The 55,272-nt window shown below is 66.9% G+C and carries 52 protein-coding genes (1 of these 52 only partly in view); 20 read left to right on the top strand and 32 right to left on the bottom strand.

What is annotated here, in order from left to right; all coding sequences use genetic code 11:
* Positions 1–566: the 3' portion of an ABC transporter ATP-binding protein gene (locus tag AC6LJ2_RS15235; protein WP_498151653.1), read on the top strand. 49 nt of this gene lie to the left of the window's left edge; 566 of the gene's 615 nt are visible here — the last part of the coding sequence; its start codon lies off the left edge, out of view; the stop codon is at positions 564–566.
* Between the two features lie 2 nt (positions 567–568).
* Here AC6LJ2_RS15235 and AC6LJ2_RS15230 read toward each other — a convergent pair whose 3' ends face one another.
* From AC6LJ2_RS15230 to AC6LJ2_RS15215, 4 genes are all read right to left on the bottom strand, one after another.
* Positions 569–1,273 carry a hypothetical protein gene (locus tag AC6LJ2_RS15230; protein WP_498151652.1) on the bottom strand — a complete coding sequence of 235 codons (705 nt, stop codon included), beginning with the start codon at positions 1,271–1,273 and terminating at the stop codon, positions 569–571.
* 159 nt (positions 1,274–1,432) lie between these two features.
* A complete protein-coding gene (locus tag AC6LJ2_RS15225) occupies positions 1,433–2,323 on the bottom strand; it encodes a hypothetical protein (protein WP_498151651.1) in 891 nt (296 codons plus the stop codon).
* A 258-nt stretch (positions 2,324–2,581) separates the two neighbouring features.
* Positions 2,582–3,166 (bottom strand): cysteine hydrolase family protein, encoded by a 585-nt coding sequence (locus AC6LJ2_RS15220; RefSeq protein WP_445657923.1) that lies wholly within the window; start codon positions 3,164–3,166, stop codon positions 2,582–2,584.
* A 142-nt stretch (positions 3,167–3,308) separates the two neighbouring features.
* Positions 3,309–4,640 carry an aminotransferase-like domain-containing protein gene (locus AC6LJ2_RS15215; RefSeq protein WP_498151664.1) on the bottom strand — a complete coding sequence of 444 codons (1,332 nt, stop codon included), beginning with the start codon at positions 4,638–4,640 and terminating at the stop codon, positions 3,309–3,311.
* A 113-nt stretch (positions 4,641–4,753) separates the two neighbouring features.
* Here AC6LJ2_RS15215 and AC6LJ2_RS15210 point away from each other — a divergent pair, with 113 nt between their 5' ends.
* A complete protein-coding gene (locus AC6LJ2_RS15210; protein ID WP_263912745.1) occupies positions 4,754–5,518 on the top strand; it encodes a TSUP family transporter in 765 nt (254 codons plus the stop codon).
* A 52-nt stretch (positions 5,519–5,570) separates the two neighbouring features.
* On the top strand, positions 5,571–6,077 hold the full coding sequence (locus AC6LJ2_RS15205; protein WP_263912746.1) for a hypothetical protein: 507 nt from the start codon (positions 5,571–5,573) through the stop codon (positions 6,075–6,077).
* Between the two features lie 12 nt (positions 6,078–6,089).
* On the opposite strand, the gene AC6LJ2_RS15200 is transcribed toward AC6LJ2_RS15205, so the two are convergent.
* Entirely contained in the window at positions 6,090–7,451 is a 1,362-nt protein-coding gene (locus tag AC6LJ2_RS15200) for a Fic family protein (protein WP_498151650.1), read from the bottom strand.
* 323 nt (positions 7,452–7,774) lie between these two features.
* Between AC6LJ2_RS15200 and AC6LJ2_RS15195 the strand changes: the two genes are divergently transcribed.
* Positions 7,775–7,993 (top strand): BrnA antitoxin family protein, encoded by a 219-nt coding sequence (locus AC6LJ2_RS15195; RefSeq protein WP_498151649.1) that lies wholly within the window; start codon positions 7,775–7,777, stop codon positions 7,991–7,993.
* Between the two features lie 18 nt (positions 7,994–8,011).
* On the opposite strand, the gene AC6LJ2_RS15190 is transcribed toward AC6LJ2_RS15195, so the two are convergent.
* The 7 genes from AC6LJ2_RS15190 to AC6LJ2_RS15160 form a co-directional block, all read right to left on the bottom strand.
* Complete coding sequence (locus AC6LJ2_RS15190) at positions 8,012–8,773, bottom strand: SDR family oxidoreductase (RefSeq protein WP_263912749.1); 762 nt, start codon at positions 8,771–8,773, stop codon at positions 8,012–8,014.
* Between the two features lie 144 nt (positions 8,774–8,917).
* Positions 8,918–10,150, bottom strand: a complete 1,233-nt coding sequence (locus tag AC6LJ2_RS15185; RefSeq protein WP_498151648.1) for an MFS transporter — start codon at positions 10,148–10,150, stop codon at positions 8,918–8,920.
* 128 nt (positions 10,151–10,278) lie between these two features.
* A complete protein-coding gene (locus AC6LJ2_RS15180; RefSeq protein ID WP_498151647.1) occupies positions 10,279–12,324 on the bottom strand; it encodes an acetyl/propionyl/methylcrotonyl-CoA carboxylase subunit alpha in 2,046 nt (681 codons plus the stop codon).
* A gap of 56 nt (positions 12,325–12,380) precedes the next feature.
* Positions 12,381–13,988 carry a carboxyl transferase domain-containing protein gene (locus AC6LJ2_RS15175; protein WP_498151646.1) on the bottom strand — a complete coding sequence of 536 codons (1,608 nt, stop codon included), beginning with the start codon at positions 13,986–13,988 and terminating at the stop codon, positions 12,381–12,383.
* Between the two features lie 286 nt (positions 13,989–14,274).
* Positions 14,275–15,456 (bottom strand): acetyl-CoA C-acetyltransferase, encoded by a 1,182-nt coding sequence (locus tag AC6LJ2_RS15170; RefSeq protein WP_445657930.1) that lies wholly within the window; start codon positions 15,454–15,456, stop codon positions 14,275–14,277.
* 34 nt (positions 15,457–15,490) lie between these two features.
* On the bottom strand, positions 15,491–17,338 hold the full coding sequence (aceK, locus tag AC6LJ2_RS15165; protein WP_445657931.1) for a bifunctional isocitrate dehydrogenase kinase/phosphatase: 1,848 nt from the start codon (positions 17,336–17,338) through the stop codon (positions 15,491–15,493).
* Positions 17,339–17,351: 13 nt separating this feature from the next.
* Positions 17,352–18,530 carry an isovaleryl-CoA dehydrogenase gene (locus AC6LJ2_RS15160; RefSeq protein WP_263912754.1) on the bottom strand — a complete coding sequence of 393 codons (1,179 nt, stop codon included), beginning with the start codon at positions 18,528–18,530 and terminating at the stop codon, positions 17,352–17,354.
* Between the two features lie 245 nt (positions 18,531–18,775).
* Between AC6LJ2_RS15160 and AC6LJ2_RS15155 the strand changes: the two genes are divergently transcribed.
* Together AC6LJ2_RS15155 and AC6LJ2_RS15150 are read left to right on the top strand one after the other, a co-directional pair.
* Positions 18,776–19,954 carry a M20 aminoacylase family protein gene (locus AC6LJ2_RS15155; RefSeq protein WP_263912755.1) on the top strand — a complete coding sequence of 393 codons (1,179 nt, stop codon included), beginning with the start codon at positions 18,776–18,778 and terminating at the stop codon, positions 19,952–19,954.
* Between the two features lie 91 nt (positions 19,955–20,045).
* Positions 20,046–21,014 (top strand): Bug family tripartite tricarboxylate transporter substrate binding protein, encoded by a 969-nt coding sequence (locus AC6LJ2_RS15150; protein WP_498151645.1) that lies wholly within the window; start codon positions 20,046–20,048, stop codon positions 21,012–21,014.
* A gap of 97 nt (positions 21,015–21,111) precedes the next feature.
* On the opposite strand, the gene AC6LJ2_RS15145 is transcribed toward AC6LJ2_RS15150, so the two are convergent.
* Entirely contained in the window at positions 21,112–21,444 is a 333-nt protein-coding gene (locus tag AC6LJ2_RS15145; protein ID WP_263912757.1) for a YnfA family protein, read from the bottom strand.
* A 10-nt stretch (positions 21,445–21,454) separates the two neighbouring features.
* On the bottom strand, positions 21,455–21,835 hold the full coding sequence (locus tag AC6LJ2_RS15140; protein ID WP_263912758.1) for a MerR family transcriptional regulator: 381 nt from the start codon (positions 21,833–21,835) through the stop codon (positions 21,455–21,457).
* Positions 21,836–21,908: 73 nt separating this feature from the next.
* Between AC6LJ2_RS15140 and AC6LJ2_RS15135 the strand changes: the two genes are divergently transcribed.
* Positions 21,909–22,976: an MBL fold metallo-hydrolase gene (locus tag AC6LJ2_RS15135; protein WP_498151644.1), complete on the top strand. Its 1,068-nt coding sequence runs from the start codon at positions 21,909–21,911 to the stop codon at positions 22,974–22,976.
* Positions 22,977–23,049: 73 nt separating this feature from the next.
* On the opposite strand, the gene AC6LJ2_RS15130 is transcribed toward AC6LJ2_RS15135, so the two are convergent.
* Positions 23,050–23,676 (bottom strand): LysE family translocator, encoded by a 627-nt coding sequence (locus tag AC6LJ2_RS15130; protein WP_263912760.1) that lies wholly within the window; start codon positions 23,674–23,676, stop codon positions 23,050–23,052.
* A 92-nt stretch (positions 23,677–23,768) separates the two neighbouring features.
* Here AC6LJ2_RS15130 and AC6LJ2_RS15125 point away from each other — a divergent pair, with 92 nt between their 5' ends.
* On the top strand, positions 23,769–24,464 hold the full coding sequence (locus AC6LJ2_RS15125; RefSeq protein ID WP_498151643.1) for a nitroreductase: 696 nt from the start codon (positions 23,769–23,771) through the stop codon (positions 24,462–24,464).
* 94 nt (positions 24,465–24,558) lie between these two features.
* Positions 24,559–25,752, top strand: a complete 1,194-nt coding sequence (metC, locus tag AC6LJ2_RS15120; RefSeq protein ID WP_445657935.1) for a cystathionine beta-lyase — start codon at positions 24,559–24,561, stop codon at positions 25,750–25,752.
* 62 nt (positions 25,753–25,814) lie between these two features.
* Here metC and AC6LJ2_RS15115 read toward each other — a convergent pair whose 3' ends face one another.
* From AC6LJ2_RS15115 to argS, 5 genes are all read right to left on the bottom strand, one after another.
* Entirely contained in the window at positions 25,815–26,792 is a 978-nt protein-coding gene (locus AC6LJ2_RS15115; protein WP_498151642.1) for an alpha/beta hydrolase, read from the bottom strand.
* Positions 26,771–27,982 (bottom strand): ABC transporter substrate-binding protein, encoded by a 1,212-nt coding sequence (locus AC6LJ2_RS15110; protein WP_445657937.1) that lies wholly within the window; start codon positions 27,980–27,982, stop codon positions 26,771–26,773. Before AC6LJ2_RS15110 ends, AC6LJ2_RS15115 begins: the two co-directional genes overlap by 22 nt.
* Before the next feature lie 165 nt (positions 27,983–28,147).
* On the bottom strand, positions 28,148–28,780 hold the full coding sequence (locus AC6LJ2_RS15105; RefSeq protein WP_263912764.1) for a thiol:disulfide interchange protein DsbA/DsbL: 633 nt from the start codon (positions 28,778–28,780) through the stop codon (positions 28,148–28,150).
* A gap of 82 nt (positions 28,781–28,862) precedes the next feature.
* Entirely contained in the window at positions 28,863–29,576 is a 714-nt protein-coding gene (locus tag AC6LJ2_RS15100; protein WP_498151641.1) for an SPOR domain-containing protein, read from the bottom strand.
* 9 nt (positions 29,577–29,585) lie between these two features.
* The gene (gene argS / locus AC6LJ2_RS15095) at positions 29,586–31,271 is read right to left on the bottom strand and encodes an arginine--tRNA ligase (protein WP_498151640.1); all 1,686 of its coding nucleotides are present in this window, start codon (positions 31,269–31,271) and stop codon (positions 29,586–29,588) included.
* A 313-nt stretch (positions 31,272–31,584) separates the two neighbouring features.
* Between argS and AC6LJ2_RS15090 the strand changes: the two genes are divergently transcribed.
* The 6 genes from AC6LJ2_RS15090 to AC6LJ2_RS15065 all read left to right on the top strand — a co-directional run bounded on the left by AC6LJ2_RS15090 (position 31,585) and on the right by AC6LJ2_RS15065 (position 36,318).
* Entirely contained in the window at positions 31,585–31,932 is a 348-nt protein-coding gene (locus AC6LJ2_RS15090; RefSeq protein ID WP_263912767.1) for a DUF1840 domain-containing protein, read from the top strand.
* Positions 31,933–32,027: 95 nt separating this feature from the next.
* A complete protein-coding gene (locus AC6LJ2_RS15085) occupies positions 32,028–32,345 on the top strand; it encodes a hypothetical protein (RefSeq protein WP_263912768.1) in 318 nt (105 codons plus the stop codon).
* A gap of 185 nt (positions 32,346–32,530) precedes the next feature.
* Complete coding sequence (locus AC6LJ2_RS15080) at positions 32,531–32,983, top strand: type III secretion system chaperone (RefSeq protein ID WP_498151639.1); 453 nt, start codon at positions 32,531–32,533, stop codon at positions 32,981–32,983.
* 20 nt (positions 32,984–33,003) lie between these two features.
* Positions 33,004–33,426 carry a type III secretion system chaperone gene (locus AC6LJ2_RS15075; RefSeq protein WP_263912770.1) on the top strand — a complete coding sequence of 141 codons (423 nt, stop codon included), beginning with the start codon at positions 33,004–33,006 and terminating at the stop codon, positions 33,424–33,426.
* A 25-nt stretch (positions 33,427–33,451) separates the two neighbouring features.
* Positions 33,452–33,880: a CesT family type III secretion system chaperone gene (locus tag AC6LJ2_RS15070; protein ID WP_263912771.1), complete on the top strand. Its 429-nt coding sequence runs from the start codon at positions 33,452–33,454 to the stop codon at positions 33,878–33,880.
* A 14-nt stretch (positions 33,881–33,894) separates the two neighbouring features.
* Entirely contained in the window at positions 33,895–36,318 is a 2,424-nt protein-coding gene (locus AC6LJ2_RS15065; protein ID WP_498151638.1) for a hypothetical protein, read from the top strand.
* Positions 36,319–36,359: 41 nt separating this feature from the next.
* Here the strand turns inward: AC6LJ2_RS15065 and AC6LJ2_RS15060 are convergent, their stop codons facing one another.
* From AC6LJ2_RS15060 to AC6LJ2_RS15035, 6 genes are all read right to left on the bottom strand, one after another.
* Positions 36,360–37,160 (bottom strand): carbohydrate ABC transporter permease, encoded by an 801-nt coding sequence (locus AC6LJ2_RS15060; RefSeq protein ID WP_025139986.1) that lies wholly within the window; start codon positions 37,158–37,160, stop codon positions 36,360–36,362.
* Complete coding sequence (locus AC6LJ2_RS15055) at positions 37,157–38,032, bottom strand: carbohydrate ABC transporter permease (RefSeq protein ID WP_035359840.1); 876 nt, start codon at positions 38,030–38,032, stop codon at positions 37,157–37,159. Before AC6LJ2_RS15055 ends, AC6LJ2_RS15060 begins: the two co-directional genes overlap by 4 nt.
* 13 nt (positions 38,033–38,045) lie before the next feature.
* Positions 38,046–39,341, bottom strand: a complete 1,296-nt coding sequence (locus AC6LJ2_RS15050; RefSeq protein WP_498151637.1) for an ABC transporter substrate-binding protein — start codon at positions 39,339–39,341, stop codon at positions 38,046–38,048.
* A 34-nt stretch (positions 39,342–39,375) separates the two neighbouring features.
* The gene (locus AC6LJ2_RS15045) at positions 39,376–40,431 is read right to left on the bottom strand and encodes an ABC transporter ATP-binding protein (protein ID WP_498151636.1); all 1,056 of its coding nucleotides are present in this window, start codon (positions 40,429–40,431) and stop codon (positions 39,376–39,378) included.
* Positions 40,432–40,550: 119 nt separating this feature from the next.
* Positions 40,551–41,348, bottom strand: a complete 798-nt coding sequence (locus AC6LJ2_RS15040; RefSeq protein ID WP_498151635.1) for a phosphodiesterase — start codon at positions 41,346–41,348, stop codon at positions 40,551–40,553.
* A 36-nt stretch (positions 41,349–41,384) separates the two neighbouring features.
* A complete protein-coding gene (locus AC6LJ2_RS15035; RefSeq protein WP_263912777.1) occupies positions 41,385–42,398 on the bottom strand; it encodes a LacI family DNA-binding transcriptional regulator in 1,014 nt (337 codons plus the stop codon).
* Between the two features lie 315 nt (positions 42,399–42,713).
* On the opposite strand from AC6LJ2_RS15035, the gene AC6LJ2_RS15030 reads away from it, so the two are divergent.
* Positions 42,714–44,042 (top strand): amidase, encoded by a 1,329-nt coding sequence (locus AC6LJ2_RS15030; RefSeq protein ID WP_263912778.1) that lies wholly within the window; start codon positions 42,714–42,716, stop codon positions 44,040–44,042.
* Positions 44,043–44,183: 141 nt separating this feature from the next.
* Here AC6LJ2_RS15030 and leuA read toward each other — a convergent pair whose 3' ends face one another.
* The 3 genes from leuA to AC6LJ2_RS15015 all read right to left on the bottom strand — a co-directional run bounded on the left by leuA (position 44,184) and on the right by AC6LJ2_RS15015 (position 48,072).
* Positions 44,184–45,896 (bottom strand): 2-isopropylmalate synthase, encoded by a 1,713-nt coding sequence (gene leuA, locus AC6LJ2_RS15025; protein WP_263912779.1) that lies wholly within the window; start codon positions 45,894–45,896, stop codon positions 44,184–44,186.
* A 374-nt stretch (positions 45,897–46,270) separates the two neighbouring features.
* On the bottom strand, positions 46,271–47,248 hold the full coding sequence (locus tag AC6LJ2_RS15020; RefSeq protein ID WP_498151634.1) for a tripartite tricarboxylate transporter substrate binding protein: 978 nt from the start codon (positions 47,246–47,248) through the stop codon (positions 46,271–46,273).
* 194 nt (positions 47,249–47,442) lie between these two features.
* Positions 47,443–48,072: a hypothetical protein gene (locus AC6LJ2_RS15015; protein ID WP_498151633.1), complete on the bottom strand. Its 630-nt coding sequence runs from the start codon at positions 48,070–48,072 to the stop codon at positions 47,443–47,445.
* A gap of 16 nt (positions 48,073–48,088) precedes the next feature.
* Between AC6LJ2_RS15015 and rpoN the strand changes: the two genes are divergently transcribed.
* Together rpoN and AC6LJ2_RS15005 are read left to right on the top strand one after the other, a co-directional pair.
* Entirely contained in the window at positions 48,089–49,516 is a 1,428-nt protein-coding gene (gene rpoN / locus AC6LJ2_RS15010) for an RNA polymerase factor sigma-54 (RefSeq protein ID WP_445657944.1), read from the top strand.
* 122 nt (positions 49,517–49,638) lie between these two features.
* Positions 49,639–49,920 (top strand): (2Fe-2S)-binding protein, encoded by a 282-nt coding sequence (locus AC6LJ2_RS15005; protein WP_006392288.1) that lies wholly within the window; start codon positions 49,639–49,641, stop codon positions 49,918–49,920.
* On the opposite strand, the gene AC6LJ2_RS15000 is transcribed toward AC6LJ2_RS15005, so the two are convergent.
* On the bottom strand, positions 49,890–50,807 hold the full coding sequence (locus tag AC6LJ2_RS15000; RefSeq protein ID WP_498151632.1) for a LysR substrate-binding domain-containing protein: 918 nt from the start codon (positions 50,805–50,807) through the stop codon (positions 49,890–49,892). The two genes, AC6LJ2_RS15005 and AC6LJ2_RS15000, sit on opposite strands and share 31 nt — an antisense overlap.
* 119 nt (positions 50,808–50,926) lie before the next feature.
* Between AC6LJ2_RS15000 and AC6LJ2_RS14995 the strand changes: the two genes are divergently transcribed.
* Positions 50,927–51,850, top strand: a complete 924-nt coding sequence (locus tag AC6LJ2_RS14995) for a DMT family transporter (protein WP_445657945.1) — start codon at positions 50,927–50,929, stop codon at positions 51,848–51,850.
* Positions 51,851–52,288: 438 nt separating this feature from the next.
* Complete coding sequence (bfr, locus tag AC6LJ2_RS14990; protein ID WP_445657946.1) at positions 52,289–52,765, top strand: bacterioferritin; 477 nt, start codon at positions 52,289–52,291, stop codon at positions 52,763–52,765.
* Positions 52,766–52,846: 81 nt separating this feature from the next.
* On the opposite strand, the gene AC6LJ2_RS14985 is transcribed toward bfr, so the two are convergent.
* Positions 52,847–53,548 (bottom strand): hypothetical protein, encoded by a 702-nt coding sequence (locus AC6LJ2_RS14985; protein ID WP_445657947.1) that lies wholly within the window; start codon positions 53,546–53,548, stop codon positions 52,847–52,849.
* A 24-nt stretch (positions 53,549–53,572) separates the two neighbouring features.
* Entirely contained in the window at positions 53,573–55,180 is a 1,608-nt protein-coding gene (locus AC6LJ2_RS14980; RefSeq protein WP_263912786.1) for a peptide chain release factor 3, read from the bottom strand.
* Between the last annotated feature and the right edge of the window lie 92 nt (positions 55,181–55,272).

Raw genomic sequence — 55,272 nt, 5'->3', positions numbered from 1 at the left:
TCCAGGGTCTGACGCACACGTTCCCGCCGGGCTGCGTGGCGCTGTGCGAAGAAGACAGCACGGGCAAGTCCAGCCTGCTGGGCATCATCGCGGGCGTGATCGCGCCGGATGCCGGCGACGTCTGGATCGACGGCCATTCGCTGACGCATGCGCCGCAAGCAGCCCGTGCCCGGCTGGCCTATGTACCGGACAACTGCCTGACGGCGCCGATGCAGACGGGCCGCGGCCTGCTTGAGCAGGTGGCCGCCGAAAAAGGCGTGCCGCTGGACGACGCCACGCTAGACCTGGCCCGCCGCCTGGGCCTGGAGCCGCACCTGGACAAGCGCTTTGAGCAGATGTCGACGGGCACGCGCCGCAAGGTCTATCTGACGGCGGCAAACCTGGGGCATCCGGCGGTGGTGATTGCCGATGGCGCGAGCAACGGATTGGATACGGCGGCGCGCAATGTGCTGGCCGATGTGTTCAAGACCTGGGCCAAGGATCGCGTGGTGTTGTTCGCCAGCCATGATCCCGAACTGGTGCAGGCGTGCGGCGCGCGCTCGGTCGACGTGGCAGCGCTGCGCTAGCGTCAGGCGTCTTCCAGAAACCCCAACGTTCGCAGTTCGGCAATCGCGCCCAGCTCTTCGTCGCGCCGCTTCTTGGGCGCGGCCAGCGACGCGGCCATCAGCATGGCGGGGCGGTCGGATGCGTCGAATCCCCTGAGCACGCTGGCGGCGATGGGAAAGGCCTGGGCAAAGCGTTTGTCCAAGGCCTGGTGGCCGGGATAGCGGCCGCGCTTGTCCAGAATGACCTGGGTCTGCGGATCGCGCTTGATCAGGGGCAGGGGCACGCCTTCGCAGCGCAGGCCCAGCAGCTTGGCGTCGCTGATGTCCAGGGCCCAGTCGGTGTCGGCGTAGAACGCGGCGCGGGCGGCGTCGAACTGCGCCAGTCGCGAGGCGTCTGTGCAGAAGGCTTCGGGCGTGAGGTTGAGGTTGACCTTGCCGATCTTGCCGACCAGTTTCACGCGCCGAAAGAACGAGGCCCACACCAGCAGGATGGGGTTGGTGGACAGGTCCTGCACTACCACGTCTTCGAACACGCAGGGCATGATCATTGAATTGACGGCGCGGCAGCCGGACAGGTGCACGTGCTGCACGCGCGACATGCGCGCGGGAAGCTTCACCATCGACAGGCTGCAGTTGTCGAATGTGCAGTCGTGCAGATGCAGGTCTTCAAAGCGGGATTGGCCCTTGTCGTGGGCCATCTGGAATGTCGCGCCTTCGATTTTTTGCATCGTTCGCTTGCCCATGTACTCGCTCGTGCCGTCGCGTGTGCCCTCGCAAGCGACCTGGGCTATCGCAGGCCGTCTCGGACGATGCCCCGTCCTTGATGGCACCGGGGGTCATCGCAAGCCGCGGGGCCCGCCGCAGGCTTGCGATGCGATCCTCGCGGTTTACTTCTCTGCGTACTTCTTCGTGGCCGCGTCGTAGACATACGTGACCGTATCGGCAGCCCCAAGCTGACGCGTCTTGCCCGGGCCGGTGATCATCGTGCCGCTGGGCGTGACGGTCAGGCGGGGCATGTCGCTGCCGGCCTGCGCGGCAAAGGCCAGTTTGCCGCTGCGGGTGGCGCAAGGCATGACGTCGCCGCCGTCGCAGGCTGCGGCGTTGTCGTCGCCGGTGAGGATGCTGCCGATGTAGGTCCAGACGTGTTCCTTGGACTCGTCGCGCGGGCCGATGTTGAAGACGAACAGGGCGTAGCCTTCGAAGCTGACGCCGTTCTCGAAGCCTTCGGTGGGCACGGCCAGCACCAGCTTGCCGGCGGGCGTGCGGTATTCAAGGGGCTTGCGGCGGGTGTCGACGTTTTCGGGGCGCTCGTAGGCGCCGAACTCGCCGATCGTGAATTCCAGGCCGCGGAATTTCCAGGGGCGTTCGGGCGACGAGCCGGTCATGGTGAAGGTGACTTCGGCCAGGTTGACCCGGGTGTCGGGGCCGGCTTCTTCGATGGGCTTGCCGTAGGTCGCGCGGGTGTCCCAGACAAAGCCGGTGAAGTAGCGGGTGCCGTCCAGGTCAAAGGTATGGCCGAACCAGTAGTTGACCACGCTGCCATCGGGGATCTGATAGGAATCGGCGCCTTTGGTGTCGACTTCGTAGAGGAAGTTCAGCACGGTGGGGGCATCGGGCGGCGTCACGGCGGCGGCCTGGGCGACGTCCAGCTTGGGGGCGGCGGGCTCGGCGGCGGTGGCGGCGGGCGCGAATACCGTGGCCAGGGTGGCGGCGCACAGGCCGGCCAAGGCCATGCGCAGGCGGCGGGTGGAAAAGCGAGCGTTCAGACGGGTGTACATGTTGGATATCTTCTTGTCGGACTCGTTAAAAGCGCCTTGTGCTTGCCTGCCCCGGCAATGGGTGGCCGGCGGATGCCCCCGCGGGAGACGGCCGGGATCTTCAATGCCGCCAGCGGCTCGGCGCAATATGCGGCGCCATGTTAGTGGGCCGCCTGATTCCGCGTCGGACAGCAGTTTGCCAATTGTGTCGGACTGCAATAGCTGGGCATGACGCACGGATCGCCGGGCCGGTGGCCTGGCGCGTGCGCCGCCGTGTTGTCAGGCCAGCAGCGACAGGGCGTGATCCAGCGACAGCACGTGGGTGCGCGAGGCGAAGGCCGTGGCAAACAGATGTTCGTGCACGACCGGGTCCGGGTCGTAGCAACAGTCCTTGACGGTGTAGAGCTGGAAGTCCGCGTCGCTGGCGTAGGCGATGGACGACAGCATGACGCCGGTGGACGCGATGCCGACCATGATGAGCGTATCGACCCCCTGGGCGGACAGGCGCAGTTCCAGGTCGGTGCCGAAGAACACGCTGGCGCGGTGGGCGATGATGACGGGTTCGCTGATCTGCCGGCCGAGTTCGGGCGAGATTTCGTCGTCGGTGAACAGACCCATCTGCTTGATGCCCTGCCCGTTCTTGTTCAGCGGGCTGACCTCGGGATAGTCGGGGCTGAAGTGGATCTTGGCGAAATAGACGGGCATGCCGACGCGCCGCGCGGCATCGCAGAGCTGGCGCGTGTTGGCGAGCAACGTAGGGGCAACCGACGGGAACAGGTTGGTGATGTCGGTCTGGTAGTGCATGACCAGCAAGGCGGTTTTTGCCGGCACGAGGGTGTGGCCGGATTCAACGCGTGAGGACATGGCGGGTATCCGATAGGAAGGTCCTGGGAACGGGGATGACGTTCTGGCGGCCGGCCGCGGGTGGCAGGGCCGGCGCGGTATTGATCATAAGGGGGAAACGGGGCGGTGGCACAGCAGGCCGCCTACGGGTTTTACCCGGGTGCTACCGGTCGGTCTGGTCTGCGATGACGCGTGCCACAGCCGTCAATGACCGTCGCAGGTCATCCAGCCCCACCGACCCCAACGCGAGGCGGATGGCGTGCGGCACGTGCGTGACGGCGAAGGGATGCGCGGTAGAGACCGAGATCCGCTCTCGCATCAAGGCCATCGCGATGGCGTCGGCACGCACTTCTTGCGCCAGCGGCAACCAGACGAAGTAGGACGTGGGGTGGCCGACGGGGCCGAGTCCGCCCAGGATGTCGGCGGCGATGCGTTGGCGCTGCGCGGCGTCGCGCCGCTTCTCGGCTTCCAGCCGCGCGACCGTGCCGTCTTCGATCCAGCCGCAGACGATGGCCGTCATGGTGGCAGGCGTGTTCCAGGTGGTGGCGCGGATGGCGCGTTCCAACTTGGGCACCCAGGCGGGCGGCGCGCTGATGGCGCCCACGCGCAGGCCCGTGGCCACGCTCTTGGACAGGCTGGATACGTAGACGGTGGCTTCTGGCACCTTTGCCGCGAGCGGCGGCGGCGCGTGTTCCGCCAGGAAGGCATAGGCGCCGTCTTCGATCAGGATCAGCGCGTGCCGGCGAATGATCGCCGCCAAGGCCTCGCGCCACGCGTCGCTGGCAACCCAGCCCAGCGGATTGTGCAGGGTGGGCATGGTGTAGACCGCCCGCACGCGCCGACGACGGCACAGGTCCGCCAGGGCATCCAGATCCATGCCGTCTGGCGTTGCCGGCACGGGCGCCAGTTCCAATCGCGAGAATTCCGCGGCCAGCTTGAAGCCGGGGTACGTCAGCGCGTCGACGGCCACCACATCGCCCGGTTCGAACAAGGCCATGGCGGCGATGGTCAACCCATGCTGCGCGCCGCTGACGAGCAAGGCCGAGTCCGCGGATGCCGGTACGCCTCGGGCCGCCATATGGGCTGCGACGACCGCCCGTTCGGCATCGCTGCCGCCGTGGGGCCGATAGCGCAGCAGCGCATCGGCATCGCCCTTGGCGGCCAGCCGGCGCAGCGCGGTGCGGTACAGGTCGGACTGGCCCGGCAGGGTCGGGGAATTGAAGGTGAGTTCGGTGGTGTCGTCATTCCAGGCGCGCAGGTCGATGCCGTGGCCGCGCGGCAGCGCTTCCTTGACGAAGGTGCCGCGGCCGGACTCGCCGCTGACCAGCCCCATCACCTGCAGTTCGGCGTAGACGCGCGTGGCGGTGGCCAGCGCCAGCCCTTCGCGGGCGGCCAGGTCGCGGTGCGTGGGCAGGCGCGTGCCGGGGCGAAGGCGGCCGGCGCGGATGTCGGACGCCAGGCGATCCACCACTTCTTTGTAGCGGGACAGAGGCACGGAAAGCGTATCCATGACGATTATTTGGATGCGTCGATTATCGGGCCTAGGATGGCGTCGCACAACGCACCGGGCGGTGCGTATCCGATCTTCAGCGTCAGCGGTTCTCAATCATGGATTTCAGTTTTCAGGTCATCGCGGTATCCGTCCTCGCGGTCGGTGTCATCGGCTTCATGAAGGGGGCGTTCGGCGGCGGCTTTGCCATCATCGGCATTCCGTTGCTGGCGTTGGTGATGGACCCGATCAAGGCAGGCAGCCTGCTGGCGCCGATCTTCGTGGCGACCGATTTCTACGCGTTCAGGTACTGGCGTCCGCGCACGTGGTCGCGGCCCGACCTGGCGTACCTGGTGCCAGGGCTGCTGGTGGGGGTGGTGGCTGGCTATGTCGTACTGCGCCACGTGAACCGGCATGTGGTCGAGATACTGATGGCCGTCACCACCCTGCTCTTCGCCTGGCTGTGGTGGCGTGGCGGCGCGGTGGCGGGCCAACGTCCCCGCTCGAAGAACAAGGCGTTGCTGGCCGGCAGCGCGTCTGGCATCACGACAATGGTGGCGCATTCGGGCGGGCCGCCGCTGGCCATGTATCTGCTGCCGCTGGGCCTGTCCAAGGAGATGTACGGCGGCACGACCAGCATGTTCTTCACCATCGGCAACCTGCTCAAGGCGGGGCCTTGGCTGGCGGTGGGGGAACTGACGGCGGGGTTCTGGGGGCTGGTGGCGATCTGCCTGCCGGCGGCGTTTTTTGGGGTATGGGCGGGGTGGCGGCTGCACCATCGGCTGAATCAGGCGCAGATGGTGCGGGCTTGCTATGGTTTGCTGGTGGTGACGGCGGTGAAGCTGTTGTGGGATGGGGTGGCGGGGGTGATGAGTTGGGGATAACTCGGCGTGTAATATCCACGCATGATTTTCTGAATGCCATCGCGGAACCGACATGGAACTGAACCTGCCCGGCAAGTTGCAAAAGGCCCTGGAGCGCGAGGCGCAAGACGCCAATCGCACACTGCATGCTCACCTCGTCAGAAAGCTCGAAGGCATCACCCCGCCGATCGAAGCCATCGACCCACGCCCGCTGCATGCCAATCTGCCTCGCCTGGTGGATTACCTGGGCCGCATACCGGGCGTACGTGTGGCGTCTTCCGAAGTGCAGCCTGACGCATACTGGTGGGTCAAGCTGACCATCGAGCCGGGGCATCCCCTGGCCTGGCGCGTGGTGCAGGAACTGGGCTTTGTACTGAACTACTTTTCGGTACAGGAAAAATTACCCACCGTGTTCAAGCCGGTTTCGCCACCGCCGTATCTCAATGGCGGACCGGAAGAGCATCTGGCGTGGGTGATCGAATCCACCTGGAATTACATTGATCCGGGCTGGATCGCCCAGACGCTGGAAGGATCTCTGCCCCGGCCGGTGGATGATGCGCAGTCGTGGGACGAACAGTAGGTGCGGGTGTTGCTACGCGGGTCGACCCGCGTCGATCCATCGCTGCACTTGCTCCATCGGCAACCTGTAGCGGGCGCAGTTGTGCAGACCCAGCACGCGCAGCTCTTGCGCCAGCAGCGGACGGAAGGCTTGTGCATCTTCTTTGGACAAGCCCAACGCCGCCATGGCGGCATCAATCGTGTCGCGTTCACGGACCACGCGGCTGATCGCTTCGTTCAGTTGTTCCCGAAAGCGTAGCCGTACGGGATCGGGCACTCCCACGGCGTCCAGCTGTATGGCGTACTTGCGGATCGAGCGCCGATACGCCCAGATGAAGAGATCCGCGGCGAGCGACACGTCGCAGTCTTCGTAGACGCCCATCATGGCGTAGGCATAGTCTTGCGCCTCTACGTCCAGAAAGGACAGTGGCGCGCAGTTGTAGAGCATCAGCGGAATGTTGGCCGACAGACGACTCGTGCGTTTATTGCCATCCTCGAACGGTTGCAGATAGGCGAGGTTCACCCAGAGAAAGAACGCCGCCTCTACCGGGTTCTTGATCAGCCGCGCCTTTTCGACAATGAGATCGAACATTTCCTGCAGCAGCATCGGCGCCTGCAACGGCACGTAGGTGGTATCGCCGATGTTGACGACGGTCTGGCGGATGCGGCCCAGGCCTTCGGCATCGGCCAGCAGATCCTGCATCAGCAGCGCGTGCAGATTGCCGATCACGGCCGGCGTCAGGCCGTATTGGGGCACGGCATCGACCATGAATTCGATTGCCGCCTTGTGGTTGAGCAGCATCACCGCATCGGGGTCGTCGCCAGCGGTTCCTCGTTTGAAGAGTTCTTGCGTCGCCAGCAGTGAATAGCGGTTGCCTTCCAGGCGTGACGATGACCAGGAAAGGTCGAGCAGCAACGGCTCAAGTACCTTGCGCGCGTAGGTGCCGGCCGGTTGCCGACCACGCATCCTGCCTTCGTCGGCCAGCGCCTGGGCCACGGCCGGGGACAACAGCGCGCTCTGGTTCGGAACATAGTCTTCTACGAATGCGCGTTGGTATCCGGCGGGTGCTCGGGCGGCCAGAGGTTGCTGGAGCCGGGCCAACAACGCTTGGCCATTGTTGGACCAGCGCACTGTGTCGACCGCGGATGCGGGACTGGCGGGTGAGGCCTCAGCGCCGGTCGCCGAGGTCGAAGGCGCTTCCACGATTCGATAGCGTGTCGCGCGGGTCTGGCCATCGCGAAACACCAAGCCCGCCTTGATCAGGGCATTCAGTTGCCGCTTGGCCGTGGACCAGCTGACGTTGATCTTGTCGGCGATCTCGCGCGAACCGAGCCCTGGCGAAGCCGCTTGCCGCTGGGAACGGAGAAGCTTGAGGATGTCTTCGCGGTCGGTCATGGCAAAGGCCTGGGATTGGAATCAGCTCAATTTAGCTCATTTCAGCTCAAATTGTGAGCTGAAATGAGCTGAAATGAGCTGAAATTAGCGATATTGGGCTGAGCCGCGGGAGAGTGGGCGGTTTGGGACGTCACAGGACCGGGCGTTTAGGGGAAGGTCGAGCGGGTTGGTTTTCTTTGCATCCGATATCGCTACGTACATGCACCACGACGGAAAAGATCTCACGACAATGGTTCCTAGAGCAGCGGTGTACCAGTGAACGCTTGCATCATCGTTCGAGAATCTTTCCGCCTCGTTCTTCGCCAAACTCAAGGAGTGCTTTGATGCCTAAGAAACTTGACGGGACGACAGAGCTGGAAGCTGCGTTGCTGCGCAGTGCCAAGCAGGCAGTCGATGGCAAATACTCTCGTGTGCATACGCCTGATGAGATGTCGACGAAAAAGCGGGCACTATACGCAGAGCTATCAGAAGGCGTCAGTGCACTGTCGAGTGCCCGCGAAGGAACGCAGACACTACGCACGCACAAGCTGAAAGAGGGCTGATTTGCGCGAATGCTCGCCTCACTTCCCCCCCGTCGCATCCAAAAACGTCCCCGTCACAAACGACGCTTCCGCGCCCGCCAGCCACAGAATCGCCCGCGCCACTTCCTCAGGCTGACCGCCGCGCCCCATCGGGATCGAATCCTTGACGCGGTCCACCCGGCCCGGCTCGCCGCCGCTGGCGTGCATCTCGGTGTAGATGTGACCGGGGCGCACGCAGTTCACGCGGATGCCTTCGCGCGCCACTTCCTTGGCCAGGCCGATGGTGAAGGTTTCCAGCGCGCCCTTGGATGCGGCGTAGTCGACGTATTCGTTGGGGCTGCCCAGCCGCGCCGCGCCCGATGACACGTTGACGATGGCGCCGCCGCGGCCGCCGTGGCGCTGGGACATGCGCTTGATGGCCTGCTGGGCGCACAGGATGGGGCCGATGGCGTTGACGGCGAAGATGCGTTGCATGCGCTCGTAGCCCAGGTCTTCCAGCCGCGATTGCTGCGCGATGATGCCGGCGTTGTTGACCAGCACGTCGATGCGGCCGAATTCGCGGTCGATGGCGGCGAACAGCTGCGTGACCTGTTCGGGATCGGCGCTGTCGGCGCGTACGGCCAGCGCGCGGCGGCCATGGGCTTGGACGTGTGCGGCGACGTCATACGCGGCAGACTCGTTCGAGACAAAGCTGATGGCGACGTCGTAGCCCTGCTCGGCGGCCAGGCGAGCGGTAGCGGCGCCCACGCCGCGGCTGCCGCCTGTGATCAGGATCAACGGGGCTTGGGAAGAAGCGGTCATGGCAAGAACCTTTATGTGATGAGGGGATGCCGCGAAGGGCGATCGAGCGTCATCCTCCGCGCGGTCACTGCGTACTGCGTGGCAATAGGATAATGCGCCTGGCGCCAAGCGGCCGCCCGGGCCGCCTGCTGCAATGGGCGTTCGCTAGACCGGCGCCGAATCCCCATGCAGGCTCTTGAGCTTTCTCAGTTCAGGAAACAGCCGCATCCACAGCCCCGCCACCGCCATCGTGCCGACCCCGCCGATCACCACCGCGGGCACTGCGCCGAACAGTGCGGCCATGACGCCGGATTCAAATTCCCCCAGCTGGTTCGACGCGCCGATGAACAGCGTGTTCACGGCGCTGACGCGGCCCAGCATGTGGTCGGGGGTGTTCAGCTGTACCAGCGACGAGCGCACGACCACGCTGATGGCGTCGGCCGCGCCCAGCACGACCAGCGCGCCGATCGACAGCGGAACGGACGTGGACAGGCCGAACACGGTGGTGGCCAGCCCGAACAGCATCAGCGCGCCGAACAGCAGGCGGCCCACGTGTTCGCCCAGGCTCAGGCGGGCCAGTGTCAGCGACATCAGCATGGCGCCGCAGGCGGGGGCGCCGCGCAGTGCGCCCAGCGCCCAGGGGCCGGCATCCAGGATGTCTTTGGCAAAGATGGGCAGCAAGGCCGTGGCGCCGCCCAGCAGCACGGCGAACAGGTCCAGCGACAGCGTGCCCAGCAGCAGGCGCCGCTGGAAGATGAAGGTGATGCCGGCGAACAGGGTGCGCCAGGTGGTGGGTTCCTTGCGCGGGGGGGCACGGTCGATCGACATGCTGGCGATAGAAGCGAAGCCGCACAGGTACAGCGCCGCGGCGACGCAGTAGATCCAGCCGGCGCCCAGGCCGTAGCCGATGCCGCCGAGCGCCGGGCCGGCGATCTGCGCGATCTGGCCGGCCGACGAGGACAGCGCGGTGGCGCGTGGCAGCCATTCGCGTGGCACCACGGCGGGGATCAGGGTGGACAGGGTGGGCGATTCTAAGGCGCGGGCCGAGCTCATGATGATGAGCGTGGCGTAGATCAGCGGCTTGCCGCCCAGGCCATGCAGCGCGGCAATGGCCAGCACCAGGGTGGCCAGGGTTTCGACGGCCATGCAGATGGCGACGATCTTGCGGCGGTCGTAGCGGTCGGCCACGTGCCCCACCACCAGGGTCAGGGCCGCCATGGGCAGGAACTGCGCCAGGCCGATCAGACCCAGGTCGAGCGCGCTGCCGGACAGGGCGTAGATCTGCCAGCCCACCGCCACCGAGACGATCTGGAAGGCCAGCGACGCGCCGATGCGCGCGGACAGGAAATGCAGGAATGCGGGACGGTACAGCGGACTGGGGGAGTCTGGGGCAGGCATCGGGGAAGAACGCGCGGCAGGCGCGGGCGGCGCCGGAATCCGCCATTCTATAAACAGCCGGCTGACGCGAAACTAAAGCGCCAGCCGGCCGCAGGGTCTTGTAGGGGCTCGGAAGGGCCCCGGACCCTTCAGGCGCCGATGGAGACCAGCTCGGCGCCCTCGGTCACCTGGTCGCCCACGGCATAGAACAGCTCTTCGACCTTGCCATCGGCGGGCGCCGAGATGGTGTGCTCCATTTTCATGGCCTCCATCACCAGCAGGGGCTGGCCCTTGGTGACGCTGTCGCCGGCCTTGACGGCGATGGAGATGATCTTGCCCGGCATGGGGGCGGTCAGGCCGCCGCCGTGCTCGCCCTGGGTGTCCTGGGCGTGCGCCAGCGGGTCGTACAGGTCCAGCACGTGGGCGCCGCCGGCGTCCGCGGTGCCGAAGACGTGGGCCTTGTCGGCGTGCAGCACCACCGTGCCGGCGCTTTCCAGGCCGCCCAGGGTGATGCGCAGGTCATGGACGAAACCGGGCGTGCCGGCCGCGTTGTCGGCCTGCACGCGCCAGGTGAACGGTTGTGCACCGGCGCCGCTGTCCAGGGTCCAGTCGCCGCCCTGGCGCGCGACCACGACGTGGCGGGTCTCGCCGTTGTCGATCCATTGCAGCGTGCGCTGGTAGCGGTTGCCCAGGCGCCAGCCGTCGCGGGCGTCCCAGGGGTCGGCGGGGCGCGGCGCCGTGGCCGGGGGATTGGGCTGTGCCAGGCCTTGGCGCACCAGCACCGCGGCGCTCGCCAAGGCCAGCGCCAAGGGGGCGGCGGGCGCGGGCTCGGGCAGCAGCGTGGCGCGCTGGCGTTCGATCAGGCCGGTGTCCAGGTCGGCCGCGGCGAAGGCGCTGTCGCGCATCAGGCGCGACAGGAAGGCGACGTTGGTCTGCACGCCCACCGCCTGGGTCTGCGCCAGCGCTTGCAGCATGCGGGCGCGGGCCTGGTCGCGGTCGGCGCCGCGCACGATCAGCTTGGCGATCATGGGGTCGTAGAACGGCGTGATGGTGTCGCCGGTGCGCACCCCGCCATCGACGCGGATATCGCCGTTGGCAAACGCCGTGTGGGCCGGCAGGCCCAGGTAGGCCAGCGTGCCGATCGACGGCAGGAAGCCCTTGTCGGGGTTCTCGGCGTAGATGCGGGCCTCGATGGCGTGGCCCTGGATGCGCAGGTCTTCCTGGCGTGCCGGCAGCGGCTGGCCCGCGGCCACGCGCAGCTGCCATTCGACCAGGTCGTGGCCGGTGATCATTTCGGTCACCGGGTGCTCGACCTGCAGGCGGGTGTTCATTTCCATGAAGTAGAAGCGGCCATCGGGCTCGGCGATGAATTCCACCGTGCCGGCGCCCACGTAGCCTACGGCGCGGGCCGCGGCGACGGCGGCTTCGCCCATGGCGCGGCGGCGCTCTTCGGTCATGCCGGGCGCGGGGGCTTCTTCAATGACCTTCTGGTGGCGGCGCTGCACCGAGCAGTCGCGCTCGAACAGGTAGACGCAGTTGCCATGGGTATCGGCGAATACCTGGATTTCGATGTGGCGCGGCTTTTGCAGGTAGCGCTCGATCAGCACGCGGTCGTCGCCGAAGCTGGACGCGGCTTCGCGCTGGCAGGACGCCAGGGCGTCCAGGAATGCGGCCGACGATTCGACCACGCGCATGCCCTTGCCGCCGCCGCCCGCGCTGGCCTTGATGAGCACGGGGTAGCCGATGCCGTCGGCCTGCGCTTTGAGAAACTGCGGGTCCTGGTTGTCGCCGTGGTAGCCGGGCACCAGCGGCACGCCGGCCTTGTCCATCAAGGTCTTGGCGGCAGACTTGCTGCCCATGGCGGCGATGGCCGATGCCGGCGGGCCGACGAAGGCGATGCCGGCTTTTTCGGCGGCTTCGGCAAAGGCTTCGTTTTCGGACAGGAAGCCGTAGCCGGGGTGGATGGCGCCGGCGCCGGTGTCGCGCGCGGCCTGCAGGATGGCGTCGGCGCGCAGGTAGCTGGCGCGCGGTTCCGGGCCGCCGATGTGCACGGCGATGTCGCAGGCGGCCACGTGGCGGGCGTTGGCGTCCGCGTCGGAATACACGGCAACCGTGCGGATGCCCAGGCGGCGGGCGGTGGCGGCGACGCGGCAGGCGATCTCACCGCGGTTGGCAATCAGCAAAGTGTCGAACATGAATGTGATCCTGGCTGGAATTCGTCGTGAACGCGTCGTGGGGCGGGGGCGCCGCCCTACATCCGGAAGACGCCGAAGCGCGTGTCTTCGATGGGCGCGTTCAGCGCGGCCGACAGGGCCAGGCCCAGCACGCGGCGCGTATCGGCCGGGGCGATGATGCCGTCGTCCCACAGCCGGGCGGTGGCGTAGTACGGGTGGCCTTCGTGTTCGTACTGTTCACGGATGGGCGCCTTGAAGGCGGCTTCTTCGTCCGCCGACCACTTGCCGCCGCGCGCTTCGATGCCGTCGCGCTTGACGGTGGCCAGCACGCTGGCGGCCTGTTCGCCGCCCATGACCGAGATGCGGGCGTTGGGCCACATGAACAGCATGCGCGGCGAATAGGCACGGCCGCACATGCCGTAGTTGCCGGCGCCGAACGAGCCGCCGATGAGCACGGTGAACTTGGGCACGGCGGCGGTGGCCACGGCCGTCACCATCTTTGCGCCATGGCGGGCGATGCCTTCGTTTTCGTATTTGCGCCCGACCATGAAGCCAGTGATGTTCTGCAGGAACACCAGCGGAATCTTGCGCTGCGCGCACAGCTCGATGAAGTGCGCGCCCTTCTGCGCCGATTCCGAGAACAGGATGCCGTTGTTGGCCACGATGCCCACGGGCATGCCGTGGATATGGGCAAAGCCGGTGACCAGCGTGGGGCCGAAGCGGGCCTTGAATTCATCGAATTCCGAGCCGTCGACGATGCGGGCGATGACTTCGCGCACGTCGTAGGGCTTGCGGGTGTCGGCGGGAATGATGCCGTTCAGTTCCTGCGGGTCGTAGCGCGGTTCGCGTACCGGCACGGTGGCCAGCGGCGCGGGCTTCTTGCGATTCAGGCGGGCCACGGCGCCGCGCGCCAGTTGCAGCGCATGCATGTCGTTGGCGGCCAGGTGATCGACCACGCCGGACAGGCGCGTGTGCACGTCGCCGCCGCCCAGGTCTTCGGCGCTGACTTCTTCGCCGGTGGCCGCCTTCACCAGCGGCGGGCCGCCCAGGAAGATGGTGCCCTGGTTCTTGACGATGATGGACTCGTCGCTCATGGCGGGCACGTAGGCGCCGCCGGCGGTGCACGAGCCCATCACCACCGCGATCTGCGCGATGCCCTGCGCGGACATCTGGGCCTGGTTGTAGAAGATGCGGCCGAAGTGGTCGCGGTCGGGAAAGACCTCGTCCTGTTGCGGCAGGTTGGCGCCGCCTGAGTCGACCAGGTAGACGCAGGGCAGGCGGTTCTGCGCGGCGATTTCCTGGGCACGCAGGTGCTTCTTGACGGTCATCGGGTAGTAGGTGCCGCCCTTGACCGTGGCGTCGTTGCAGACGATGACGCATTCGGTGCCGGCGATGCGGCCGATGCCGGTGATGACGCCCGCGCCGGGGGCGTCGCCGTCGTACATGCCGTGGGCCGCCATGGGCGACAGTTCCAGGAAGGGTGAACCCGGGTCGATCAACTGTTCCACGCGATCGCGCGGCAGCAGCTTGCCGCGCGCCACGTGCTTGGCGCGCGAGGCTTCGCTGCCGCCCAATGCGGTCTGCGTCAGCTTCCGGGCCAGATCATCCAGCTGCGCCTGCATGGCACGGGCGTTGTCGGTGTAGTCCTGCGACCGCGGATTGATGCGGGATTCGATGATGGGCATGGGGTTCCACCCGTCCTGCTTGATTGGAATTTGAAGGCGCTCGGTGAGAGCGGTTTGTCTCGCTGCCCGGTGGGCCGGGCGTTTCTTGTGGACGTTCTATGGATTCTGCAGATGCATTCCTGTGCGCCCTTCCTGCACGGCCCGCGGCCGACCCGCCGTGGACAGCGCCATGCCGGAAAGGCGCAGCGGAATGCATGCCCGCCAGGCGGGCAGTCCACGACGCCGAAGCTGCCTGCCCTGCCGAAAAATCGGGCCAGGCGGACGTCTCGGCGTCGTGGGGGCTTGCCTAGAGCATTTCGATGGCCATGGCCACGGCTTCGCCGCCGCCGATGCACAGCGTGGCCACGCCGCGCTTGCCGCCGGTCTTGCGCAGCGCGCCGACCAGGGTTGCCATCAGGCGGGCGCCGGACGCGCCGATCGGGTGGCCCAGGGCGGTGGCGCCGCCGTGGACGTTGACCTTTTCATGCGGCAGCTTGAAATCGGCCATGGCGGCCATGGTGACCACGGCGAAGGCTTCGTTGATTTCGTACAGGTCGACGTCTTCGGCCTTCCAGCCGGTCTTGGCGAACAGGTTCTTCAGCGCGCCGACGGGGGCGGTGGTGAACCAGTTGGGCTCCTGCGAGTGCTGGCTGTGGGCCACGATGCGGGCCAGCGGCTTGACGCCGAGTTTCTCGGCGGTGGACGCGCGCATCAGCACCATGGCGGCGGCGCCGTCGGAGATCGACGACGAGTTCGCGGCGGTGATGGTGCCGTCTTTCTTGAAGGCGGGCTTGAGGGTCGGGATCTTTTCCGGCATGGCCTTGGTGGGGGCCTCGTCGGTGTCGATCACGGTGTCGCCCTTGCGGCCGGCGACCGTGACGGGGGCGATTTCCCACTTGAAGGTGCCGTCTTCGGTGGCGGCGCGGGCGCGGCGCAGCGATTCCAGCGAGAAGGCGTCCTGCTGTTCGCGGGTGAACGAGTACTTGGCGGCGCAGTCTTCGGCGAACACGCCCATGGCCTTGCCCTTGTCGTAGGCGTCTTCCAGGCCGTCCAGCGCCATGTGGTCATACACGGTGTTGTGGCCGAAGCGGTAGCCCTGGCGCGCCTTGAGCAGCAGGTAGGGGGCATTGCTCATGCTTTCCTGGCCGCCGGCGACGATGACGTTGGCCGAACCGGCCGCCAAAAGGTCGTGGCCGAACATGGCGGCCTTCAGGCCCGAACCGCACACCTTGTGGATGGTGGTGCACGCCACGCCCAGCGGCAGGCCCGCGCCCAGCGCGGCCTGGCGGGCAGGCGCCTGGCCCTGGCCGGCCTGCAGCACGTTGCCCATGATGACTTCTTCGACCTGCTCGGGCTTGATGCCCGCGCGTTCGACGGCGGCCTTGATGGCGACCGAGCCCAGCTCGTGCGCGGCCAGGCCGGACAGGCTGCCCAACATGCCGCCCATGGGCGTGCGGGCGATGGAAACGATAACAACGGGATCTGACATGACTAGCTCCTGTGAGGGTCGGGACAGCGTCTGCTTACGAGGCCGCGCCGGCTGGTGCCGGACGCAGGCGCCTGTCCGTATCGTAAGGGAAAAATTCTTCAATCCGGCCCTGCGCCACCTGGGCGCGGCAGGCCTGCCACCAGGCCGGTTCCAGCAGGTCGGCGTGATGGCGCAGGAAGGCGCCGCGCACCCGCGCGTCGCCCAGCAGGAAGCGGCCGAATTCCTCGGGAAACACGTCGTTCGGGCCGACGGCATACCAGGGTTCGGACGCCATTTCCGCTTCTTCGTTCGGGGCGGGCGGAATCCGCCGGAAATTCATTTCGGTCATGCGCTGGATTTCGTCGTAGTCGTAGAACACGACCCGGCCCAGGCGCGTCACGCCGAAGTTCTTGTAGAGCATGTCGCCGGGGAAGATATTGGCCGCGGCCAACTGGCGGATGGCATCGCCATATTCGCGCACGGCGGGTTCGAGCAGCGCGTCGGGCGCCTGCGTCAGGTAAAGGTTCAGCGGCGTCATGCGCCGTTCGATGTAGACATGGCGGATGACCACCGTGTCCCCGGTTTCCTCGATCAGGCTGGGCACCAGGCGCCGCAATTCGTCGAGCAGGGCCGGTGCGAAGCGGCTGCGCGGCAGCGCCACTTGCGAGTATTCCCAGGTATCGGCCATGCGGCCGACGCGGTCGTGCAGCTTCACCATCTGGTACTTGCGCCGCACGGTGGCGTGGTCCATGCCGTCTTTGTCGATGCGGTCCTTGATCAGCTTGAATACGTAGGGGTACGACGGCAGCGTGAACACGCACATCACCATGCCCTTGATGCCGGGCGCGATGTCGAAGGCGTCGCGCGAATGGGCCAGGTGGTGCAGGAAGTCTCGGTAGAACAGCGTCTTGCCCTGCTTTTGCAGGCCGATCATGGTGTAGAGCTCGGCCTTGGGCTTGCGCGGCAGCAGGCTGGACAGGAAATTGACCACCGCGGCGGGGGTTTCCATGTCCACCAGGAAATACGCCCGGGTAAAGCTGAACAGCGTGCTCAGGTCATCCGACCCCAACAACAGCGCATCCAGCCGCACCTGCCCGGCCGGGTTGCGCGTCAGCGCCACGGCAAAGGGGTAGACGGTGGTCTGGTTGACCAGGCGGCCGACGATATACGCGCCCTTGTTGCGAAAGAACAGCGAACCCAGCGCATGTACCTGGCAATCGCTGGCGATGCGGCGGCCGACGTGGCGCGGCAGCATTTCGCGCAGTTTGTGGACCGCGGTGCGGGCCAGCAGCCGGGCATCGCGCGGCAGGTCTTCAAAGGGCAGCGCCAGGCCGAAATCGGCCACCATGCGGATCAGGCTTTTCTGCAGCCCTTCGCTGGCCGGGTAGTAGACCCGGTACGACGGCATGCGGCTGTCCAGGTATTCCGTCGCCACCGCGGGCCGCACGAACAGGAAATCGTTGTGGAAGTAGTCGCGATGCAGCAGCCGGCACGACACCGAATTGAAGAACGTCTCGGCGCATTCGGGCTGGCGGTGCTCGGCCAGGAGGCCCACGAATTCCTGCTTGATCTGCTGCCAGTAGGCGGTCTGCGCATCGGTCAGCGCCGGGCTGGCCATGCCGTCGGCGCCGACCGCGCCTTCGGGTCGGCCGCGCAGCACGCCTTCGAGCTGGGTGGCGCATTCGCGCACCCGCATGTCGTAGTACTCGATGCGTTCGCGCGACAGGTGCTGGATGCCGTGCCAGTCGCCCGATTCAAACAAGGCCTTGGCGCGCTGCGCGCTATAGCGAAACAGCGCGTAATGGCGGTCGAAACCCGCCAGGATCAGCCGCGCGACGTCCAGCGGCGACGGGCCCTTGGCGGGCGCCGGCTCGATGTGCTGGACGTCGGACGTGCGGATCATGGCGCGGTGCGGCTCAGGCGGTTTCGTTGAACAGTTCGCGGCCGATCAGCATGCGGCGGATTTCGCTGGTGCCGGCGCCGATCTCGTACAGCTTGGCGTCGCGCCACAGGCGGCCCACCGGGTACTCATTGATGTAGCCGTTGCCGCCCAGGATCTGCACGCCTTCGCCCGCCATCCAGGTGGCTTTTTCGGCGGTGTACAGGATCAGCGCAGCGCAGTCCTTGCGCACCTGGCGCACGTGTTCGGCGCCCAGGCGGTCCAGGTTCTTGCCCACCTGGTAGCAGAAGGCGCGGCTGGCCTGCAGCGTGGTGTACAGGTCGGCGACCTTGCCCTGGATCAGCTGGAATTCGCCGATGGCCTGGCCGAACTGCTTGCGGTCGTGGATGTACGGCACCACCACGTCCATCACGGCCTGCATGATGCCGATGGGGCCGCCGGAGAGCACGGCGCGTTCGTAGTCCAGCCCGCTCATCAGCACCTTCACGCCGCCGTTGACCTGGCCCAGCACGTTTTCTTCGGGGATTTCGCAGTCCTGGAACACCAGTTCGCCGGTGTGGCTGCCGCGCATGCCCAGCTTGTCCAGCTTCTGCGCCACCGAAAAGCCCTTGAAGCCCTTTTCCACCAGGAAGGCGGTGATGCCGCGCTGGTGCGCTTCGGGGTCGGTCTTGGCGTAGACCACCAGGGTGTCGGCGTCAGGGCCGTTGGTGATCCACATCTTGGTGCCGTTGAGCACGTAGCGGTCGCCCTTCTTGTCGGCGCGCAGCTTCATGCTGACGACGTCCGAGCCGGCGCCGGGTTCGCTCATGGCCAGGGCGCCCACGTGTTCGCCCGAGATCAGCTTGGGCAGGTACCGGGATTTCTGCGCCGCGGTGCCGTTGCGGTTGATCTGGTTGACGCACAGATTGGAGTGCGCGCCGTAGGACAGGCCGACGGAGGCGCTGGCGCGTGAGATCTCTTCCATCGCGACCATGTGGGCCAGATAGCCCATGTTGGCGCCGCCGTACTCTTCGCCGACCGTCATGCCCAGCACGCCCAGGTCGCCGAATTTGCGCCAGAGATCCATGGGGAACTGGTCGCTGCGGTCGACTTCGGCGGCGCGCGGCGCGATCTCGGCCTGCGCGAAGGTGCGCACCGCGTCGCGCAGCATGTCGAGATCTTCGCCCAGGTCGAAATTCAGGCCGGGAAGGTTCATCGCTGTCTCCGTGATAGTGGGTACTTACATTTTTATGGGCGCCAGCTACCGCGCCACGGCTCGTCGCGTGACCCCATGATGCGCCGATCGGCAGGGGCTGCGCAATGATGCAGCGCAAATATTACGTTTACGTAAACGTAAATTTGAGTCGGGTTTTCCCTAGGCAAATGTTTGCGTCCAGGGGGAGCGCCCTGGGTACTATTCCAGCCGATCCTTGAAACCTGAAATTTGTGACGGAGTAAGCGGTGCTCGAACTATCCGATCTGGACGATATTGTGGCGCTGCGGCGTGACCTGCATGCCCACCCCGAGCTCTGCTACGAAGAGCACCGCACCGCCAAGGTGGTGGCCGACGCCCTGCGCGGCTGGGGCATCGAGACGCACACCGGCATCGCCAAGACGGGCGTGGTCGGGGTGATCAAGCGCGGCACGTCAGGCCGCGCGATCATGCTGCGGGCCGACATGGACGCCCTGCCGATGCAGGAAGAGAACCAGTTCGAGCACCGCTCGCGCCACGACGGCAAGATGCACGGCTGCGGCCACGACGGTCACACGGCGATGCTGTTGGCCGCGGCCCGCCACCTGCAGCAGGCCGGCGGTTTCGACGGCACGGTGTATTTCTGCTTCCAGCCCGCCGAGGAAGGCGGCGCGGGCGGCCGCGCGATGATCCAGGACGGCCTGTTCGACCGCTTCCCCTGCGAAGCCGTGTTCGGCATGCACAACTGGCCGGGCCTGGCCGCCGGCACGTTCGGCGTCTGCGCCGGCCCGATGATGGCGGCGGCCAACGGTTTCAAGATCACCGTGCGCGGCAAGGGCGGCCATGCCGCCGCGCCGCAGGATTGCGCCGACCCGGTGCCGGCGCTGTTCGCCATCGGCCAGGCATTCCAGACCATCCTGACGCGCAGCAAGCGGCCGCTGGACGCCGCCGTGCTGTCCATCACCCAGGTGCAGGCCGGTGGCAGCGTGATCAACGTGATTCCCGGCAGCGCCTGGCTGGGTGGCTCGGTGCGCGCCTACAGCACCGACGTGGTCGACCTGATCGAACGCCGCATGCACGAGATCGCCGGCAGCATCGCCGCGGCCCACGGCTGCGAGGCCGACGTGTATTTCGAACGCCGCTACCCGGCGCTGGTGAATACCCCGGCCGAAACGGATTTCTGCATGGAGGTCATGCGCGACGTGGCCGGCGCCGAGGGCGCGCGCGTCATCGAACCCGTGATGGCGTCCGAAGACTTCGCCTTCCTGCTGCAGGCCAAGCCCGGCTGCTACGTGTTCCTGGGCAATGGCGACGGCGAGCACCGCATGGCCGGCCACGGCCTGGGCCCGTGCATGCTGCACAACGCCAGCTACGACTTCAACGACGCCTTGATTCCGGCCGGCGCGGCCTACTGGATTCGCCTGGCGCAGCGCTATCTGGCTGCCTGATCCCGCGCCGTCGCGGGGGCGTATGTGCCCCGACGCTTTTTTTGCAACACGCTTTACCTGACGCAGTGCTACGCAACACCACAAGGAAAGTATGAAAAAGAAGATGCTGTTCACGGCCGCGGGGGCGGCCCTGGCAATCATGGCGGGCGGGGCGATGGCCCAGACCTGGCCGGCCAAGCCCATCACCCTGGTCGTGCCCTACACCGCCGGCGGCAGCGCCGACGCGATCGGGCGTCGCCTGGGCGACGTGCTGCGCAAGGAAACCAATGCCACGGTCATCGTGGAAAACAAGCCGGGCGCGGGCGCGTCCGTGGGCACCGATTTCGTGGCGCGGGCCCAGCCTGACGGCACTACGCTGCTGCTGGCCTCGACCAGCCCGCTGACCATCTTTCCGCACCTGGCCAAGACCAACTACGACCCGATGAAGGACCTGACGCCGGTGGCCAGCGTGGCCGTGGCGCCGGTGGCCATCGTCGCCACCAAGGCGCTACCGGTGAAGGATTTTGCCGGCCTGATCGACTACGCCAAGTCGCACCCGGACGGCGTGCGCTATGGCACGCCGGGCCAGGGCACCGTGGCCCACATCGGCATGGCGGCGCTGACGGCGCAGACCGGCACCAAGATGCTGCACGTGCCCTACCGCGGCAACAGCCAGGCGCTGACCGACGGCCTGGGCGGCGTGGTGGAACTGCTGGTGGTCAACACCGACGTGGTGCTGCCGCACGTCGCCAACGGCGCGCTCAGGCCGCTCGCGGTGATGGCGCCCGAACGCCTGGCCGCCTGGCCCGACGTGCCCACCATGGCCGAACTGAAGCTGCCGCAGGCCCAGTACTACTCGAACTTCGGCATCTTCGCCCCGGCCAACCTGCCGCCGGCCGTGTCCGGTCCGTTGCAGGCCGCCCTGGCCAAGGCCGTGGCCAGTCCGGAATTCAAGGACCTGCTGGCCAAGTCGTACCTGCAGCCCGGCACCGCGTCGGGCGAGGCCTTTGGCAGGCAGGTGCAGGCTGAATTCGCCAACAATGCCCGCCTGATCAAGGAAGGCAACATCAAGGCGGAATGATCGCGGGCGCTTGAACCGGCGTCGCTGTAAAAAAAGAAGCGCGCGTTCCTGGCGGATCGCGCGCTTTTTCTTGGGGCCTGTCGTCGGCGGGTGCCGATCAGTTGCTGCGCGGCCCGAACATGATGACCAGCATGCCGGCCAGGCACAGGCCCACGCCGACGTAGTCGCTGACACTGGGCCGCACGCCGTCCACCACCCACAGCCACAGCAGCGCCATGCCGATATAGACGCCGCCATACGCGGCGTAGACCCGGCCGGACGACGTCGGGTGCAGAGTCAGCAGCCAGGCGAACAGCGCCAGGCTGAGCGCGGCGGGCGCGAGCAGCCAGATGGAATGGCCGCGCCGCAGCCACAGGTAAGGCAGGTAGCAGCCGACGATTTCGGCCAGCGCGGTCAGGATGAACAGCGCCAGGGTCTGCAGCATGGCCATGGTGCCGCCGTCAGGGATGCTGCGCGAGCAGTTCGCGGCACTGGCGTTCCTGCACCGCGATTTCCTGCAAGGTGTCTTCGATGTCGCGGCGCTGCTGCTCGAGCGTGGCGCGGTGTTGTTCCAGCACCGCCAGGTACTGGCGCAGCTGGACTTCGGTGTCGCCCGGGCCGTCGTACATGTCGATCAGCGTCAGGATCTCGGACAGCTGCAACCCCAGCCGCTTGCCGCGCAGGGCCAGTTTCAGGCGCGTGCGGTCGCGCGGGCCGAAGATGCGGTTACGCCCCTCGCGCGCCGGGCTGACGATCCCCTGGTCTTCATAGAAGCGGATCGTGCGGGGCGTGACGTCGAACTCGCGGGCGAGCTCGGAGATGGTCCAGGTTGACGAGGGCATGCGGCGTGTGGCAGTTTACGTAAACGTAAATTATGATGACTTGACCCGATCGTCAAGCGTGGAGAGCGAGGCAATGAACCCCAACGAACAGAAGCTGCAGTATCCCTGGGCCGATTTCCAGCCCGAGGCCGGCCGGGTGCACACGGTGGCCGAAGGCGTGAAATGGATCCGCATGCCGCTGCCGTTCGCGCTGGATCATATCAACCTCTGGCTGCTGCGCGACCACATCGACGGCCGCGACGGCTGGACCATCGTCGACTGCGGCATCTCGCGCGACGAGGTCAAGACGCTGTGGGAAGACGTTTTCAAGAACGAGCTTGAAGGCCTGCCCGTCTTGCGCGTCCTGGTCACGCACATGCACCCGGACCACATCGGCCTGGCCTATTGGTTGTGCGAGCGCTGGAACGCCCGGCTCTGGATGACGATGACCGACTTCATGGTGGCGTCGCTGTGGTCGTCGCGCCGCAACGAGGCCGGCGGCGGCCCGGGCGGCCAGTCCGCGGTGGATCACTTCGCACGCCATGGCCTGACCGACCCGGACGCGCAGGAACAGATCCGCCAGCGCGCCAACTACTTCCCCAACCTGGTGCCGGCCGTGCCGTCGCGCTACACCCGCATCATGGACGGTGATCAGGTGCGCATCGGCGGACGCGATTGGCGGGTCATCGTGGGCTACGGCCATGCGCCCGAACACGCCTCGCTGCATTGCCCGGACCTGGGCGTGCTGATCTCGGGCGACATGGTGCTGCCGCGCATATCCACCAACGTCAGCGTGTTCGACTACGAGCCGGACGCCAACCCCCTGCCCCTGTACCTGCGGTCGCTGGATGGCTACGCCGACGTGCCGCGCGACACACTGGTGCTGCCCTCGCACGGCCGCCCGTTCAAGGGCCTGCACGAGCGCATCGCGCAGCAGCACGAGCATCACCGCGACCGCCTGGCCGAAGTGTTGGAGGCCTGTGCGGTGCAGCCGCAGTCCACCTCGGACATCGTGCCGGTGCTGTTCAAGCGCAAGCTGGACCTGCACCAGCTGACCTTCGCCATGGGCGAGGCGCTGGCGCATTTGCACGCGCTGTATTTCGAAGGGAAGTTGACCCGGGCAGAAGGCGCCGACGGCATCGTGCGGTTCTCGGCGGCCTGATCGCCGCCGTTGTCGTCACCGGAGTTCTTGGCGGGGCCTGGCGCGAACGCCCGGCCCGCGCCGAACGGCGCGGCTAGCGCGACGACGTCGCCAGGCGCACCGCCAAGCCTACGAACACCAGGGCCGCAATGCGGTTGAGCCAGCGCTTGGCCGTGACCGAGCGCTGCAGCAGTTCGCCGAACGCGCCCGAAAAGAACGCGATGGCGCCGAACACCAGCAGCGTCGCCAGCATGAACACGGCGCCCAGCTGCACGGTCTGCCAACCCACCGAACCCAGCTTGGGCGAGGTGAACTGCGGCAGGAACGCGAAGAAGAACAGCAGTACCTTCGGGTTGGTCAGGTTCATGACGATGCCGCGACGGTACAGCGCCGACGTCTTCATCGGCGCGGGCCGCTGGCCGTCTTCGGCATGCACAGGGGCGCGCAGGATCTGCCACGCCAGATAGGCCAGGTAGGCCGCGCCGGCCAGCTTGAGCACGGTGAAGGCCACGGGCGACGCGGCGAACAGCGCGGCCAGGCCCAAGGCCACCGCGGCGGTATGGCCCATCAGGCCGGTGCACAGGCCCAGCACCACGAACAGCCCGGCCTTGCGTCCCCAGATGGCCGATTGCATCAGCACGAACAGGTTGTCGGGGCCGGGCGTCAGGGACAGCAGCACGGCAATGCCGAAGAACGCGGTCAGGGATTCGAGGGGCAGCATGAAGGTCTCGGGTAGGTCGGCCGGCGCCTTGCGCACCGGAAATGAACTGGCATCATACGAGGAAATAAATGCGAGCAAGCCAAGGAGACACCATGTCCGCCGTACCGGAATCCGTCGCGCGCCCCGACGCCGCACTTGAAGACTGGCTGCACGCACGGCACAGCTGCCGCGCCTTCCTGCCCGACGCCGTGCCGCGTGCGGTCATCGAACGCATCCTGACGCTGGCCGCGCGCACCGCGTCGTGGTGCAACTGCCAGCCCTGGCAGGTGACGGTGGCCTCGGGCGACGGCGCCCGCCGTTTGAGCCAGGCGTTGCAGCAACGTGCGCAGCAACCCGGCTTCACGCCCGACTTTCCGTTCCCGCGCGAGTACCAGGGCGACTACCTGGCCCGGCGCCGCGAGTCGGGCTTTCAGCTCTACAACGCGGTGGGCGTGGCCCGCGGCGACCGCGAGGCCTATCGCCGCCAGGAACTGCGCAACTTCCAGTTGTTCGATGCGCCGCACGTGGCCGTCATCACCACGGACGAGGCCCTGGGCGAATACGGCGCCATTGATTGCGGCGGATACGTCGCCAATTTCCTCCTGGCGGCGCAGGCCAATGGCGTGGCGACCGTGGCCCAGGCGTCGCTGGCGATGTACCCCGAGGTGCTGCGTGACGCACTCGGCCTGGCGGCCGACCGCCGCGTGGTCTGCGCCATCTCGTTCGGCTATGCCGATACCGCGCACCCCGCCAACAGCTACCGCACCAGCCGCGCGGACCTGGCGTCGACGGTGCGCTGGGTCGACTAGGCCTGCTCGTTCACAAGGGCATGGGGCGACAGCCCCGCCCGCTCCTGATATGGTTCTGGATTCCCGTCCTAACGCCAAGCATTCCCCTCTGAAGATGCCTACCAAACACATCGATACGGTTCTGCAGCATGCGGGCACCGCCCCGTTCAATCCCGAGACCGGCACGGCGCCGGTGCCGCTGCCGCCGATGCGCGCCAGCACCGTACGGTTCGAGAACCTGGCCGCGCTGGAAAAAGCCCAGCGCAGCAAGGCCGCGGGCGGCCGCGCCACCACCTATGGCCGCATGGGCATGGACACGCATGCGGCGCTGGAACAGGTGTTTGCGCAGCTGGAAGGCGGCACGCATGCCTACCTGGCGCCGTCGGGCCTGTCGGCCATGACCATGGTGATGCTGGCGCTGTGCTCGGCGGGCGACCACGCGTTGATTTCCGACTGCGTCTACGGCCCGATGCGCGAGCTTGACGATGCCGTGCTCAAGCGCATGAACATCAACGTGACCTACTTTGCCGCGGGCGAAGACCTGGACGCGCTGGTGCAGCCCAATACCAAGCTGCTGTACGTGGAATCGCCCGGCTCGCTCCTGTTCGAGATGCTGGACATGGGCGCCATGGCCGCGTTCGCGCAGCGCCATGGCCTGGTGCTGGCCACCGACAACACCTGGGGCTCGGGCTACATCTACCGGCCGCTGATGTTGGGCGCGCAGGTGTCCGTCATTGCCGGCACCAAGTACGTGGGCGGCCATTCCGACCTGATGCTGGGCGCGGTGGTGACCAACGACGAAAAGATTGCCAAGCAACTGAACCGCACGCAGTACGCGATGGGCTATTCCATCAGTGCCGATGACGCCTGGCTGGCGCTGCGCGGCGTGCGCACCATGCCCATCCGCATGGCGCAGCACGCGCGCCACGCGCTGGAAATCTGCGCGTTCTTCAAGAGCCGGCCCGAAACCGTGCGCCTGTTCCATCCGGCCCTGCCCGAAGACCCGGGCCATGCCCTGTGGCAGCGCGACTGCACGGGGTCGAACGGCATGCTGTCGGTCGAACTGCGCCTGTCGCCGTCGGCCGCGCGTACGTTCGTCGATGCGCTCGAACTGTTCGGCATCGGTTTTTCGTGGGGCGGCTACGAAAGCCTGGTGCAACTGGTGTCGCCCAAGGACCTGTCGCATCACCGCTATTGGGGCGAAGGCCAGAACGCGCTGGTGCGCCTGCACATCGGCCTGGAGTCGCCGCAGGACATCATCGCCGACCTGACGCAGGCGCTGGACAAGGCGGCGGCGGTACAGGGCTGAGGTCGTTCGTGGAGCAGGGCTAGTGGCGCACCGCTACTGGCGCACCGCGGGCTAGCCTGCCCTCAAGCCGCCGCGGTCCGTATCCAGGCGCCGATGCGCGCGGCGATGTCGTCGCTGTTGTCGTCCATCATGGGCATGTGCGAATTACCCGCGATGCCCATGTCGGCCAGGCGCCACGTGGCGACCTTCGCGCCGTGCGCCGCCAACTGCGCCGCATAGGCCTGCCCTGCCTGGCACAGGCGGGTCCAGAGCGGCGTGGCGTCCAGGTAGTCGCCATACACGAACAGGAACGGCTTGCCCGCTACGCTGGCGGGCGCCACGGCTTCCGAGAAGCCCGACGGCTCGATGCCGATCACCCCTTGCACCAGGTCTGGCCGCGCTTGCAGCGCACGGCAGGCGACTTCGCCGCCGTGGCTGTGCGCCAGTACCAGGCACGGTCCGATGCGTTCCAGCGCTGCGCAAAAACCCGCCAGCGCCGCATCGTTGTTGCCCAGCCAGCGCGGCACCGCGTGGCGGATGAAGGCGTCGAAGGCCTGCACCGGAAAGCGCTGGCCGTCAAAGGCACGGCGCCGTGCATAGTCGCTTGCATGGCCAAAGCGGAACAGCGACCAGCTTTCCTCGGCGTTGCGCACGATGGGCGATTCGGGCCACACCTCTTCGAACGGCGTCCAGCCCGCGCGGCCGCGTTCGACGTTGTCGACCACGTACACGGCATGGCCCTGCCGCAGGAAGTGCTGCACCCAGCCGGGCCGCCCGTCAGGCGTCTGTTCCCACATGGCGCCGGTCATGCCGCCGCCGTGCAGCAGCACCAGCGGTAGCGGGTGCCGCCGATCGGCGGGAATGAAGTACTGCACGTAGGCCTGTTCGACGTGATACAGGCCGTTGGGATCGTACGGCAGCGACGCGGTGCGGGTAAAGGCGATCTCGCGCGGCGGGCGCCCGTCGATGCGCACCTGCCGCCCGCCGGCGTAGAAGCTGCCGAAATCGGCCAACGCCAGCGGCGGGGAAAACGTCTGATTTATTTCTTGACCAGCGGGCATTGGCTTTCCGACAGGGGCCAGGCGAGGGTATCGCCGGCAATGGTGCGCACGATGTTGTAGTAGTCCCAGGGCGCCTTGGACTGGGCCGGCGATTTCACCTGCGCCAGCATCATGTCGCGCACGACCAGGCCGTCTTCGCGGATGTGCGCGTTCAGGCTGAAGGCGTCGTCGATGGGCAGCGATTTCATCTTGGCCATCACCGCGTCCGAATTCGTCGTGCCGGCTGCCTGCACGGCGCGCAGGTAATGGCGCACCGAACTGTAGACCCCCGCCTGCAGGAAGGTGGGCGGGCGGCCCAGGCGGGCCTCGAACTTCCTGGTGAAGGCGCGCGTGCCGTCATTCATGTCCCAGTAGGAGGGCACCGTCAGGTAGGTCTGCTGCGCGGCTTGCAGGCCCAGGCTGTGCACGTCGGTGATCAGCAGCAGCATCGCCGCCAGCTTCTGGCCGGCGCCGGTGATGCCGAATTCAGCCGCCTGCTTGATCGCCGAAATGGTGTCGCCGCCTGCGTTGGCCACCGCGATGATCTGTGCCTTGGACGCCTGCGCCTGCAACAGGAACGAGGCAAAGTCCGACGCATTGAGCGGATGGAACACGGTGCCCACGACCTCGCCGCCATTGGCTTTCACCACCGCTTCGGTGTCGGCGGCCAGCTGCTTGCCGAAGGCATAGTCGGACGCCAGGATGAACCAGCGCTTGTTGCCTTCGTTGACGACGGCGGTGGCCGTGCCGCGCGACAGCGCATAGGTGGTGTAGGTCCATTGCACGCCGTAGGGCGAGCATTGCGCCTGCGTCAGCGCCGTGGTGCCAGGGCTGGAAAACAGCACCAGCTTTTTCTTGTCGCGCGCGATGCCCTGCACCGCCAGCGCCACCGACGAATTGGGCACGTCCACCACCACGTCCACGCCGTCGGTGTCGTACCACTTGCGCACCATGCCGCTGCCGATGTCGGGCCGGTGCTGGTGGTCGCCGGACACCAGCGATACCGGCTTGCCGAGCACGCTGCCGCCCAGTTCTTCGATGGCCAGGCGGGCCGCCTCGACGGACCCGCGGCCGGTGGCGTCGGCGGTGACGCCGGCCATGTCGGTCAGGACGCCGATCTTCACGCCATCGGCGTCATTGGCCAGTGCAGAGGCGCCGGCAAGCGCCAGGCACAGGCCCAGCGCCGTGCGGCGCAGCAATTGCTGTCTCATGTGTCTTCCACCCTTGGATACCGCCGTCGGCGGCGAATTATTGTGGGGGAAGTGTAGCCCGCGGCAAGCGCCGTGGAACGTTGACCGACCCTAGGGACGACCCCATGAAAAACGCCCCGGCCGGTGCGGTTCGGGGCGTCTTGGCGACTGCGGTTCAGGTGCGGGTCAGTTGCCGCGCGCCTTCGGGATCAGTTGGTTCACTTCCTTCAGGGCGCCTTCGTAGCTGTTGCCCGCCAGCACCGGCGAGGTCATGAACTTGCCGCCCACGGCGAACGAGGGCGTGCCGTCGATGCGGTAGGCCTCGGCCAGCTGGTTGGCGCGTTGCACCTGGGTCTGGACGCTGAACGAATCGAACACCGAATCGAACTTGGCGCGGTCCACGCCTTGCGCGGCGGCCCACTCGCCCATGGCCTTCTTGTCGATCAGGCGCTTGTGTTCGCCGTGAATGGCGGTGAAGACCTTGGCGTGCAGGTCGGGGCGGTCCAGGGCGAGCAGGGTGTAGTACAGCTGTTGCAGGGGCTTCATGCCGGCATTGAAGGCAATGGGCACTTGCTTGAGCACCACGTCGGCCGGGGCGGTCTTGGCCCAGTCTTCAACCATCGGCTCCATGGCGGCGCAATGCGGGCAGGTGTACGCGAAGAATTCCAGCACTTCCACCTTGCCCGGGGTGTCGGACGGCAGCGGCGGATTGATGGCGACGTAGGCCTGGGTGCCTTGGGCGTGGCTGACCGGGCTGAAGAACGCGGTGGCGGTCAGCGCGGCGGCTGCCAGGATGCGGATGAGCTTGGGGGACAGCATGGATGATGTTCCTGAACAAAAAGGTTACAGACAGGGCCGGGCCCGGATAAGTTCAATCAAAAACCATGATCGGCGCGCCGGATTACTGGCGCACCACCGCTGTTTCAATCTTGTTTTCACCCAACCGGCCGCGAGCGCGGTTCATGTCGTCCAGGCGGGCAAACGGCCCCACGCGGACGCGGTTGATGGCCTTGCCGTTCACTTCGGCCTTTTGCACCGCCACGGGCAAGCCCAGCAGGATGATGCGGGCCTTGAGGGATTCGGCATCGTCCTGGCCGCGGAACGCGCCCGCTTGCAGGTAGTACGAGCCATTGGCCGATGCCGCCGGGGCGGACGACGCGGCCGGCGCCTTGGCCGCGGGTGCCGGCGTGGGCGCCAACTTGGCGATGGGCGTGGGCGGTGCGCTGGCCGCCGGGGCGGGCGCGGCCGCGGGGGCGTTGTTGGACGTCGGCAGCGTGGCGATCAGGGCGCCCAGGTCGTCGGACTTGCCGGCCGGTGTGGTGCCGGCCCCGGGCAGCGGCGCGGGCGCCGTGGCGGTGGGGCCGGTGGGCGGGGTGCCCGCCGCGCCGTCGCGGCCATACAGGCCGGCGTTGGGGTCCGGCGCCTGGCGCGGGTCGGGCAGCTTGCCTGCGTCGCCCTGCCGGCTGGCGCGGTCCACGAAGGGCACGGGCGCCTTGGTGACGTAGAACGCCACGACAGCGGCCACGATCAGCCCGATGAGCAATCCGGCCAGCGCCCCGTAAAGGGTGCTGCCGCTTTCGCCTGACCGGCGGGTGGGTTTGCGCTTGGTCGCCATGTACCGATGTTACATCCGCTCGGGGGCGGACACGCCCAGGAGCTCAAGGCCGTTGGCCAGCACCTGGCGCGTGGTCGAGGCCAGGCGCAGGCGCGCCAGCTTCAGCGCGGTGTCGTCGACCAGCACGCGTTCGGCGTTGTACCAGGCATGGAAGTCGGACGCGCAGTCGCGCAGCCAGAACGCGATGTGGTGCGGAGCCAGTTCCTGCGCGGCCAGGGCCACGATCTGGGGGAATTCGGCCAGGCGCTGCATCAGCGCGAATTCGGTCGGGGCCGTCAACAGGGACGCATCGGCCGCCGCGACATCTGCCGCCGGCATGCCGGCGTTGTTCACCACCGAGCAGATGCGCGCGTGGGCGTACTGGATGTAATAGACCGGGTTTTCGTCGCTCTTGGACAGGGCCAGGTCGACGTCGAACACGAATTCGGTGTCGGCGCGGCGCTGGATCAGGAAGTAGCGCACGGCATCGCGGCCGACCCAGTCGATCAGGTCGCGCATGGTGACGTAGCTGCCCGCGCGCTTGGAGATCTTGACCTCTTGCCCGCCGCGCATGACCTTGACCATCTTGTGCAGCACGTAGGACGGGTAGTCCTTGGGAATGCCCTCTTCCAGTGCCTGCAGGCCAGCGCGCACGCGCGCCACGGTGCCGTGGTGGTCGCTGCCCTGGATGTTCACGGCGCGGTGAAAGCCGCGTTCCCATTTGGCCTTGTGGTAGGCCACGTCCGGCACGAAGTAGGTGTAGCCGCCTTCGCTCTTGCGCATGACGCGGTCTTTGTCGTCGCCCGTGCCCAGCTCGGTGGTGCGCAGCCACAGCGCGCCGCCTTCTTCATAGGTATGGCCGCCGTCGATCAGCGCCTGCACGGTGGCTTCGACGCGGCCGGACGTGTAGAGCGAGCTTTCCAGGTAGTAGTTGTCGAACACCAGGCCGAAGGCTTGCAGGTCCAGGTCTTGTTCGCGGCGCAGGTAGGCCACGGCGAAGACGCGGATGTCGTCCAGGCTGTCGAGGTTGCCGGTGGCGGTGACGGGTTCGCCGTCCGAGGCCTGGATGGTCTTGCCGGCCTGGAAGTCGCGGGCGATGTCGGCGATGTAGTCGCCCTTGTAGCCGTCGGCCGGCCAGTCGGGCGAGTCGGTCGTCAGGCCGCGGCCGCGGGCCTGTACGCTGATCGCCAGGTTCTCGATCTGGTTGCCGGCGTCGTTGTAGTAGAACTCGCGCGTGACGTCCCAGCCGATGGCGTCGTACAGGCGGCACAGGGCGTCGCCCAGCGCGGCCTGGCGGGCATGGCCCACGTGCAGCGGGCCGGTGGGGTTGGCCGACACGAATTCGACCAGGATCTTCTCGCCGGCCCGAGGGGCGCGGCCAAAGGCGGCGCCCTGCTCGGCCACGGCGGCGATGACGGCCTGGCGGGCGGCGGCGGTGACGCGCAGGTTGATGAAGCCGGGGCCGGCGATTTCAGCGCTTTCGACCAGATCGCGGGCGCCGGGCTGGGCCAGCAGCGCCTCGACGATGGCCTGGGCCAGCTCGCGCGGGTTGCGCTTGGCCGGCTTGGCCAGCTGCATGGCCACGTTGGTGGCAACGTCGCCGTGGGCGGCGACCTTGGGGCGCTCCAGCAGCACGGTGGCCTGGGCGTCGGGCAGGCTTTGCGCAACGGCGGCCTGGATCAGGGAAATAAGCTGTTTTTGTTGCTCGGGGAGCATGGGCGTCTGGAGAAGTTCTGGGTGGGTGACGAAGGCGGCGACGGGTCGCGGCCGGGCCGGCGGCCCGCGCGAACACCCCGGCGGAGCCTGGGGGCGGGAATCGGTGCGGCCGGCGGGGCGCATCCGCGTACGGGCGCCGGATTCTCGGTCGCTGCGGTTCCTGCCGTCACGGGAATCTCCTGAATCATAGCTTGATTTGGCGGCCACCACCGGCGGCTGGGCCTGTCCAAGACGGCCTGGCGCGCCAGGTCAGTTGGCATCTCCGGGACGTTGCGGTAGTGTAGAGAAGGCATTCTATGTAGGAGACGGGAATATGCTGATTACATTTCATTCCAAAGTCGTGGCAGAAGTCCTGATGCTTACTGACCATGCTGGCGCCCTGCTGCACGCGGCGGGCAAATCCTTCGGCGACAAGATCCCCGAACGCGGCGTGTTCACCGTTGACCAGCTCGGCCCGGCCATCCAGGGCATCGAGCGGGCCATCGACGAATCGCTGGGCCAGGGCCACCCCGCCGACGAAGAAGACGAAGACCAGGCCCCGGTGCCCCCCATGGCGCGCGCGGTCGGCCTGAAAGAGCGGGCGTTCCCCTTGCTGGACATGATGCGCCAGTCGCAGGCCGCCGGCGCCGAAGTCACCTGGGAAGTGTCCCGCGGCTGGTAGGCAATGTCGCCGGACGGACAATCTGTCCGGCGCTTTTTGCCTATCTTCGTGTTGCCGTCTCTTTGCGGCTGACGCCATTTCAAGGAATCCCTGCCATGCGCAGCGACATCACGATTGTTTTCGACCCCCGGCGCTCGCTGGACCTCTCGGCCAACGTCGAACCCAGCCCGCAGCGCCAGAACCAGGCCCGCGACTGGTTCGACGGCGCCTGGGAAACCCTGGGCTGCGAACCCCTGCGTCCCAGCGGCAAGGTGCTGCTGCTGGACAAGGTGCTGGGCGTGGCCGACGCGCTGGGCTACGACACCCTGTCCACCGACGAAAAAGAAGCGCGCGAATTCGCCGAGAACCTGGCGCTGGCGCTGGAGCGTCCCCGCATCACCGTGGATCTGCCCGGCCTGACGGTCGGCTACTGACCTGACGGGGCGGCATTCGCCCGCCCGCTGTCGACGCCGGGTCCGGCCAGCGATCCGGCCCTTCCCGACGCTTTTCGCCGCCTGCCGCGGCCTGCCCCCGCACGGAACCAATCCGGGCCTGCCGTTACTCACGGGCAAGGATGGCTTGCGCCATCCCTTGATTTCCTTCTTGCGGAACCCGTGACATGAGCCAGGATCGCTATCTCGCCCTGTTGCGCGCCCATGCGCGCCGCCGCCCCGACCACGCCGATGTGGTGCAGGCGCAGGCGGTCCTCATCGACGGGCGCCGCATCAGCTTGTGGTTCGAGCCCGCCGGGCCTGACGCCGACCCGGACGATGGCCAGTTGCTGTGCCGCACCGACGTGGCGCGTTTTCCGGGTGGGCCGTCGAACGCGGTCTGCCGGCTGCTGCTGCAGGCCAACAATCTCTGGGCCGGCACCCACGGCGCCACGCTGGGCCTGCGCGGGCCGGACACCGTCATGCTCAGCGCCGCGCGGCGGATCGGTTCATTGACGCCGCCCACGCTGGACGCCCTGCTGGCGAGCCTGCACGTCGACGCGCTGACCTGGGCGGCGCAACTGACACGCCCGACGGCTCGCGCGAGCGCCGACGCGGGCCTGTTGCATCTGCGCGCCTGACCCTGCCGGAGCCCCCGTCCATGTCCGAAGAACGCTATCACGCAGCCCTGGCCGACCTTGCCCATCACATCGGTGTGGACGGCCAGGCGCTGGCCGCCCACCAGGAATTGGTCATCGACGGCACCGCCATCGCGCTGGCCTGCGTCAACGACGGGCTGGGCGGCGCCATCGAAGGTGCTTGCCGCGTCGGCGCGCAGCCCTTGCCGGCCGACCCGCCCGCGGGCCTGCTGCCCATGCTGTTGCAGGCCAATACCTTGGGTCCGGCCACCCGCGGCGGCACGCTTGGCCTGCAGCAATCCGGCCACCTGGTGTTGGCCCGGCGGCTGCCGCTGGACACCGCACCCGAGGGCCTGGCCCGCGCCTGGCGCGATCTTGCCGACGCCTCGGTCCAATGGGCCGCCGCCATCGACCAAGGGTTGGGCGACGACGCCGGCCCCCGCTGAACCCGCTACGCGACAGGAACGAACCATGTCCCGCTATCAGACGCTGCTTGAAGACTATGCCCGCCTTGTCGGCCTGTCACCGGTCGAGGAGTGGGTGGCCAATCAGGAATTGGTCATCGCCGACATCGTCGTCGGCCTGTCGGCCGAAGGCGACGCCGACGCGGGCGACATCGCCTTCTTCGCCACCCTGGGCCGGCCGGCGCCGCAGGTCGCCCGCGACCAGCTGTTGCAGCTGATGCTGGAAGCCAACGCCTTGTGGGTCGGCACCGGCGGCTGCACCCTGGGCCTGCAACCGGGCACCGGCGCCGTGCTGTTGTGCGCCCGCGCCCCGCTGGCCCTGTGCGATGCCCGGGCGCTGGCCGCCGCGCTGGATGCCTTCGCCGATGTCGCGTTGCTGTGGCGCGATGTCGTGCAGGGCCGGGTCACGCCGCAACTGCCGCAATTGGCCGCCTGACCGGGAGCGCCGCCATGTTCATCAATCCCAATGCGGGCCGCGTGGTGGGCGGTGACGTTCCGTCGCCGCAGGACACGCCCGGCAGCACGACGTCGCGGACCGGATCGTCGCCGCAACCTGGCCAGGGCGGGCTGCAAGGCGCGATGGTGTCGGTGGGCGAAGGCGGCACGACCGCGCTGCGCGATGACGCGGCGCAGAGCCGCGGCTGGTTCGGCGGCGTGTTGTCCGCCTTCTGGCAGGCCGCCGAGGACTTCACCGCCGCGATGCACGGCGACCCGTTCGACGACGATGCCGAGGTCCGTTCCGACAGCGATGTCCAGGACGAGGTGCGCACCGAGGTCGATGAGGACGACACGCTGACCGAGGTGGATGACGACGAAGAAGAAGAATTCTTCGAGTGCGACGACGATGGCGTCGCCGCGTACAACGCCCGCCAGCAGGAACGCCAGGCGATGTCCGGCGAGCCGACGGGCCAGTCCCAGGCGTCGGCCCTGGACGAGGTGCCGATCCTGCCGCTGTCCGCCCTGCTGGGCGATAGCGACGAGGTGCAGGGGGTACGCATCGAGGCCGATACGCCACCCGCGCGCGAGTCGGTGCAGCAGCAGACGCAGCAGCAACAGGAAGGCATCATGGGCCGCCTGCTGCGATACGGCGGCAATGCGCTGGGGGCGGTGACGTCCACGGTGACCAGCACGGCCTCGAGCGTGGCGCGCACGGTCGGCGGCTATCTGCCGGGCGGTGGCACGTCGGTGACCGAAAGCGCCAGCCTCGCCGCCAGCACGCCGGTATCCGAGCGCAATCTGGCGCGCGCGGGTGAAGTCGCGGGCAAGATCGACGAGCAGATGGCCAAGCTCAACGAGCATCTGCGCCTTATGGGCGGCGGCGGCGATGCGCTGCGCGTGCCCGACGGCGAACGGCTCAACGCACCCACCCTGTCGACCTGGGACACGCTGTCGCGCTGGAATCACCAGGCGCGCGGCGCCTTGTCCGCGGGGCTGACCACGCTGGGGTGGACCACCGCCGCGGTGGCCATCCCCACCGCGACCAGCGTCATCACCACGCCGATGGCCCTGTCGCCGACTTCCATCGGCATCAACGCCACCGCCATGCTCGGGGGCGCCTATCTAGGTCTGACCGCGCTGCGCGACTTTCCCGAGCTGGCCAGCAACCGGGCGGCGCTCAGCCTGGTCGAGAGCACGCTGCAATCGCTGCAACCGCAGTTCAAGGAACTGGACAACCTGATCGCCCAGGAAGCATCGCGCCAGACTGCCACCGACCGCACGATGCTCGTGTCGCTGGAACGCGCCCCGCGCCTGGACGCGCTGCAACGCGAATTGGCGCAGGTGGGCGAAGCGCTCAAGACCGCGCCGTCGACGCCCGCCCAAGGCATCGAGCCGCGCCACCCCGTGGCCCTGAGTGATGGCCAGGCACGCACGCAGACACTCAGCCTGGCGGGGCGTGCCAAGTCGGCGTTCCAGTCGTTCTTCGGCTCGATCGCGCGCGGCCTGTCCAGTGCCGGGCGCTTCCTGGCCGACCTGCCCAACGTGCCGGGCCGCCTGCTCGAACGCCGTGCGGCGGGCAAGAGCGAACTGGCCTATACCCAGGGCGCCGGCCGCAGTGCGCTCGGCATCCTGTCTGCGCCGCGTGACGGCGGCATCGTGCAGGGGGGCGTCGACGTGCGGGTGATGCAGCGCGCCGCCGATGCGGGGGGCGCCAGCCTGGCCCTGACCGACGTGCGTCGCCAATTGCATATCGGCGAAAACCTGACGCACGCCCTGCGCGCCAGCGACAAACCCGCCTTCGGCGCGATCGCGGTGGGCGAAGGGACGCAGCAGGTCGCGGCCACGGCCAACCTGACCACGGCGCGCGCCATGGCCTGGTACTTTGCCGCCGCCGCGGACGCGCAGGAAAGCGGCAGCACCCAGCCGCCCGCCGTCACGCGCAACGCGGACGGCAGCCTGTCGGTGGCCGACCCCGACCGCAAGCTGTACAGCTTCCTGATGCATGCGCCGTCGGTGCACACCGGCGCCATGGCGGGCGAAGACGGCACGCGGGAACCGGGCCGGTTGACGCTGGACGACCATCGCCGCGGCTTTCCGGACGGTGCGCGCGGCATGCAGTTCGAAACTGCGTTGAATGACGACGGAGGTACCGAGCTGCGCATCCGCTTCGTGGCCGAGCGTGCGCAACCGGTGTTCACGCCGTTGGCCAACGAGCACGACGTGTTGCTGTCGATGTACCAGGCGCTGCACAGCCCGGCGCAAACGGCCGAGCGGCAGGCGGACTTCTCGGGATGGTCGCGCGAGCGGCTGGAGGCGCATCAGTCGTCGCTGATCGCTGCCTTGCAGCGCGAGACGACCCTGATGGCGGGCGACCAGCAGCAGATCCGCGAGCTGCGCGATTGGCAGAACCCGGCCTTCCTGGCGGGCAGGGCCTAGCGTCCGCAGGGGCGGGACGTCAGTCCCACCCCGGTGCCAGATCAGCGGATGCCCGCCCGCATGAACGACTGCACGAACTGGCGCTGGAACAGCAGGAAGGCGATCAGCAAGGGCGCCGCCGACATCAGCGTGGCGGCGGTGATCACCGACCAGTCGATGCCCTGGTCGGTCGACGAGAACACCTGCAGTCCGACCGTCAGCGGCCGCGATTCGACCGAGTTGGTGATGATCAACGGCCACAGGAAGTTGTTCCAGTGGTGGCTGACCGACACCAGGCCATAGGCCACGTAGATCGGCTTGGCCAGCGGCACGTACACCTTCCACAGGATCTGCAGGGCATTGGCACCTTCCATGCGCGCGGCCTCTTCCAGTTCGCGCGGCACCGTCTTGAACGTCTGGCGCAACAGGAAGATGCCGAAGGCGGATGCGAAGTACGGCAGGCCGATGGCGAACACGGTGTCGCGGATGCCCAACTGGCTCATCGAGCGGTAGTTTTCCACCAGCAGCACGTCCGGCATGATCATCAGCTGCAGCAGCACCAGCATGAAGACGAAGTCGCGGCCACGGAACTCGAAGCGCGCAAAGGCATAGCCGGCCAGTGTCGACAGCACCAGTTGCGCGGCCAGCACCATCGTCACGAGCAGGAAGGTGTTGGCGAAATAGCGCGGAAACGGCGCTGCCTGCCAGGCCCGCGCGAAGTTATCCAGCGTCAGCGGGGCGAACAGATCAAAGCGCGTGGCGTAGGCCGGCGGATGGAACGCCGCCCACATGGCATAGGCCAGCGGCAGAATCCACAACAGGCCCAGCGCCCAGGCGCCCAGGGTATCGAGCTTGTCTTTCATTGATAGTGCGTCCTGCGGTCCAGCCAGCGGAACTTGATCAGCGCGGTCAGTGCCAGCACCACCAGCAGCACGACGGTCAGCGTCGCGGCGTAGGCGGTATCCCAGAAGCTGAAGCCCACCTGGTAGATGTAATACAGCAACAGCGTGCTGGCGTTGTCGGGCCCGCCGCGGGTCATCACCACCACGTGGTCGACCAGCCGGAAGGCATTGATCAGCGCGTTGATCAGCACGAACAGCGTGGTGGGCATCAACAGCGGCCAGAGCACGCGCCGGAAATACTGCCAGCGCGACGCCCCTTCCAGCATGGCGGCTTCACGCAGCGACGGCGATACCGTCTGCAAGGCAGCCAGGTAGAAGATCATGAAGAAGCCCGATTCCTTCCACACGGTCACCAGCATCAGCGCGGGCAGCGCGGTTTCGCGATTGCCCAGCCAGTTGGGGCCGGGCGAGCCGAACAGCTGCATCACCTGCGCGATCAGCCCGTACTGCGGCGTGTAGAAGAACAGCCAGATGTTGGCCACCGCCACCATGGGCAGCACGGTCGGCGTGAAATACGCCATCCGCAGAAAGCCGCGGCCGCGCAGGTTGCGGTTCACCCACAGCGCCATGACCAGCGCAATGCCGATCGAGGTCGGAATGGTGCCCAGCGCAAACCACAGGTTGTTCCACAGCGACTGCCAGAATACCGGGTCGTCGCGCATGACCGCGTAGTTGTCCAGCCCGACGAAGCGGGCCGGGCGCGCGCCCTTGGGGGTTGAATAGAAGCTGTGCCAAAGCGTCGCCAGCGCCGGGTAATGCGTGAACGCGGCGAGCAGCACGATGGCTGGCAGCAACAGCAGCCAGCCATAAAGCGCATTCAAAGAGCGGCTCATCGTGCTTGGCGGTCTACTTGTAGGAACGCAGGATGCGGTCGGCTTCGCGCTGGGCGTCCGTCAGCGCCTGCTGGGGCGTCTTGGAACCCGTCAGCGCCGCTTGCAGGGCGTCGTTCAGGGTCTTGGTGACGCGCTGGTTCTCGTGGGTCGAGAATTCGGCCACGCTGACCTGCAACTGGTCGCGCGCCACGGCGGCGGCCGGCACTTCCTGCGCATACTTCTTCATCTTCTCGGTCTGCCAGGCGGCCGGCGTCACGGCGACGTAGCCGGTGGCGATGCTCCAGTCAGCCGCGCGTTCCGGCGTGGTGGCCCACTGCGCGAACTTCAGCGCGGCCTGCTGCTGCTCGGGCGTGCCGCTCTTGAAGATGTAGAAGTTGCCGCCGCCGGTCGGGCTGCCGCCGCGTTTTTGCTGCGGCATCATCGCCACGCCGAACGGGAAGTCGGCGTTCTTGCGGATGTTGGTCAGGTTGCCGGTGGTGGTCCAGATGATGGCGGCCTTCTTTTCCAGGAAGTCCTTGGGCGTGGTGCCCCAGTCGATCGTGCCGGTGGGCATGACCTTGTGCTTGGCCGACAGGTCACGCCAGTACTGGGCGGCTTCCACCACGGCCGGCTTGTCCAGGTAGACCTCGTTGCCGGCCTCGTTCATGAGGATCGCGCCGTTGGGCGTGGTCAGGGCCTGGAACAGCCAGTAGGCGAACGCGCCGCCCGACGGGATCTCGATGCCCCACTGCGTCGTGTTGCCGGAAGCGTCCTGGCGGGTCAGCTTCTTGCCGTACTCGACCAGTTCGGCCCAGGTGGCGGGCGCGCGCTCGGGGTCCAGGCCGGCGGCCTTGAACAGGTCCTTGTTGTAGTACATGACGATGGTCGAACGCTGGAACGGAATGCCCCAGGTGTGTCCGCCCGTGCGGCTGTTCTGCATGAAGGCGTCATAGAAGCCGCCCAGCCACTGCTTGTCGGCATCGCTCTTGGCCAGCGAATCCACCGGCACGATCGCGTCTTCGTCGATCAGCGTGAACATGTCGGTGGACAGCAGCACGGCCAGTTGCGGCGGGGTGCCGCCCTTCAGGGCGGTCAGGGCCTTGGCGATCGAATCCTGGTAAGAACCCGCGTAGATCGGCTTGATCCTGATGTTGGGGTTTTCTTTCTGGAAGTCCGCCACCATGTCGTCGACGATCTTGGTGATGGGGCCGCCCACGGCGACCGGGTAATAGAACTCCACTTCGACGGGCTTTTGCTGTGCCTGCACGGGCAGCGACAGGCAGGCCGCGGCAAGGCTGGCGGCCAGGGTCTTCAGTACGATGCGTCGCATGATTGCGTTTCCTTTCCTGTGGATTGGGCGTCTTTCAGCGCCCGACGGTGTTGATGACCGCCGAATCGGCGGCAAAGAAATGCTGTTGCTCGACCGGCCACGACAGGCGCAGGGCCTCGCCGGCGCGGGCGCGCAGGTGTCCGCCTACGCGCACCGCCACGCCGCTGGTATCGCCGACCCGGCACACCACGATGGAGTCGGCGCCGAAGTATTCGACGCTTTCCACGGTGGCGGCGAGGCCGTCGTCGTCGATGCGGATGTGTTCGGGCCTCACGCCCAGCTTGGCGGCGCCGGCCGGCGCGCCGGCCACGGCGGGGCCGTGGCTGCCGGCGATCACCGTGGCGCCGTGCAGCGTCGCCAGGCCGATCAGGTTCATGGGCGGCGTGCCGATGAAACGCGCCGCGAATTCGCTGGCGGGGCGGGCGTACAGGCCGTCCGGCGTGTCGTGCTGTTCGATCTGGCCACCGCGCAGCAGCACCACCTGGTCGGCCATGCTCATGGCTTCGGTCTGGTCGTGCGTGACGTACACCATCGTGATGCCCAGGTCTTGCTGCAACGCGCGGATCTCGCGGCGCATTTCATGGCGCAGCTGGGCATCCAGGTTGGAAAGGGGTTCATCCATCAGGCACACCGGCGCTTCGGAAATCACTGCGCGGCCCAGCGCCACGCGCTGTTGCTGCCCGCCCGACAATTGCGACGGCTTGCGGTCCAGCAGGTGGCCCAGGCCCAGCAGCGAGGCCACGCGCTGCAGGCGGCGGTCGAAATCGCGCGCCGGCTCCTTGCGGACCTTCAGGCCGAACAGGATGTTCTCGCGCACCGACAGGTGCGGAAACAGCGCATACGACTGGAACACCATCGAAATGCGGCGCTTGGCCGGCGGCAGCTGCGTCACGTCGCGGTCGCCGATGCGGATGGTGCCCGAGGTGGGCGTGTCCAGGCCGGCGATCATGCGCAAGGTCGTGGACTTGCCGCAACCCGACGGGCCCAACAAAACAGTGAAGCTGCCTGCCGGTACCGTGAAGCTGACGCCGTGGATGGCGGCCGCGTTGCCGTACTGCTTGGTGAGGTTATCCAGAACGATGGATGACATGCTGTCTCGTAGATCTAATTGTTAGATCCGCCCCGTGTCGCGTGCAATGAAATCCTTTTCATTGTGCAGCGCAAACATGACGGACATATGGCATTGTGTTTGTAATCGAGAATCCCGCTTCAGGCGAAGGGATACGGGCCGGGGTATTCCCCAATCACCGCGTGGTGCGTCACCAGGGCATCGTCGTGCCACCAGTGCAGCTGGTAGCCCGGCGGTTCCATGATGTATTGCAAGGTCGGGCGCTCGCCCAGTTCCAGCGCCAGCTGATGCGCGGTGCCCGGACAGGTCGATGCAATGGTGCCGCCGAAACGCCGGAAGATGGTGCGGTGCAGGTGACCGCAGAGCACGCGTTCCACGTTCGGATAACGCGCCACGATCTGTTCCAGTTCAGGCGCACCCGCCAGCAGGCCGATCGCGTCCATGTGCTCGATGCCCGTCTGGAACGGCGGGTGGTGCATCAGCACCAGCGTCGGTCGGCCCGGCTGCTCCGCCAGGCGCGCCGCCAGCCAACCCAGGCGGTCCGCACACAACTCGCCGTGGCTTTTCATGGGCACCACGGTATCCAGCGCCAACAGGCGCAGCGGATAGGTCTCCACGGCATACTGGATGAACGGCCCCTGCCCTTGCAGGTAGCCGTGGTCCGGGAATGCGGCGCGCAGTTCGGCGCGGTCGTCATGATTGCCGGGCAGGAGGAAATACGGAATCTCCAGCGCCTGCAATTGATCGCGCAGCGCCTGGTATTCGTGGGGCTTGCCCAGGTCGGTCAGGTCGCCGGTGATCAGCACGCAATCGGGACGCGGCGTAAGCGCATTGAGCGCGCGCACCGCCGGCCCCAGGAAGGCGGCGGGGTCGATGATGCCGTAGGCCTTGTCGCCTGGCGTGCGCATGTGCAGGTCGGTGATCTGGGCGATAAGCATGGCGGATATCTCTTGCGGGGGATCTGGAAAAGGAAATCAGCGGCGCACGGGCGCAGCGGTACCGCCGACGACGATGCAGTGCGGCAGGCGGTTCGACTGCGGCGGTTGGCCATGGATCTGCGCCAGCAGGTTCGAACAGGCGGCCTGGCCGATGCCGTCGCTGGGTTGCGCCACGGTGGTCAGCGGCGGCGTCAGCAAGGCGCCGAAACGCATGCCATCAAAGCCGCAGACGGAAATGTCGTTGGGTACCGACAGGCCCAGCGCCACGAGATCGGCGATGACGGCGGTGGCCAGCAGGTCGTTCGAGCAGAACAGCGCCGTGGGCGCCTGTTTGCCGCGCAGCGCGGCCTTCAGGGCCTCGGCGTCGCTGCCCGTGTGGGAATTCATGGCGATGTGCTGGATGGGTTCCAGGCCCAGCTTCTTGGCGCAGGCGCGGGCGCCCATCAGGCGGCGGCGGGCGCGGTCGGAGGCCGTCAGCGGGCCGGTCACGATGGCAATGCGACGATGCCCCAGCGCCGCCAGGTGCGACACCATGTCGATGGCGGCGGCGCGATTGTCGACCGACGCATACGGATGCGCGGCCGACTCGTTGTAGACCAGCACGTAGGGCATGCCGGCGCTGTCCAGGTCGTCCAGCGTGGCGCTGCGCGCGGCATCCGCCACGGTCAGGATCAAGCCGTCGACCTGGTGGTCGATCAGGCCCTGCACCGCGGCCGATTCCACCGCGGGGTCATAGCCGGTGGCGGTCAGCATGACGCTGTAGCCGGATTCGCGGGCGCGCCTTTCGGCCCCTTCGAAACATTCGGCGAAAACGGGATTGGACAGCGTGGGCAGGATCAGGCCGATGGTGCGCGTGCTGCCCGAACGCAGGCTGCGGCCCACGCGGTTGGGCCGGAAGCCCGCGCGCTTGGCGATGGCGCGGATGTGCGCCAACGTATCGGGGTGCACGATCTCCGGCTGATTGAAGGCGCGCGAAACCGTGGCGGGTGACACCCCCGCTTTACGGGCCACTTCGATAATGGAAAAGCGGGGTGATGCGCGCGACACCATGTCTACATTGCTGCCGGTTTGCTGAAAACGTTTTCATCTTACAAGACAATTATGACCTTTGTGTTGCACGCGTTTGCGCTATGCTGGTAACCACGCAACAACAGAAAGCCAAGGCGCGACGCCAGCGGAAATGCCCGGAAAAACGTAGTTTTTCAGTGCTTCTCCCAATTGACGCGACGCGCACAATGGCTGGGTTTGTCACAACCGGCGCGCATCATGTCGCGGCCGATCGGGATAAACCCCAGGTCAAGGGGACCGGGTGCGTAAGTATCAGTACCGCGCATATCGCGCGGCACCGGGATAGAGGAAAGGATCATGTCTACTGCCTTAAACAGACTTGGCGCGCTTGAAGCCGCGCGCAAGCTGCAACGGCGCGAATTGACTGCGGTGCAATTGGTGCGTGCCTGCTTTGCGCGCATCGAGCAACGCGAAAACACCGTCCACGCCTGGACGGCGCTGCAGAAGCAGGCCGCCCTGGACCATGCGGAAGCGCTCGACCGCGGTGCCCTGCGCGGGCCGCTGCACGGCCTGCCGATAGGCGTGAAAGACCTGTTCGATACCGCCGACCTGCCGACCCGCTATGGCTCGCCCATCTACGAGCGGCACAATCCGGGTCTGGACGCCGCTGCCGTCGCCCTGTGCCGGCACGCCGGCGCCGTGGTCATCGGCAAGACGGTCACCACCGAATTCGCCACTTACCAGGCCGGGCCCACGCGCAATCCGCGCAACGAGGCCTACACGCCCGGCGGCTCGTCCAGCGGTTCGGCCGCGGCCGTGGCCGACGACATGGTGCCCTTCGCGCTCGGTTCGCAGACCGCGGGCTCCATCGTTCGTCCCGCATCGTATTGCGGCATCGTCGGCTTCAAGCCCACCTTCGGCGCCATTCCGCGTGCCGGCGTGAAAAGCCTGGCCGAATCGCTCGATACCGTAGGCGGTTTTGCTCGCTCGGTGCCTGACGTCGCCTTGTTTGCATCCGTGCTGATGCGCGATCCGCGCATGTTGGACCTGGCCTACGACGGCAAGCCGCGCGTGGGCATGTACCGCAGCCTGCAGTGGCGTCACGCGCAAGCCGAAACCAAGGAAGCCTTCGCCCAGGCCGCGGCCACGCTGTCGCGCGCCGGCGCCCAGGTCGAAGAAGTGCCGCTGCCGCCCGAAGACTGCATGCTGGTACAGCTGCATTCGGACATCATGGCATTCGAGGCCTCGCAGTCGCTTGCCTACGAGCGGCTGGAACACGCCGCGCAGCTCAGCGCCAAGATCCAGGCGATTCTCGAGGCGGGCTCGCAGATCACCGCCGAAGAACACATCAAGAACCTGGCGCGGGCCGCGGACGCGCAGGCCCGGGTCGACCGCTGGTTCGACAAGTACGACATCCTGCTCGCGCCCAGCGCCAGTGGCGAGGCGCCCTTCGCCGATCTGGGCACGGGCGATCCGCAGTTTTCCCGGGCCTGGACGCTGTTCGGCCTGCCGAGCCTGAACCTGCCCTTCGCCACCGGCCCGCAGGGGTTGCCCGTGGGTCTGCAGCTGATCGGCCCCCGCTACGACGACCATCGCACCTTGGCCATCGCCGCCTGGGTGCATGAACGCCTGCTGGCCGCGCGTGAACCCGATATCGGTGCGTCCGACATGTGGCCGCGCGGCTGATTTCGCGCGGCCCGCGCCTCGCGCAAACAGAAAGCCCGCCGGATACAGGCGGGCTTTTTCTTGTGCAGCACGGCCTCATGGTAAGAGGCCGGCGTTGGGGGGCGACGGCGGTAAGCCCGCCCCCTGCTTCCGGGTTGCGGATCACGCGGCCTCGGCGGCCTCTTGTTCGGTGGTGGCGACGGCGCCCGCGTTGATGTGGCGGTTCACGGCGCTCAGCACGGCCTGGAAGGACGCGGTCACGATGTCGCGGTCGATGCCTACGCCAAAGCCCGTGCTGGATTCACCGACGCGCAGTTCCACGTAGGATGCGGCGCGGGTGTCGGTACCGGTGCCGATGGCGTGCTCGTGGTAGTCCATGATGCGCACCGGCACGTCCAGCGCGGCCACGAAGGCCGAGATCGCGCCGTCGCCCTTGCCCGTCACGATGCGGCGTTCGCCGTTGTATTCGAGTTCGGCTTCGATGCTGAAGTGCTGGCCTTCGCCGGCCGACGGATTGCCGTCGATGCGGTGGCGGATCAGCTTCCACGGCGCCTTCTGTTCAAGGTATTCGCGATTGAAGATCGTGTGCACGTCGTCGGCCGTGACTTCACGGCCCGTTTCGTCGGTGACGCGCTGGATGGCGCGGCTGAATTCGATCTGCAGGCGGCGCGGCAACACCAGGCCGTGTTCCTGTTCGAGCAGGTACGACACGCCGCCCTTGCCCGACTGGCTGTTCACGCGGATCACGGCGTCGTAGCTGCGGCCGAGATCGGCCGGGTCGATCGGCAAGTACGGCACTTCCCAGACGGCGTCGGGCTGCTGCAAGGCAAAGCCCTTCTTGATCGCGTCCTGGTGCGAACCGGAGAAGGCCGTGAAGACCAGGTCGCCCGCATACGGATGGCGCGGGTGCACGGGCAACTGGTTGCAGTACTCGGCGCAGCGGCGCACTTCGTCGATGTCCGAGAAGTCCAGGCCGGGATGCACGCCTTGCGTGTAAAGGTTCAAGGCCAACGTGACCAGGTCGACGTTGCCGGTGCGCTCGCCGCTGCCGAACAGGCAGCCTTCGATGCGATCGGCGCCGGCCATGACAGCGAATTCGGCGGCGGCCACGGCCGTGCCGCGGTCATTGTGCGGGTGCACGCTGAGCACGATGCTGTCGCGGCGCGCCAGGTTCTTGTGCATCCACTCGATCTGGTCGGCGTACAGGTTGGGGCTGGTGGCTTCGATGGTGGCGGGCAGGTTCAACACCATCTTGCTTTGCGGCGTGGGCTGCCATACATCGGCCACGGCGTTGGAGACTTCCAGCGCGAATTCGGGTTCGGTGGTACTGAAGACTTCGGGCGAATACTCGTAGCGCCATTGCGTTTCGGGGCGCTGCGCCACGTATTGCTTGATCAAGCGCGTGCCGGTGGTGGCGATGTTCTTGATCTCGTCCTTGGTCATGTTGAAGACGACCTTGCGGAAGGCCGGCGCGCAGGCGTTGTACATGTGCACGATGGCTTGCTTGGCGCCCGCGGCCGCTTCAACGGTGCGGCTGATCAGGTCTTCGCGCGACTGGGTCAGCACGATGATGGTCACGTCGTCGGGAATGCGCTTTTCTTCGATGAGCTTGCGCACGAAATCGAAGTCGGTCTGCGAGGCCGACGGGAAACCCACTTCGATTTCCTTGAAGCCGATCTTGACCAGTTGTTCGAAGAAGCGGAGCTTGCGCTCGACGCTCATGGGTTCGATCAAGGCCTGGTTGCCGTCGCGCAAGTCGGTGCTCATCCAGATCGGCGGCTGCGTGATGCGGCGGCTGGGCCAGGTGCGTTCGGAAAAGTCGCGGGCAAACGGCGCGAAGGGGACGTATTTGGTGGCGGGGTTGGCAAGCATCATCACTACACCTCGATCAGTTCTTTCGGTTGGGTGCTGAATCCGGATGGCATGCGGCCGATAGGCGCTCTGATGCCAAGGGGTTCGCCGAGTCTGGCGAGGGGATTCAGTTTTGAAAAAGGGAAATCGCGTGTGGCAAGCGTGGCTGCCGAGCTACCACGGGGACACTAGGCCCGGCAACCGATCGGTAGGTATAGCGATAGCGCGATGGACGAGATCGAAGCGCGCAGGCCGGCAACCGGAGCGGCAAAGCGTCCGGTGGCAATCGCGAGGGGGGTGCGGTAAGCGGCCATAGGTTGCTAGTCAAACATACTTTTCGGGCAAGCGCAAATGAAAGCGCGAAAAAAAGCCGGGGACAGATGCGTCCCCGGCGGGCGTCATTGCGTCTGCATGTGGCCGCTTTTCACGACCTTGCCCAGGCGTTCGCGTTCGTTGGCGGCGAAGTCAACGAAGCTGGCGCGCGAGCCGCCGCCCGGCTCGATGCTGCTCTGGCGCAGCGCGTCCTGCACTTCCTTGGTCTGCAGCGACTTCTCGACGGCGGCGTTCATCTTGTCCAGCACGTCGGCGGGCGTGCCGGCCGGCGCGTACAGGCCGGCCCAGTGGCCGATGCGGATGGCGGGGAACCCCAGTTCGGCGGTGGTGGGGATGTCCGGCGCGCTGGCCATGCGCTTGTCCCAGGTGGTGGCCAGCGCCTTGAGTTTGCCGGCCTGGATCAGCGGCAGCGTGACGATGCTGGCTTCCGAGGTCGCGTCGACCTGGTTGCCGATCACCGCGGTCACGCCTTCCGAGCCGCTCTTGTAGGCGATGGGTTCGACCGGCAGGCCGGTGGCTTCCTTGACCATCTCGGCCACGAAATGCGGCGTGCTGCCGTTGCCGGCGGTCGAGAACGTGATACGGTCCGTCTTGGCTTTCTTGGCGCGCTCGACGAAGTCCTTCAGGTCTTTCGCGGGGTTGGACGGGTTGGCCACGATTACCGACGGGGTCACCGTCAACAGCGCGACCGGGGTCAGTTCTTCGTCTTTGTAGGGCTGGTCCGACCGGATCAGGCTGTTGGTCACCGTGCCGTTGCTGCCCACCAGGTAGGTGTAGCCGTCGGCCGCGCTGCGCGCGACGTGCGCGGCGCCGACCACGCCACCGGCGCCGGGACGATTTTCCACGATGACGGGCTGGTTCAGGGTCGAGCCCACCGCCTTGGCGATGATGCGGGCGACCAGGTCGTTGGCGCCGCCGGCGCTGAAGGGCGCGACGAACGTGATGGGTTTGTCGGGCCAGGCGGCGGATGCCGGGGCGGCGACGAAAGCGGCCGAGCAGGCCAGCAGCAAGCCGGCGGCATACCGGGCAGGGGTGCGGAACATGAAAAACAACTCCAGGGGGCCGGCCGCGCATCCGGCGTGTCTCGTCAGCCGGGTGGTTTTATTGGATGGGTGCGCGGCCCGCGGTTGCGCGAGCCTGGAGGGCCAGTATAGGGGAGCCCGGCTGGCAGGGCACTGAAACAATCAGGCCGCCTCGCGGCGGCCTGGATGCAGGAAAATTGTCCGGGAAAGATGGCTTAGCGGGCCGGGCCGCCGATGCGCGGTTCGATGTAGCGATCGCGTTCGCCGCGGGGTTCGGCGCGGGTGTCGCGGCGGTCGTCGCGGGGCGGCTTGGCGGCGGCGCCTTCCAGGATGTCGGCCTGTTCGGCCACCATGGCGATCTTGCCGATGCGGTTGTGGCGGATTTCCGACAGCGAGCGTTGCAGGTCGCCGACGGTGAACGGCTCTTCGCGGCTACCCCAGGTCCAGCGCAGCACGCCCAGGGATTCTTCGGACAGCTGGGGCACCAGGTCGGCCAGCACGCCGGTGCTGACCGGCGTGGCACGGCCGGAGGCCAGGCTGGCCGACAGCCAGGCGCGCACGATGAAGAAGACGATCAGGGTCCAGATGCCGGCGACGACCCACCAGAGGTACGGATTGACCTTCTGGACCATGTCCATGGTGGGCTGGCCCAGCGAATGCAGGAATTCGTAGTTGACGCGCTTGCCGAAATCCAGGATCCAGGAGGCGGCGAGATACCAGACGATCACCGCGACGGCGATCACGATCGCACGCACGAGGACTCTGGGAAGCGCCAGTTTGAGCAAGGTCTGACCGATCAGTCGGCAATCCTGGCGAACGCGTGCGGGCGAAGTCTGATTCATCATGCAAAATATTGTACCTATGACCCGTCCAATTTTAGAACTGCGGCCTGGCCAGCATCTGACGCTGACCCCTCAACTGCAGCAATCCATCCGGTTGCTGCAGCTGTCCACGCTCGATCTCGAGGCGGAAATCTCGCAAGTGCTTGCGGATAATCCGTTGCTGGAACGCGACGACGAACCCTCCTCGGTCGAGACGCAGGCCGAATCCGAGCGCGAATCTTCGGTGCAGGACGACGAGCCGGCCGCCGAACGCGAGACGCCGGTGGATGAAATGCCGGGTTCGGGCGGGGTCTATCCCGATGATGATTCCAGCCTGCCCGAGGCCGCCCGCCCCGACACGCTGCGCGAACACCTGCTGGGCCAACTGGTCCTGACGCGCGCGGCGCCACGCGACGCCACGCTGGCGGCGCTGCTGATCGACGAGCTGGACGAAAACGGCTACCTGGGCTCGCCCCTGGAAGAGATCCTGGGTTGGCTGCCGGCCGATGCCGAGCCCGATCTGGACGAACTGCGCGCCGCGCTATCGCTGTTGCAGTCGTTCGACCCCATCGGCATCGGCGCACGCGACATGTCGGAGTGTCTGCTGTTGCAATTGCGCAACCCGGATCTGTCGCGGCTGCCCGAGGCGGCCGACCCCAAGGTGCTGGGCTGCGCCCGGCTAGTCTGCAGCCAGCATCTGGCGCTGCTGGCCACCGGCAACAACGCCCGCCTGTGTGCGGCCGTGGGCTGTGACGAGGCCACGCTGCGCGCGGCCCACAGCCTGATCCTGCGTCTTGAGCCCCGTCCCGGCCGTGCTTGGACGGTGCCGGCGGCCGACTACGCCGTGCCCGACGTCATCGTGCGCAAGACGCGTCGCGGCTGGCAGGTGACGCTGAACAGCGCCGCCGTGCCGCGGCTGCAGATCAACGGGCTGTATGCGCAAATGTTGAGCAACCAGAAGGAATCCGCCCACGCCGGCCTGCAATCCCAGTTGCAGCAGGCCAAGTGGATGATCCGCAACGTCGAGCAGCGCTTTGACACCATCCTGCGGGTGGCCCAGGCCATCGTCGATCGCCAGACGGCCTTCTTCAGCCAAGGCCCGGCGGCCATGCGGCCGCTCATCCTGAAGGACATCGCGGGCGAGCTGGGCCTGCACGAATCCACCATTTCACGCGCCACAACGCAGAAGTACATGCTCACTCCGTTTGGCACGCTGGAACTCAAGCGCTTCTTTGGTGCGGGGGTGTCCACGGACGGCGGCGATGCCACCTCGGCCACGGCCGTGCAGACTTTCATCCGCCAGATGGTGGCCGAAGAGAACCGGGCCAAGCCCCTGTCCGACAGCCAGATCATGGAAAAACTGGCTGACCAGGGCATCGTCATTGCCCGCCGGACGGTGGCGAAGTACCGCGAAGCGCTACGCATTGCGCCCGCCGCGCTGCGCAAGGCGCAGGCCTCGGCCCGCTGAAAACAGGGACGGACTTTCTGGAAAACGTCCCTTATTTCAACGGGTTGCGTGACGAATCGGTTGCAAATTTTTTTGCATGCGGGGACTTGTCAGTACCGGAATAATTTTCGATAATTATTCTCATGTACATTTGCGTATGTAATGCCATCACGGAACGCCAAGTCCGCGCCAGCGTGGACGCGGGCGCGACGTCGCTTTCCGACCTGCAATTCGAGCTGGGCGTCGCCACGTGCTGCGGCTGCTGTGCGGCTACCGCCGCCGAATACCTGCCGGGCGGCCGCTGCTCCAGCGTGTGCGACGTGCGCTCGATCGCCGTTCCGGTCAACCCGCCGGCCGCCATGGCCGAACCGGGCGCGGCCGCGGCGAACAGCAGCTATCCGGTCATCCAGGTCGCCGTCGCCTGAACGGCGGCGTCCCCCTCGGCTCGCTGGCCTGGTCCCGCGAGCCGTCGCATTTCTGCTTCACAAAACTCCCTGATCGTTTCCCCCAGGTCGCGCACCGCCTCACGTGCGGGTTGCGACACGCATAGCGCCAGCTCGGACGACGGTACGGCGGGAAACGCCTCGTCCACCTGACGGTGCCCCGCTGCCATGCAGCGCCGTTCCAGCAAGGCCACCCCCAAGCCCCCGGCCAGCGCGGCCTGCAGCCCCATCAGGTTGGGGCTTTCGTAGGCGATGCGCCACCGGCGCCCGGCCTGTTCCAGCGCGTGAATGGCACGGTTGCGATAGATGCATCCCTGCGGAAAAGCCACCAGGGGCACGGGTTCGCTCGCGGTCGGCAGTTCGCCCGGGCCGGCAATCCAGTGCAGGTGCTCGGGCCATGCGGCCAGTGCCGCGCCCACGCCCGGTTCGCGCTTGAGCAGCGCTATGTCCAGGTCGCCGCGTTCCAGGCTGCGAGTGAGGGCGACGGTCAGGTCGCAACGCACGGACAGCTGCACGGCCGGGCGGGCGCGGGTAAATTGCGCCACCACGGCGGTCAGGGTGTCGGCCGCGAAGTCGTCCGGAATGCCCAGTCGAATCACCTCGACCCGCTTGCGCCCGCTGACCGCCTCGCGCACCTCGGTGGACAACGCCAGCATGCGTCGGGCATAGCCCAGCAGGCGTTCGCCGTCCTCGGTCAGGTGCACCTGGCGGCCGTCGCGCACGAACAGCGCGCATTCGAGCATCTCTTCGAGCTTGCGGATCTGCTGGCTGACGGTGGACTGGCTGCGGTGTACGCGCTCGCCGGCCCGGGTGAAACCGCCCGCGTCCACCACCGAGACAAAGCTGTGCAATAGATCCAGATCCAGCATGGCAATCGCCTTTCCATTGGTTTTTCAAATACTTTTGATCCAAATAAAGCGTTTGTCAATGGATAGGGCCGCGCCCAGAATGGGCTCCTCATTCCTGCCTGTCTACCTTGGACCTGCCCATGAAGGCCTCCTCTGCCCTTCCCGCCTCGCTTCCCGCGGCCTCACCCGACGGCACGCCCATGGGCGTGGCCTGGGCGCCCATCGCGGCCTTTTGCTTTCTGTGGAGTTCGGCATTTGCCGCGGCCAAGATCGCGGTGCGCGACTGCCCGCCGTTGACCCTGCTGACCGTGCGCTTCCTGATCGCGGGAGCATTGATGCTGGGGGTGGCGGTGGCCAGCGGCCGCTGGTCGCGTCCCAGTGGCCGTGACGTGGCGGCGCTGGTGCTGTTGGGCGTGCTGAACAACGCGCTGTACCTGGGTCTGAGCTGGAGCGGCATGACCACCGTGTCGTCGGCGTTCACGGCCGTGCTGATCAGCACCAATCCGCTGTTGATCGGTGTGCTGGCCGGGCCGGTACTGGGCGAGCGGCTGGGCTGGCGCAAGTTGCTGGGATTGTGCCTGGGCCTGGCCGGCGTGGCGCTGGTGTTGCGGTCGCGCCTGTCGGGCATGCAGGAGGACCTGCACGGCACGCTGCTGGTCACGGGGGGCCTGGTGGCACTGGTGGCCGGCACGCTGCTCTACAAGCGCCTGAAGCCCGCGACAGGCCTGTGGACGGCCACCGGCATTCAATCATTGGCCGGCGCCGTCGCGCTGTTGCCCATTGCCCTGCTGCACGACAACCTTGCCGAGGCGCGCTTCACGGCCAGTCTGTTCTGGAGCATGGCCTACATGATCGTGGCGGTGTCGATCGGCGGCTACTACCTGTGGTTCATGATCCTGGGCCGCGCCAGCGCCACCGCCGCCAGCGCGCTGCATTTCCTGATGCCGCCCCTGGGCCTGCTGTTCGGCTGGCTGGTGCTGCGCGAATCAGTGTCGTGGCTGGACTTGCTGGGCATCGTGCCGATCGCGCTCGGTATCTGGCTCGCCACGCGGCGCGCCCCTTGAGATGCAGGGCGTGCACGCGCGGGGTCCTACCAGGCCGCCATGGCGCGCGGATCTTGGGGCGAGGCCACACGCGGCGCGATCATTGCCGCGGGTTGTTCTGGCACAACGCGACGCGGTGGCGGAAATCGGTGCGCAAACGTGCCGAGGGATTGCTTGAACACGGCGTGATGCGGCCGTGAATGAGGGCCGATTCATGCCATGCGCGCGCTCACAAGGCGCAGATAAGCTGCGCCGTGCCTGCAAATCATCACGCACACATACTCATTCTCATTTGTTTGTCGCTTTCTTGTAGCGCTCGTAAAGCGGTTTACCAAATGCGCGCCAAGGCTAGTCGCGGCCCCGCGCAGGATGGTAGTCTGCCGGGGTTGCGTACTCGCGGCATCGTGCGCTTCTTGTCGCGATGCGATGCGCGTCGCGCCTGACTGCAAGGAGTCCATTATGAAAGGCGATAAAACCGTCATCCAGTTCCTGAACAAGCAACTGACCAACGAACTGACGGCGATCAACCAGTATTTCCTGCATGCGCGCATGCTGAACCACTGGGGCTTCGACAAGCTGGGCAAGCACGAATACGAAGAGTCCATCGGCGAAATGAAGCATGCTGATCGTCTGATCGCGCGCATCTTCATGCTCGATGGCCTGCCCAACCTGCAAGACCTGCACAAGCTGCTGATCGGCGAAGACGTGCCTGAGCTGCTGGCTTGTGACCTGAAGCTGGAACAAGCTGCACACGCCACCGTCAAGGAAGCGATCGCGCACTGTGAATCCGTGCGTGACTACGTGTCGCGCGATCTGTTCCAGGACATCCTGGACGACACGGAAGAGCACATCGACTACCTGGAAACCCAGATCGACCTGATCGACAAGGTCGGCCTGCAGAACTACCTGCAAAGCCAGATGTCCGTGCCCGAGTGATTGCCATCGCGGCATGAAAATGGCGCCCCTGGGGGCGCCATTTTTTTTACCCTCGCGCCCTGCGCGACAAGGTCGGTGGGCTTACTGCGGACGGGCCGGGCATTCGGCCATGGTGCCCCAGGCACGATTGGGCGCACAGTACTTGTTGCGCGCCGCCCAGGAACACGACGGGCGGTCGAAGAATCCTTGCGAGGCACACTGCGCCAGTTCGCGCTTGAGCGCATCTTGCCAGCCGGGCGCGCCAGGCGCCGGCGACGAGTTGGGCGGGGGGGGCTGCACCATCTGCGGGTTGCCGTAGCCGCCGGCCTGCACTTGGGCCGGCGCTTGTTGGGCCTGGCCGCCATTGACGGCGGTGCCGGTGCCGGGCGCTTGCAGATCGAGCGTGCTGACGTCGGACGACCCCTGCGGCAGCGGCACTTCGGAAGCGGCGGCGATTTCGCGCGCCTGTTCCTGGGTGATGCGTTCGCGCGAGAGCTTCACGGCCGGGTCGCTGACGGTATCGAACAGGGACACCGTGTTGATGGCCCATTCGCGGTCGGCGGGCTTGTCGGGCACGCCGAGCGTGCCGTCGATGCGCGGCTGCGGCGGCTGGGCCACGTAGGGACGCCCGTTGGCGTCGAGCACGGGCTGCTGCGACGCGGCCGCATCCTGGCCGGGCGCAGGCGCGGCGGGCGGCGCATGCGCCACCAGCCAATCACCCAGTTGAATACCGCCCCAGGCCGACGCGCCGAGCGCCAGCAGAAGCGTTGCGAATAATAAACGCCAAGACATTGCTACCCTCATGTGCCGTGCGGTACCCGAACGGGTCTACGCCTTGTCTCCGAAGACCTTGCCGCCGTGCTCTCGCATGGCGTGGAATTTCACATCCGGATACAGTTCCTCGGCCACGCGCAACTGCGCGGGAGAACTGATCAAAAACGCCGCCGCATCGACCACATCATAGGCGATATGAGCCGCATTGGCATCCATGAACTTGCGCAGCGCCTTGGGGTTTTCAGACGTAATCCAACGTGCCATTGTGTAGCGCGAAGGCAGCATCCGGGCGTCTACGCCGTACTCGGTTTTCAAGCGGTGGGCGACCACTTCGAACTGCAGTTGGCCGACCGCGCCGAGCAGCAGCGAGCCGCCGGCAGCCTCGGGACGGAACACCTGGATGGCGCCCTCTTCGCCCAGCTGGGTCAGGCCGGTACGCAATTGCTTGGTGCGCAGCGGGTCCTTCACTTCAACCGCCTGGAACAGTTCCGGCGCGAAGAACGGCAGGCCGGTGAACTGCAGGGTCTCGCCTTCGGTCAGCACGTCGCCCAGTTGCAGCACGCCGTGGTTGGGAATGCCGATCACGTCGCCGGCATAGGCTTCGTCGAGCAGTTCGCGGCGCTGCGACAGGAACGACACGACGTTGTTGGGGCGCATTTCCTTGTTGGTGCGCGCGACCTTCAGGCGCATGCCGCGTTCGAAGCGGCCGGAGCTGACGCGCACGAAGGCGACGCGATCGCGGTGGGCCGGGTCCATGTTGGCCTGCACCTTGAAGACGACGCCGGTGAACTTGGGTTCTTCGGGTTGCACTTCACGCTGCAAGGCCATGCGCGGGCCAGGCGGCGGGGCCTGCTCGACCAGGGCGTCCAGCACTTCCTGCACGCCGAAGTTGTTGATGGCCGAACCGAAGAACACCGGGGTCTGCTTGCCGGCCAGGAATTGCGCGCGGTCGAACGCGGGCGCGGCTTCGTTGATCAGTTCGATCTCGCCGCTGGCCTGTTCGAAGGCCGAGCCGAAGCGGCGGCCGATCTCGGGGTTGGACAGGCCTTCGATGAAGTCGTCATTGTCCGAGCGGCGCTCTTGTCCGGGGCGGAACACGCGCATGCGGTCGCGGCGGATGTCGAACACGCCGCCGAAGGCCTTGCCCATGCCGACGGGCCAAGAGAATGGCACGGCGTCCATGCCCAGGTGGCCTTCGATTTCGGACAGCAGTTCGAGCGGCTCGCGCACTTCGCGGTCCATCTTGTTGATGAACGTGATGATGGGGGTATTGCGGGCCCGGCAGACCTGCAGCAGGCGGATCGTCTGCGGTTCGACGCCGTTGGCGGCGTCGATCACCATCAATGCGGCATCCACCGCCGTCAGCACCCGGTAGGTGTCTTCGGAGAAGTCCTGGTGGCCCGGGGTGTCGAGCAGGTTGATGACGCAGTCGCGGTATTCCATCTGCATCACCGAGGACGCCACGGAAATGCCGCGCTGCTTTTCGATTTCCATCCAGTCGGACGAGGCGTGGCGCGACGCCTTGCGCGCCTTGACGCTGCCGGCGATCTGGATCGCGCCTGCAAACAGCAGCAGCTTTTCGGTCAGCGTGGTCTTGCCCGCGTCAGGGTGGGAAATGATGGCGAACGTGCGGCGCCGCGCGACTTCTTGAGGGATGTTCATGATCGGAGGATTCTACTCAACGCCGCATTTCAGTCCGGCGCGGTCCGGTATCGTGCATCAAAACAAGCGGGGCACGCGCCGCTGCCGGCGCG

It is taken from the genome of Achromobacter sp. 1014246743, assembly GCF_059760725.1.
This window is presented reverse-complemented; position numbering and strand designations above follow the sequence as displayed.

Excerpts from the sequence above, each read along its gene's own strand:
- AC6LJ2_RS15230 (WP_498151652.1), bottom strand. The coding sequence starts at position 1,273 with ATGCAAAAAATCGAAGGCGCGACATTCCAGATGGCCCACGACAAGGGC.
- AC6LJ2_RS15225 (WP_498151651.1), bottom strand. The coding sequence starts at position 2,323 with ATGTACACCCGTCTGAACGCTCGCTTTTCCACCCGCCGCCTGCGCATG.
- AC6LJ2_RS15220 (WP_445657923.1), bottom strand. The coding sequence starts at position 3,166 with ATGTCCTCACGCGTTGAATCCGGCCACACCCTCGTGCCGGCAAAAACC.
- AC6LJ2_RS15210 (WP_263912745.1), top strand. The coding sequence starts at position 4,754 with ATGGATTTCAGTTTTCAGGTCATCGCGGTATCCGTCCTCGCGGTCGGT.
- AC6LJ2_RS15205 (WP_263912746.1), top strand. The coding sequence starts at position 5,571 with ATGGAACTGAACCTGCCCGGCAAGTTGCAAAAGGCCCTGGAGCGCGAG.
- AC6LJ2_RS15200 (WP_498151650.1), bottom strand. The coding sequence starts at position 7,451 with ATGACCGACCGCGAAGACATCCTCAAGCTTCTCCGTTCCCAGCGGCAA.
- AC6LJ2_RS15195 (WP_498151649.1), top strand. The coding sequence starts at position 7,775 with ATGCCTAAGAAACTTGACGGGACGACAGAGCTGGAAGCTGCGTTGCTG.
- AC6LJ2_RS15190 (WP_263912749.1), bottom strand. The coding sequence starts at position 8,773 with ATGACCGCTTCTTCCCAAGCCCCGTTGATCCTGATCACAGGCGGCAGC.
- AC6LJ2_RS15185 (WP_498151648.1), bottom strand. The coding sequence starts at position 10,150 with ATGCCTGCCCCAGACTCCCCCAGTCCGCTGTACCGTCCCGCATTCCTG.
- AC6LJ2_RS15180 (WP_498151647.1), bottom strand. The coding sequence starts at position 12,324 with ATGTTCGACACTTTGCTGATTGCCAACCGCGGTGAGATCGCCTGCCGC.
- AC6LJ2_RS15175 (WP_498151646.1), bottom strand. The coding sequence starts at position 13,988 with ATGCCCATCATCGAATCCCGCATCAATCCGCGGTCGCAGGACTACACC.
- AC6LJ2_RS15170 (WP_445657930.1), bottom strand. The coding sequence starts at position 15,456 with ATGTCAGATCCCGTTGTTATCGTTTCCATCGCCCGCACGCCCATGGGC.
- aceK (WP_445657931.1), bottom strand. The coding sequence starts at position 17,338 with ATGATCCGCACGTCCGACGTCCAGCACATCGAGCCGGCGCCCGCCAAG.
- AC6LJ2_RS15160 (WP_263912754.1), bottom strand. The coding sequence starts at position 18,530 with ATGAACCTTCCCGGCCTGAATTTCGACCTGGGCGAAGATCTCGACATG.
- AC6LJ2_RS15150 (WP_498151645.1), top strand. The coding sequence starts at position 20,046 with ATGAAAAAGAAGATGCTGTTCACGGCCGCGGGGGCGGCCCTGGCAATC.
- AC6LJ2_RS15145 (WP_263912757.1), bottom strand. The coding sequence starts at position 21,444 with ATGGCCATGCTGCAGACCCTGGCGCTGTTCATCCTGACCGCGCTGGCC.
- AC6LJ2_RS15140 (WP_263912758.1), bottom strand. The coding sequence starts at position 21,835 with ATGCCCTCGTCAACCTGGACCATCTCCGAGCTCGCCCGCGAGTTCGAC.
- AC6LJ2_RS15135 (WP_498151644.1), top strand. The coding sequence starts at position 21,909 with ATGAACCCCAACGAACAGAAGCTGCAGTATCCCTGGGCCGATTTCCAG.
- AC6LJ2_RS15130 (WP_263912760.1), bottom strand. The coding sequence starts at position 23,676 with ATGCTGCCCCTCGAATCCCTGACCGCGTTCTTCGGCATTGCCGTGCTG.
- AC6LJ2_RS15125 (WP_498151643.1), top strand. The coding sequence starts at position 23,769 with ATGTCCGCCGTACCGGAATCCGTCGCGCGCCCCGACGCCGCACTTGAA.
- metC (WP_445657935.1), top strand. The coding sequence starts at position 24,559 with ATGCCTACCAAACACATCGATACGGTTCTGCAGCATGCGGGCACCGCC.
- AC6LJ2_RS15115 (WP_498151642.1), bottom strand. The coding sequence starts at position 26,792 with ATGCCCGCTGGTCAAGAAATAAATCAGACGTTTTCCCCGCCGCTGGCG.
- AC6LJ2_RS15110 (WP_445657937.1), bottom strand. The coding sequence starts at position 27,982 with ATGAGACAGCAATTGCTGCGCCGCACGGCGCTGGGCCTGTGCCTGGCG.
- AC6LJ2_RS15105 (WP_263912764.1), bottom strand. The coding sequence starts at position 28,780 with ATGCTGTCCCCCAAGCTCATCCGCATCCTGGCAGCCGCCGCGCTGACC.
- AC6LJ2_RS15100 (WP_498151641.1), bottom strand. The coding sequence starts at position 29,576 with ATGGCGACCAAGCGCAAACCCACCCGCCGGTCAGGCGAAAGCGGCAGC.
- argS (WP_498151640.1), bottom strand. The coding sequence starts at position 31,271 with ATGCTCCCCGAGCAACAAAAACAGCTTATTTCCCTGATCCAGGCCGCC.
- AC6LJ2_RS15090 (WP_263912767.1), top strand. The coding sequence starts at position 31,585 with ATGCTGATTACATTTCATTCCAAAGTCGTGGCAGAAGTCCTGATGCTT.
- AC6LJ2_RS15085 (WP_263912768.1), top strand. The coding sequence starts at position 32,028 with ATGCGCAGCGACATCACGATTGTTTTCGACCCCCGGCGCTCGCTGGAC.
- AC6LJ2_RS15080 (WP_498151639.1), top strand. The coding sequence starts at position 32,531 with ATGAGCCAGGATCGCTATCTCGCCCTGTTGCGCGCCCATGCGCGCCGC.
- AC6LJ2_RS15075 (WP_263912770.1), top strand. The coding sequence starts at position 33,004 with ATGTCCGAAGAACGCTATCACGCAGCCCTGGCCGACCTTGCCCATCAC.
- AC6LJ2_RS15070 (WP_263912771.1), top strand. The coding sequence starts at position 33,452 with ATGTCCCGCTATCAGACGCTGCTTGAAGACTATGCCCGCCTTGTCGGC.
- AC6LJ2_RS15065 (WP_498151638.1), top strand. The coding sequence starts at position 33,895 with ATGTTCATCAATCCCAATGCGGGCCGCGTGGTGGGCGGTGACGTTCCG.
- AC6LJ2_RS15060 (WP_025139986.1), bottom strand. The coding sequence starts at position 37,160 with ATGAAAGACAAGCTCGATACCCTGGGCGCCTGGGCGCTGGGCCTGTTG.
- AC6LJ2_RS15055 (WP_035359840.1), bottom strand. The coding sequence starts at position 38,032 with ATGAGCCGCTCTTTGAATGCGCTTTATGGCTGGCTGCTGTTGCTGCCA.
- AC6LJ2_RS15050 (WP_498151637.1), bottom strand. The coding sequence starts at position 39,341 with ATGCGACGCATCGTACTGAAGACCCTGGCCGCCAGCCTTGCCGCGGCC.
- AC6LJ2_RS15045 (WP_498151636.1), bottom strand. The coding sequence starts at position 40,431 with ATGTCATCCATCGTTCTGGATAACCTCACCAAGCAGTACGGCAACGCG.
- AC6LJ2_RS15040 (WP_498151635.1), bottom strand. The coding sequence starts at position 41,348 with ATGCTTATCGCCCAGATCACCGACCTGCACATGCGCACGCCAGGCGAC.
- AC6LJ2_RS15035 (WP_263912777.1), bottom strand. The coding sequence starts at position 42,398 with ATGGTGTCGCGCGCATCACCCCGCTTTTCCATTATCGAAGTGGCCCGT.
- AC6LJ2_RS15030 (WP_263912778.1), top strand. The coding sequence starts at position 42,714 with ATGTCTACTGCCTTAAACAGACTTGGCGCGCTTGAAGCCGCGCGCAAG.
- leuA (WP_263912779.1), bottom strand. The coding sequence starts at position 45,896 with ATGATGCTTGCCAACCCCGCCACCAAATACGTCCCCTTCGCGCCGTTT.
- AC6LJ2_RS15020 (WP_498151634.1), bottom strand. The coding sequence starts at position 47,248 with ATGTTCCGCACCCCTGCCCGGTATGCCGCCGGCTTGCTGCTGGCCTGC.
- AC6LJ2_RS15015 (WP_498151633.1), bottom strand. The coding sequence starts at position 48,072 with ATGATGAATCAGACTTCGCCCGCACGCGTTCGCCAGGATTGCCGACTG.
- rpoN (WP_445657944.1), top strand. The coding sequence starts at position 48,089 with ATGACCCGTCCAATTTTAGAACTGCGGCCTGGCCAGCATCTGACGCTG.
- AC6LJ2_RS15005 (WP_006392288.1), top strand. The coding sequence starts at position 49,639 with ATGTACATTTGCGTATGTAATGCCATCACGGAACGCCAAGTCCGCGCC.
- AC6LJ2_RS15000 (WP_498151632.1), bottom strand. The coding sequence starts at position 50,807 with ATGCTGGATCTGGATCTATTGCACAGCTTTGTCTCGGTGGTGGACGCG.
- AC6LJ2_RS14995 (WP_445657945.1), top strand. The coding sequence starts at position 50,927 with ATGAAGGCCTCCTCTGCCCTTCCCGCCTCGCTTCCCGCGGCCTCACCC.
- bfr (WP_445657946.1), top strand. The coding sequence starts at position 52,289 with ATGAAAGGCGATAAAACCGTCATCCAGTTCCTGAACAAGCAACTGACC.
- AC6LJ2_RS14985 (WP_445657947.1), bottom strand. The coding sequence starts at position 53,548 with ATGAGGGTAGCAATGTCTTGGCGTTTATTATTCGCAACGCTTCTGCTG.
- AC6LJ2_RS14980 (WP_263912786.1), bottom strand. The coding sequence starts at position 55,180 with ATGAACATCCCTCAAGAAGTCGCGCGGCGCCGCACGTTCGCCATCATT.